Source organism: Pseudomonas sp. GM60, assembly GCF_000282415.1.
Classification (GTDB): Bacteria; Pseudomonadota; Gammaproteobacteria; order Pseudomonadales; family Pseudomonadaceae; genus Aquipseudomonas; species Aquipseudomonas migulae.
In genome coordinates this window covers 1-44,171 of the sequence record NZ_AKJI01000084.1, presented here as the reverse complement: position 1 = coordinate 44,171, position 44,171 = coordinate 1, and the positions used below count along the sequence as shown (strand labels likewise).

General features: G+C 59.7%; 38 protein-coding genes. 25 read left to right on the top strand and 13 right to left on the bottom strand.

What is annotated here, in order from left to right:
* Positions 1–215: 215 nt before the first annotated feature.
* Positions 216–440 (bottom strand): hypothetical protein, encoded by a 225-nt coding sequence (locus PMI32_RS08925; protein ID WP_008031832.1) that lies wholly within the window; start codon positions 438–440, stop codon positions 216–218.
* 997 nt (positions 441–1,437) lie between these two features.
* Between PMI32_RS08925 and PMI32_RS0128990 the strand changes: the two genes are divergently transcribed.
* Positions 1,438–1,761, top strand: coding sequence for an SEL1-like repeat protein (locus tag PMI32_RS0128990; RefSeq protein WP_032828947.1), 324 nt, complete (start codon positions 1,438–1,440; stop codon positions 1,759–1,761).
* Positions 1,762–1,936: 175 nt separating this feature from the next.
* Positions 1,937–3,301, top strand: coding sequence for a DNA recombination protein RmuC (locus PMI32_RS08930; RefSeq protein WP_177318191.1), 1,365 nt, complete (start codon positions 1,937–1,939; stop codon positions 3,299–3,301).
* Between the two features lie 130 nt (positions 3,302–3,431).
* On the opposite strand, the gene PMI32_RS08935 is transcribed toward PMI32_RS08930, so the two are convergent.
* Entirely contained in the window at positions 3,432–6,902 is a 3,471-nt protein-coding gene (locus tag PMI32_RS08935) for a hybrid sensor histidine kinase/response regulator (protein WP_008031826.1), read from the bottom strand.
* A gap of 151 nt (positions 6,903–7,053) precedes the next feature.
* Entirely contained in the window at positions 7,054–7,593 is a 540-nt protein-coding gene (locus tag PMI32_RS08940) for a TetR/AcrR family transcriptional regulator (protein ID WP_008031824.1), read from the bottom strand.
* Positions 7,594–7,684: 91 nt separating this feature from the next.
* Between PMI32_RS08940 and PMI32_RS08945 the strand changes: the two genes are divergently transcribed.
* Positions 7,685–8,881 carry an MFS transporter gene (locus tag PMI32_RS08945; protein ID WP_008031823.1) on the top strand — a complete coding sequence of 399 codons (1,197 nt, stop codon included), beginning with the start codon at positions 7,685–7,687 and terminating at the stop codon, positions 8,879–8,881.
* 45 nt (positions 8,882–8,926) lie between these two features.
* On the opposite strand, the gene PMI32_RS08950 is transcribed toward PMI32_RS08945, so the two are convergent.
* Complete coding sequence (locus PMI32_RS08950) at positions 8,927–9,676, bottom strand: SDR family NAD(P)-dependent oxidoreductase (protein WP_008031820.1); 750 nt, start codon at positions 9,674–9,676, stop codon at positions 8,927–8,929.
* 160 nt (positions 9,677–9,836) lie between these two features.
* Here PMI32_RS08950 and PMI32_RS08955 point away from each other — a divergent pair, with 160 nt between their 5' ends.
* The 4 genes from PMI32_RS08955 to PMI32_RS08970 all read left to right on the top strand — a co-directional run bounded on the left by PMI32_RS08955 (position 9,837) and on the right by PMI32_RS08970 (position 14,297).
* Positions 9,837–10,736, top strand: coding sequence for a LysR family transcriptional regulator (locus PMI32_RS08955; RefSeq protein ID WP_008031819.1), 900 nt, complete (start codon positions 9,837–9,839; stop codon positions 10,734–10,736).
* 34 nt (positions 10,737–10,770) lie between these two features.
* Positions 10,771–11,082 carry a cupin domain-containing protein gene (locus PMI32_RS08960; protein WP_008031817.1) on the top strand — a complete coding sequence of 104 codons (312 nt, stop codon included), beginning with the start codon at positions 10,771–10,773 and terminating at the stop codon, positions 11,080–11,082.
* 105 nt (positions 11,083–11,187) lie between these two features.
* Positions 11,188–12,336: a TDT family transporter gene (locus PMI32_RS08965; RefSeq protein ID WP_008031815.1), complete on the top strand. Its 1,149-nt coding sequence runs from the start codon at positions 11,188–11,190 to the stop codon at positions 12,334–12,336.
* Positions 12,337–12,422: 86 nt separating this feature from the next.
* Positions 12,423–14,297, top strand: a complete 1,875-nt coding sequence (locus tag PMI32_RS08970) for an MFS transporter (protein ID WP_008031813.1) — start codon at positions 12,423–12,425, stop codon at positions 14,295–14,297.
* Positions 14,298–14,345: 48 nt separating this feature from the next.
* Here the strand turns inward: PMI32_RS08970 and PMI32_RS08975 are convergent, their stop codons facing one another.
* From PMI32_RS08975 to PMI32_RS08995, 5 genes are all read right to left on the bottom strand, one after another.
* On the bottom strand, positions 14,346–15,272 hold the full coding sequence (locus PMI32_RS08975; RefSeq protein ID WP_008031811.1) for a GGDEF domain-containing protein: 927 nt from the start codon (positions 15,270–15,272) through the stop codon (positions 14,346–14,348).
* Positions 15,273–15,649: 377 nt separating this feature from the next.
* Positions 15,650–16,390, bottom strand: a complete 741-nt coding sequence (locus tag PMI32_RS08980; RefSeq protein ID WP_008031809.1) for a YciK family oxidoreductase — start codon at positions 16,388–16,390, stop codon at positions 15,650–15,652.
* Between the two features lie 120 nt (positions 16,391–16,510).
* Positions 16,511–17,182: an N-acetylmuramic acid 6-phosphate phosphatase MupP gene (gene mupP, locus PMI32_RS08985; protein WP_008031808.1), complete on the bottom strand. Its 672-nt coding sequence runs from the start codon at positions 17,180–17,182 to the stop codon at positions 16,511–16,513.
* Positions 17,183–17,186: 4 nt separating this feature from the next.
* Complete coding sequence (gene ubiG / locus PMI32_RS08990) at positions 17,187–17,885, bottom strand: bifunctional 2-polyprenyl-6-hydroxyphenol methylase/3-demethylubiquinol 3-O-methyltransferase UbiG (protein WP_008031806.1); 699 nt, start codon at positions 17,883–17,885, stop codon at positions 17,187–17,189.
* 56 nt (positions 17,886–17,941) lie between these two features.
* Positions 17,942–19,276, bottom strand: a complete 1,335-nt coding sequence (locus PMI32_RS08995) for a TRZ/ATZ family hydrolase (protein WP_008031804.1) — start codon at positions 19,274–19,276, stop codon at positions 17,942–17,944.
* A gap of 108 nt (positions 19,277–19,384) precedes the next feature.
* On the opposite strand from PMI32_RS08995, the gene mtnA reads away from it, so the two are divergent.
* From mtnA to ihfB, 10 genes are all read left to right on the top strand, one after another.
* Positions 19,385–20,461 carry an S-methyl-5-thioribose-1-phosphate isomerase gene (gene mtnA, locus PMI32_RS09000; protein ID WP_008031801.1) on the top strand — a complete coding sequence of 359 codons (1,077 nt, stop codon included), beginning with the start codon at positions 19,385–19,387 and terminating at the stop codon, positions 20,459–20,461.
* A 427-nt stretch (positions 20,462–20,888) separates the two neighbouring features.
* Positions 20,889–23,543, top strand: coding sequence for a DNA gyrase subunit A (gene gyrA, locus PMI32_RS09005; protein WP_008031799.1), 2,655 nt, complete (start codon positions 20,889–20,891; stop codon positions 23,541–23,543).
* A gap of 215 nt (positions 23,544–23,758) precedes the next feature.
* Positions 23,759–24,844: a 3-phosphoserine/phosphohydroxythreonine transaminase gene (gene serC, locus PMI32_RS09010; RefSeq protein WP_008031797.1), complete on the top strand. Its 1,086-nt coding sequence runs from the start codon at positions 23,759–23,761 to the stop codon at positions 24,842–24,844.
* On the top strand, positions 24,844–25,938 hold the full coding sequence (pheA, locus tag PMI32_RS09015; RefSeq protein ID WP_007899727.1) for a prephenate dehydratase: 1,095 nt from the start codon (positions 24,844–24,846) through the stop codon (positions 25,936–25,938). The genes serC and pheA overlap by 1 nt, the downstream gene beginning before the upstream one ends.
* Before the next feature lie 10 nt (positions 25,939–25,948).
* Positions 25,949–27,061, top strand: coding sequence for a histidinol-phosphate transaminase (hisC, locus tag PMI32_RS09020; protein ID WP_008031795.1), 1,113 nt, complete (start codon positions 25,949–25,951; stop codon positions 27,059–27,061).
* Positions 27,062–27,089: 28 nt separating this feature from the next.
* Positions 27,090–29,297 (top strand): bifunctional prephenate dehydrogenase/3-phosphoshikimate 1-carboxyvinyltransferase, encoded by a 2,208-nt coding sequence (locus PMI32_RS09025; RefSeq protein ID WP_008031794.1) that lies wholly within the window; start codon positions 27,090–27,092, stop codon positions 29,295–29,297.
* Positions 29,294–29,983 (top strand): (d)CMP kinase, encoded by a 690-nt coding sequence (gene cmk, locus PMI32_RS09030; protein ID WP_008031791.1) that lies wholly within the window; start codon positions 29,294–29,296, stop codon positions 29,981–29,983. Before PMI32_RS09025 ends, cmk begins: the two co-directional genes overlap by 4 nt.
* 119 nt (positions 29,984–30,102) lie before the next feature.
* On the top strand, positions 30,103–31,791 hold the full coding sequence (gene rpsA / locus PMI32_RS09035; RefSeq protein ID WP_008031789.1) for a 30S ribosomal protein S1: 1,689 nt from the start codon (positions 30,103–30,105) through the stop codon (positions 31,789–31,791).
* A 217-nt stretch (positions 31,792–32,008) separates the two neighbouring features.
* The gene (locus PMI32_RS09040; RefSeq protein ID WP_008031788.1) at positions 32,009–32,287 is read left to right on the top strand and encodes a hypothetical protein; all 279 of its coding nucleotides are present in this window, start codon (positions 32,009–32,011) and stop codon (positions 32,285–32,287) included.
* Positions 32,288–32,435: 148 nt separating this feature from the next.
* Entirely contained in the window at positions 32,436–32,732 is a 297-nt protein-coding gene (ihfB, locus tag PMI32_RS09045; RefSeq protein ID WP_008031786.1) for an integration host factor subunit beta, read from the top strand.
* 381 nt (positions 32,733–33,113) lie between these two features.
* Here ihfB and PMI32_RS09055 read toward each other — a convergent pair whose 3' ends face one another.
* A complete protein-coding gene (locus PMI32_RS09055) occupies positions 33,114–34,139 on the bottom strand; it encodes an MraY family glycosyltransferase (RefSeq protein WP_008031782.1) in 1,026 nt (341 codons plus the stop codon).
* Between the two features lie 381 nt (positions 34,140–34,520).
* Here PMI32_RS09055 and PMI32_RS09060 point away from each other — a divergent pair, with 381 nt between their 5' ends.
* From PMI32_RS09060 to fabF, 3 genes are all read left to right on the top strand, one after another.
* Entirely contained in the window at positions 34,521–34,856 is a 336-nt protein-coding gene (locus PMI32_RS09060) for a ComEA family DNA-binding protein (RefSeq protein ID WP_008031781.1), read from the top strand.
* Between the two features lie 206 nt (positions 34,857–35,062).
* Complete coding sequence (locus tag PMI32_RS09065) at positions 35,063–35,857, top strand: SDR family NAD(P)-dependent oxidoreductase (protein WP_008031779.1); 795 nt, start codon at positions 35,063–35,065, stop codon at positions 35,855–35,857.
* Positions 35,858–35,889: 32 nt separating this feature from the next.
* Entirely contained in the window at positions 35,890–37,164 is a 1,275-nt protein-coding gene (gene fabF / locus PMI32_RS09070) for a beta-ketoacyl-ACP synthase II (RefSeq protein ID WP_008031777.1), read from the top strand.
* Here the strand turns inward: fabF and PMI32_RS09075 are convergent.
* Positions 37,161–37,718: a TetR/AcrR family transcriptional regulator gene (locus PMI32_RS09075; RefSeq protein WP_008031775.1), complete on the bottom strand. Its 558-nt coding sequence runs from the start codon at positions 37,716–37,718 to the stop codon at positions 37,161–37,163. The two genes, fabF and PMI32_RS09075, sit on opposite strands and share 4 nt — an antisense overlap.
* Before the next feature lie 176 nt (positions 37,719–37,894).
* On the opposite strand from PMI32_RS09075, the gene PMI32_RS09080 reads away from it, so the two are divergent.
* Positions 37,895–38,548, top strand: coding sequence for a GntR family transcriptional regulator (locus PMI32_RS09080; RefSeq protein WP_008031774.1), 654 nt, complete (start codon positions 37,895–37,897; stop codon positions 38,546–38,548).
* A 15-nt stretch (positions 38,549–38,563) separates the two neighbouring features.
* Positions 38,564–39,415, top strand: a complete 852-nt coding sequence (locus PMI32_RS09085; protein ID WP_008031773.1) for an urea carboxylase-associated family protein — start codon at positions 38,564–38,566, stop codon at positions 39,413–39,415.
* A 123-nt stretch (positions 39,416–39,538) separates the two neighbouring features.
* Here the strand turns inward: PMI32_RS09085 and PMI32_RS29935 are convergent, their stop codons facing one another.
* Complete coding sequence (locus tag PMI32_RS29935) at positions 39,539–39,706, bottom strand: DUF2897 family protein (RefSeq protein WP_008031772.1); 168 nt, start codon at positions 39,704–39,706, stop codon at positions 39,539–39,541.
* Positions 39,707–39,831: 125 nt separating this feature from the next.
* Positions 39,832–41,196: an ethanolamine permease gene (eat, locus tag PMI32_RS09090; RefSeq protein WP_008031771.1), complete on the bottom strand. Its 1,365-nt coding sequence runs from the start codon at positions 41,194–41,196 to the stop codon at positions 39,832–39,834.
* A gap of 405 nt (positions 41,197–41,601) precedes the next feature.
* On the opposite strand from eat, the gene kdpF reads away from it, so the two are divergent.
* The 3 genes from kdpF to PMI32_RS09100 all read left to right on the top strand — a co-directional run.
* Positions 41,602–41,691, top strand: a complete 90-nt coding sequence (gene kdpF / locus PMI32_RS29930) for a K(+)-transporting ATPase subunit F (protein ID WP_007899818.1) — start codon at positions 41,602–41,604, stop codon at positions 41,689–41,691.
* An 8-nt stretch (positions 41,692–41,699) separates the two neighbouring features.
* Positions 41,700–43,394 (top strand): potassium-transporting ATPase subunit KdpA, encoded by a 1,695-nt coding sequence (kdpA, locus tag PMI32_RS09095; protein WP_008031770.1) that lies wholly within the window; start codon positions 41,700–41,702, stop codon positions 43,392–43,394.
* A gap of 10 nt (positions 43,395–43,404) precedes the next feature.
* On the top strand, positions 43,405–44,171 hold a 767-nt coding region (locus PMI32_RS09100; RefSeq protein WP_032828944.1), incomplete at its 3' end, for a P-type ATPase actuator domain-containing protein.

The window sequence follows — 44,171 nt, the reverse complement described above, 5'->3', positions numbered from 1 at the left end:
CACCGAACGAAAGGGGCAAGAGCCCTTGGTTACTTGGGGCTTTTCCAAGTGACTCGCTGTAAGAGCGAAACCAATAGCCGCCGATACCGAAGAGCCGGATATGTACACCTAGCCCAGTCCCAAACGCCCAGAAACGGCCGCACACGAAACAACAGGCAATAAAAAGCCCCGCTTTTCAAGGCGAGGCTTTTGAGGTTTTCAGCGTTTCTGGCGTCTCAGGCAACCAGTGCCTGACGGGTACGCTCGATCACGGCCTGCAGCGGCTCGGCGCTGGAGTATTGATCGGGGTACAGGCGTTCGCTGTGACGAGCGATGCCGTGTTCGTTGACCAGAGTGAAACTGAAGCAGCCTTTGCGAGCGGCCATGATCAGGCAGTTCATTGGTGCAAAAGCGTTGGTTAGGGTGCGAATGGCATCCTGGGTGTGGATTTGAGTAGTCATTAATGGGTGTTCCTACAAGCGACACGGATAAGAACCGTGCAAAATTAAAACGTTCCAGTGACGACGACCACCATTGGTCGAACGAAGAACCCGACTGGAACAAAGCAGCCAGTTTGAAGCGCTGATTAAGTTGGCGCGCTTGGGCTGGCAGGTAGGTACTTAGGAGGGCAGGCAACACATCAAGGGCAAAGGTTCTGGGCCCGGGGTGAAGATCCTGATCAATTTGCAGGCTGGTTCGGTCAGAGTAAGTGAGCTTCGCAACACCCTTTGCTTTCGATTCAAAGGCTGTGTTGGCGCAAGGTTTACCTGGAAACCATCGAGGTGGTCGATCCCGCTTGTTCGGTTGAGGCTTCCTTTGGGAAGGCTGACCGGGAGGATTTGTTCGACCAGAATTGACTTTCAGCTTGGTACTAACGCCGCGGATACTAACGGATTGAATTGCAGAAAGGAAGTATGTTAGTCAAAAACATCTCCCGGATGCCGCCATTCGTGTGCGGACTGGCGCTTGCCCACAGCCAGAGAGCGCCGGTTTCGCCCCGTAATGGCACAGATTCCGACCATCGGTCGTCGACGTTCGTCGGTTCGAAACCGGTCTGGATCATGGGTTCGCCAGGGTTTATCCCCAAGTCAGGTGAGAAAATGCGCCGAAAAAGCGCATGGATATAACTGCCTCGAAGGTACTTGTGCACATAAGTTGCGCGGACTGTCACCCCACTGTCATCTGCCCTTCAAACGTAGTGGGTGCCTGTAACCAAAATTTAAGTCAATGAAAAACATCGGTTTTTTTTACTGGTGAAAAAATCGTCAGTTTGACTGCGAGCCCCATTCCACAGGGCTTTGCGAGAGTTCAAGGGCGGTTGTCCACTGAGTTATCCACAGCTTCTGTGGATTGTCCCGAGCGCTTGCTCTAGGACGGGCGTGCCGGGTTTTTTTAGGCTTTACCTGTAAGAAAAAAAGAGTAGAGTGGCGCGCCTTCCGATCTGCCCCACAGTGCTTTATGAAGTTTCGCTCAGTACCCGCTTCCGCAACCTCGACACCTACCAGCGTCACCCCACACAAGCGCTTTTCGATGCGTGTGGCCGAATGGCTGCTGGACAGCCCGCGCCTGGGCGAAAACCACAACGTCAAACATTTCGCCGGGCGTTTGCTCAAGCAGCCGGCGCGTGAAGGCGTGGTGGCCGCGCAGAGCCGTCTCGGTCAGTTGATGTGCCGCGAATGCGGGAATGCCCGGGACCGCCGTATCGGCCAGGACCTCTTGCGTCAGGCCGCGCGGGCCGGGGATCGGCGCGCTCAACAGGAACTCGGTCTGATCGAAGACTGAGCTGTCCAAGACCTGACACCTTGGTTAACCTTCAAGCTTTATCGAACGGGCAGGATTGGCTATGGCGATGGACTTGACCAGCATATTGCTCGGTCTGGCGGGTGCTGCACTGCCGTTGCTGGCATTGACCTGGCAACTTCAGCGCCGTGCGAGCACCTCGCAGTCAGAGGTTGCACTGCTGGAAGAGCGTCTGGCCATGGCCAACCTGGCACAGGATGGGTTGAATGCCCAGCTCGAAGCTGCTCGCGACGAAATCGCTGACCTGGGGCAGGCCAACGCCGCCAAGCAGGCAGACCTCGCCGCCTTGCGCCGTGAAGTCGAACTGCTGCAGATCGAACGTGATGACGCCCGCGACGCCGCTCATGCCTGGAACATTGAGCGCGCCGGCAAAGACGTTGAGTTGCGTCGCCTGGACGCTCAAGCCGCCTCGCTGAACGCTGAGCTGCGTGAGCAACAGGAAAGCCATCAGCAGCGTCTCAGTGACCTGCAAGGCTCGAGGGACGAGCTACGTGCCCAGTTCGCCGAGCTGGCCGGCAAGATCTTCGACGAGCGCGAGCAGCGCTTCGCCGAAACCAGTCAGCAGCGTTTGGGGCAGTTGCTCGATCCGTTGAAAGAGCGCATCCAGTCGTTTGAAAAACGCGTCGAGGAAAGCTATCAGGCCGAGGCGCGCGAACGTTTTTCGCTGGCCAAGGAGCTGGAGCGTCTGCAACAGCTGAACCTGCGCCTGAGCGACGAAGCGACCAACCTGACCCGCGCCTTGAAAGGGCAGAAGACCCAGGGTAACTGGGGTGAGCTGATTCTCGAACGGGTGCTTGAGCACGCAGGCTTGGAGAAGGGGCGCGAGTACCAGACCCAGGTCAATCTCAAGGGCCCGGACGGCGAGCGGTTCCAGCCGGACGTGATCATTTATCTGCCGGGCGACAAGCAGGTGGTGGTCGACTCCAAGGTCAGCCTGACGGCCTATCAGCAATACGTGGCGGCCGAAGACGATGCCATCGGCCAGATCGCCATCAAGCAGCACGTGCTGTCGCTGCGCAACCACGTCAAAGGTCTGGCCGGCAAGGATTACAAACGGCTCGACGGTTTGCACAGCCTGGATTTCGTCTTGCTGTTCGTGCCCATCGAAGCGGCGTTTTCCGCGGCGTTGCAGGCGGAGCCTACGCTGTTTCAGGAAGCATTCGACCGCAACATCGTGATCGTCAGCCCGACCACGTTGCTGGCCACCTTGCGTGTCATCGACAGCCTGTGGAAGCAGGAACGGCAGAGTCAGAACGCCCGGGAAATTGCCGAGCGGGCAGGGTGGCTGTACGACAAGTTCGTGTTGTTCATTCAGGACCTGGATGAAGTCGGCAATCGCTTGCAGCAACTGGACAAGGCCTACAGCTCGGCGCGCAACAAGCTGACCGAAGGCCGTGGCAACCTGGTCAGCCGCAGCGAGCAGCTCAAGTTACTCGGCGCGCGGGCCAGCAAGAGTCTGCCAGCGGACCTGTTGGAGCGGGCGATGACGGATGTCGATGGCCTGGTCGAGTTACCCGAGTAACCTCAAAAGCATCGCCGGAACGCCGCCCGCAGCAAGCCAGCTCCTACAGTAAACCGCGTTCTCAACTGTAGGAGCCGGCTTGCCGGCGATGGCGTCCTTTGAAACACCACATCACTAAAAACCTGCCGATCTACAACGGCAAATGCCGACTCAACAACGCCCGCAACGCCGCCGGTTTCACCGGTTTGGCCAGGTAATCCAGTCCCGCCGCATGCACCTGCGCCACCGTCTCGGGGTGCCCATCGGCGCTGATCACCACGCCGGGCACCGGCTCACCCAAACGGGTGCGCAGCCACGCCATCAACTCGGTCCCGGTCTCGCCGTCGTCGAGGTGATAATCCACCAGCGCCAATTGCGGACGTACGCCATCGCTGAGCAACGCCGCGCATTCGTCGCGATTGCGCGCCGTCCAGACCTGACAACCCCAGCGGGTCAGCAAACTGTTCATGCCTATAAGGATGCTGTCCTCGTTGTCGATGCACAGCACCTGCGCACCGCTCAGGAGTTTGCCGTTGAGTTCGGTGACGTTGGCCGGCGCCGCGATTTGCGCCTGAGCCAACGGCACGCTGACGCTGAACACGCTGCCGCGCCCCGGCCAGGAACGCACTTGCAAGGTGTGGCCCAGAACGCGACACAGCCCGTCAGCAATCGCCAGGCCCAGGCCCAGGCCTTTCTCGGCACGGGTCTGGTGGCTGTCGAGGCGTTTGAATTCCTCGAAAATCACTTTCAGTTTGTCTTCCGGGATCCCCGGACCACGGTCCCAGACCTCCAGGCACAGTTCACCCTTGTGCCGACGAACCCCCAACAGCACTGGCCCCTTGGCGTAGCGAAAGGCGTTGGTCAGGAAGTTCTGCAAGATCCGTCGCAACAGTTTGATGTCACTGTCGACCCGCAGCGTACTGCCGCGAACGCGGAATTTGAGCCCCTGATCCCGGGCCAGTGCCTTGAATTCCGCGCCAAGAATATCGAACAGCTCATTGAGCACGAACGGTTTCGGCTCCGGGTTGATCTTGCCGTTTTCCAGGCGGGAAATGTCCAGCAAATCGCTGATCAGGTCTTCGGCCGAGCGCAGTGATGAATCCAGGTGATGAACCAGTTTCTGCGCTTCGCTGGACAAGCCATCGTCCTGATGGGACAGGGCTGCAGAAAACAGTCGGGCGGCGTTCAGCGGTTGCATCAGGTCGTGGCTGACCGCCGCGAGAAAGCGGGTCTTCGACTGGTTGGCCGACTCGGCGGTGCCCTTGGCTTCGGTCAGGGCCACGTTGAGTTGCGACAACTCGTGGGTGCGCTCGGTGACCCGTCGCTCCAGGCCTTCGTTGGCTTCGGTCAGCGCCTGTTCGGCCTCGCGGAACGCGGTGATGTCGGTGAAGCTCATGACGAAACCGCCGCCCGGCATCGGGTTGCCGATCAGCTCGATCACACGGCCATTGGGGAAAAGTCTTTCAGAGGTGTGGGCACGGCCCTGACGCATCCAGTGCAATCGGCGTGCGACGTGCACTTCAGCTTCACCCGGCCCGCACAGACCACGCTCGGCGTTGTAGCGAATGATGTCGGCAATCGGCCGGCCGACGCTGATCAAGCCATCCGGGTAATTGAACAGTTCCAGATAACGCCGGTTCCACGCCACCAGCCGCAGCGACTGGTCGACCACGCTGATGCCCTGGGTGATGTTCTCGATCGCGCCTTGTAGCAAGGCACGGTTGAATTGCAGCACTTCCGAGGCTTCGTCGGCGATGCGCACGACGTCCTCAAGTTGCATTTCCCGACCTTCGATGGCGGCTTTTACCACCGCTCGCGTTGAAGACGCACCCAGTACACCGGCCAGCAAACGTTCGGTATGGGCGATCCACTCGCTGTCGGCGTTCTGGTTGGGGTTGAAGCCTTTGCCCTGGCGATAGGCGAAACGGATAAAACTCTGACGGGCGCGTTCTTCACCGACAAACCGTGCCGCGAGTTGCAGCAGATCTTCGATTTGTACCGCCAGCATTGAACGTGCGCTGGGGCGGGCACTGATTTCCTGGCCGATGAAACGCCCGGCCTGCCAGTGCTCCGAAACCCGCGTGCGCGACAGCACCGACACCCAGGCAAACAGCGTGAAGTTGGCCGCCAGCGACAACACCACGCCTTGGGTCAGCGGGGTGAGCGGCAGGTTCAGCGGATTGCTGTGCAACCACGCCAGCCCGGGGAACGTGCTCAACGACACGCCGAGGCTGTGCGCGGCAATCGGCAGGATCAGCGTGTAAAACCACAGGAACGTACCGGCGGCGAGGCCGGCGAACACGCCACGGCGGTTGGCCTGTTTCCAGTACAGCGCGCCAAGCATGGCCGGGGCCAGTTGGGTCACGGCGGCAAAGGCGATCTGGCCGATGGTCGCCAGGCTCGCGGTCGAGCCCAGCAGTCGATAGCTGACGTACGCCAGCAGCAAAATCACCACGATGCTGACGCGGCGCACCGACAGCATCCACTGGCGGAACACTTCGAACGGCCGCTCGGCGTTGTTGCGACGCAGCAGCCACGGCAGCAGCATGTCATTGGAGACCATGGTCGACAGCGCCACGCTGGCAACAATCACCATGCCGGTCGCCGCCGAAGCACCGCCGATAAAGGCCAGCATCGCCAGTGCGGGATGGGCCTGGGCCAGTGGCAGGCTGATCACAAAGGAATCCGGCAACACTGAACTTGGCAGCAGCATCTGGCCGGCCAGTGCGATCGGCACGACAAACAATGCCGCCAGCGCCAGATACGCCGGAAACACCCATTTGGCCAGGCGCAAATCCTGCGGGTCGATGTTTTCCACCACGGTCACGTGGAACTGCCGGGGCAGGCAGATGATCGCCATCATCGCCACGCCGGTCTGCACCACCATCGATGGCCAGTTGATGGTTTCCTTCCAGTAGGCTTCGAGGCGTGGGGCGAGCATGGCCTGGTCGAAGAGGTCGTCGAAACCGTCGTACAGGCCGTAGGTCACGAACGCACCCACCGCGAGAAACGCGAACAGCTTGACCAGGGACTCGAACGCAATCGCCAGCACCATGCCGCGGTGGTGTTCGGTGGCATCGAGGTTGCGCGTACCGAAGACGATGGTAAACAGCGCCAGCACCAGCGACACAATCAGCGCCGTGTCCTGGGCGCGGGTGCCCATGGCGTCGGCACCGGCACCGATCAACAGGTTTACCCCGAGCACGATGCCTTTGAGTTGCAGCGCAATGTAGGGCAGCACGCCGACCAGGCAGATCAGCGCCACGACAATCGCCAGTGACTGGGATTTGCCGTAGCGGGCGGCGATGAAGTCGGCAATGGAGGTGATGTTCTCCTGCTTGCTGATCATCACCATTTTTTGCAGGACCCACGGCGCGCAGACCAACAGCAGGATCGGCCCAAGGTAGATCGGCAGGAACGACCAGAGTTGTTCGGCGGCCTGGCCGACGGCACCGAAGAACGTCCAACTGGTGCAATAGACCGCCAGCGACAGGCTGTACACCCAGGCGCGCACTCGCGGCGGCAGCGGCGCGCTGCGACGGTCACCGTAGAAGGCGATGGCGAACATGATGGCCATATAGGCCAGGGCGACGGCGGCGATCAGCCCGCTGGACAGCGACATGGAAACTCCAGACAAATGACACACGGGACGAAAGCCCGGACAGACAGTCTCGCACGACCGTCCGCGTTAGTCAGTGTCGACCAAGGTCGCGGAGCGGCGGGGTGTCGCAGGGTTGCTCTTGTAGGAGCGTGGCTTGCCCGCGAAGGCGTCATCACTGACTGAAAGCAATCTCAATCAACCGATGCAACTCCTCAACCTCCAAAGGCGCCGGCGAAAACAGGATGCGAAACACCGTAGGCGCCGCCATCAGATTGATCAGCCGATCAACACCCGGTTTCGGCTGATCCGGATAACGATCCAGAATCATCTGCAACTGCCCGCCAATGATCGTCACACAAAGGCCCGGCGTCGGGCTCGATTGCACATCGCGCAGCATGTTGCGGCCAGGTTCGGAGCTCATCTCGTCCAGATACTGCTCGGCCCAGGCCTGCACATCCCCGCGCAGGCTGCCGGTGTTGGCAGGCTCGCTGTCGGGTTGCATGCGCGCCAGGGCGACATCCGCCAGCAGCGCCGACAGATCGCCCCAGCGCCGATAGATGGTCGACGGCGTAACCCCCGCGCGAGCCGCGATTTGCGGGACGGTCACGGTGGAGCGGTCCTGTTCTTCGAGGAGCGCACGGACCGCCGAATGAATCGACTCTTGCACCCGGGCACTGCGGCCGCCGGGGCGTAAACCTTCTTTAATAGCCATGTAGCGGACCTTAACACAAAGAATTTGCTTTAAGCGCAGGCGAGTAGCACACTCCGCAAAAGCAAAAAGTTAGCTTTTGCGGAGTGTGCGCATGTCGAGTTCTGTTTCAAACCGTTCAACCCTGTGGTTTCTGGCGATCACTTTACTGAGTTTTCTCGCCGCTTCCACGGCGCCGACGCCGTTGTATCACTTGTATCAGGAGCAGCTGCATTTCTCGGCAGCAACCTTGACCGTGATTTTCGGCATCTACGCCATCAGTCTGCTGGTGGCGCTGCTGACGGTCGGTTCGCTCTCGGACTATCTGGGACGCAAGCCGGTCATTTTCAGCGCCGTCCTGCTGAACCTGCTGGCGATGCTGCTGTTTATCAATGCCGACAGCGTGGCGTGGTTGATCGGCGCGAGGGTGCTTCAGGGGTTCGCGACCGGGATGGCCACCGCCGTATTGAGCGCCGCGCTGCTGGACACCGATCGCCAGCAGGGGCCGCTGATCAACAGTGTCGCGCCGCTGCTTGGTATGGCGGTTGGCGCCGTGGGGTGCGGCTTGCTGGCCGAGTTTGCGCCGCTGCCGCTGCAGCTCACTTATTGGGTGTTGTTCGCGTTGTTTGTGATGCAGGCGCTGTATGTCTGGCGCCTGCCGGAAAGCGTCAGTTCGCAACCGGGGGCATGGGCCTCGTTGCGTCCGACCCTGCATGTGCCGACCCAGGCTCGCTCGACCTTGTGGCGAGTGTTGCCGCTGAATATCGCGACCTGGGCGCTCGGCGGTTTTTATGCCTCGCTCGGCCCTTCGTTGCTGCGCACGGCCACCGGTTCCACTTCGAACCTGATGGGGGGAGCGGCAGTCGCCGCATTGACGCTGACCGGCGCGCTGATGATCTTCACCCTGCGCAACCGGCCTGCCGCCAAGGGGCTGTTGCTGGGCGGCACGTTACTGCCCATCGGCCTCGTGTTGCTGTTGCTGGGCGTGCACAGCGCCAGCCTGCCATTGTTTTTCCTCGGCACGCTGGTGGCCGGTTGCGGATTCGGCGCCGGTTTCCTCGGCGCGGTGCGCAGTCTGGTTCCGCTGGCGCAGCCCCATGAGCGGGCCGGGTTGATGTCGGCGTATTACGTGCTCAGTTACCTGGCGTTCTGCTTGCCGTCGTTGCTGGCGGGGAATCTGACGCGCACGTTTGGCCTGGTGGCGACCACCGATGGTTATGGTGCCGTGCTGATTGTCCTGTCGGTCGGTGCGTTGCTGGCGTTGATGCGGCCGCGGCCTGCGGTAGTGTGCAGCGCGACCGGTCATCCATAAAAAAACGCGGCGCCGTTCAAGGCGCCGCGTTTTTGTGTGCAGCGATCAAATCTGCGCAAATCCGCCATCGACGAACAACTCGATCCCATTGATGAAGCTGCTGTCATCCGAGGCGAGGAACACTGCGGCTTTGCCCACTTCCGCTGGCGTTCCAAGACGGCCAATCGGCACCTGGCTGGCGAGGTAATCCAGCAACCCCTGCTGCTGATCTGCTGGCGCAAGTTCAGTCAGGCCGGGCGTGTGAATCGGGCCGGGGCTGATGACATTGACGCGAATCCTGCGGGCTTTCAAATCCAGCAACCAGGAGCGGGCAAAGTTGCGCACCGCCGCTTTGCTGGCGCTGTAGACGCTGAAGTTTTCCGTGCCTTTGGTGGCGGTCGTAGACGCGGTGAGAATCACCGAACCGCCGTCCTTGAGTAGCGGCAGTGATTTCTGCACGGTGAACAGCAGGCCTTTGACGTTGACGCCGAAAATCCGGTCGAAGTGTTCCTCGGTAATCGCGCCGAGGGGCAACATGTCGCCACCGCCCGCATTGGCAAAGACGATGTCCAGAGTACCGGCCTTGGTCCTGATCACGTCGAAGATGCGGTCCAGGTCGGCAAGGTTCGCGACGTCGCCCTGAATCCCGGTGACGTTGTGACCGATGCTGTTGACCGCCGCATCCAGTTCGGCCTGGCGGCGACCGGTGATGAATACCGTGGCGCCTTGGTCGACGAACGCTTGAGCCGATGCCAGGCCGATGCCGGTGGTGCCGCCAGTGATCAGTGCAACCTTGCCTTTGAGTGTGTTGCTCATGAGGTGAATCTCCGCTGAGTCGTTAAGGAAGTTCCTGGCACTGTCGTGCGCCGTTGAACAAACTCTATGCCGGAAGATTCATCGGAAAAACCGCCTGAATCGGGTTTGTTTGTACATGGTTGTGGACAATACTCAAGGCTCGTCCCTTGAGAGGTCTGTCATGAATCAACTGTTGGCCATGCGTGTTTTCTCCCGCGTTGTGCAGGCCGGTTCGTTTACCAGGGCCGCCGACTCGCTGAACATGCCAAAAACCTCGGTCAGCAAACTGGTGGCCGAGCTTGAAGAACACCTCGGTGCGCGGCTGTTACAGCGCACCACGCGCCGGCTGACGGTGACGGCGGATGGCATGGCTTACTACGAGCGCGCCTTGCAGTTGATGGTGGAGCTGGACGATCTGGACAACAGTTTCGCCAGTGCCCAGGGCCACCCGCGCGGCAGGATTCGCGTCGATGTCGGCGGCTCGGTGGCGACGATCCTGATCATCCCCGCATTGCCGGATTTCTATGCCCGATACCCGGACATCCAGGTCGAGTTGGGTGTCAGTGATCGGCCCGTGGACCTGATCAGCGAAAACGTCGATTGCGTGATTCGCGGCGGGCCATTGACCGAACTCTCCATGGCCGCGCGACCCCTGGGCCTGTCGTCATGGACCACCTGCGCCACCCCCGGCTATCTCGAACGTTTTGGCACCCCGACGGACCCGCGAGACCTTGAGAAAAATCATCGCATCGTCAGTTATCACTCGGCGCGTACCGGGCGGGTAATGCCGGCGCGATTCGAGCGCAACGGTGAAAAGTTCGAGATTCGGGGGCAGGGAGCATTCAGTGTCAACGAGAGCAACGCCCATCTGGCCTCGGGGCTGGCGGGACTTGGGGTGATCCACACGTTCACTTACACCGTGCAACCGCACATCGAGCGTGGCGAGCTGGTGCCGATTCTTCAGGACTGGCGCCCGCCCCGGTATCCGTTTCACGTGTTGTATCCGCCGAACCGGCACCTGAGTAACCGGGTTCGGGTATTTATCGATTGGCTGGCGCAGCTGTTCGCCGGTTTGGGTTAGCCTTGGCACCGCAATTTCTTTCGACGGACCGCCCATGAAGATCATTCGCAGCCAAGCCTTCACCGCTGACCGTGCCTGGGGAGCGCTGGATATTGCCAACATGAACGGCATCACCACGCGTCTGCACTGGACCGATCAGCCATACAAGTGGCATGTGAATGATGGCGAGGAAGTGTTCGTTGTGCTCGATGGCCAAGTGCAAATGCGCTATCGCGAAGCAGGCCTGGAGAAAGCGGTGATGTTGGCTGTCGGCGATATCTTTTACGCTTCGGTGGGCACCGAGCATGTGGCGCATCCGCAGGGGGTGGCGAGGATATTGGTGATCGAATCGGAAGGCAGCGTTTGATGATATATCTACAAAATAGATAACAGTTAGAGATATTACCCGTTATATAGATATTCGATTTGGACCTACCCTGAACTCCACCTCAACAGAGGACAGGAGTTCGCTATGACATGCCCCAACGCCACCCCCGTTTTCAAACCTTTCAGTCACTTGCAGCACCCGCGCGAGGTCATCCGCCAGTTCACCCCGAACTGGTTCGCCGCGACCATGGGCACGGGCGTTCTGGCGCTGGCCCTGGCCCAGTTGCCTGGCGCGACCCCAGGTCTGCACGCGATCGCCGAAGCCCTTTGGCTGTTCAATATCGGTCTGTTCATCTTGTTCACGGCGCTGTACGCGGCGCGCTGGGTGCTGTTCTTCGATGAGGCCCGGCGGATTTTCGGGCACTCCACGGTTTCGATGTTTTTCGGCACGATTCCCATGGGGTTGGCGACCATCATCAATGGCCTCCTGCTGTTTGGCCTGCCACGCTGGGGCGAAGGTGTCGTCCATGTGGCCGCGCTGCTGTGGTGGCTGGACGTGGCGATGTCGCTGGCCTGCGGTGTGCTGATTCCCTACATGATGTTCACCCGCCAGGAGCACAGCATCGATCAGATGACCGCCGTTTGGCTGTTGCCAGTGGTGGCGGCGGAAGTGGCGGCCGCCAGTGGCGGGTTGCTGGCGCCGCATTTGGCCGAGGCTCATGGGCAACTGGTGGTGTTGGTGACCAGCTACGTGCTCTGGGCATTTTCCCTGCCGGTGGCGTTCAGCATTCTGACAATTCTCATGCTGCGCATGGCGCTGCACAAACTGCCTCACGAAAACATGGCGGCGTCGAGCTGGCTGGCGCTCGGCCCGATTGGCACCGGGGCGCTGGGCATGTTGCTGCTGGGCGCCGACGCGCCGGCCATCTTCGCTGCCAACGGGTTTGCCGGCCTGGGTGACATCGCGGCAGGGCTGGGGCTGGTGGCGGGGATCACGCTGTGGGGTTTCGGTTTGTGGTGGATGCTGATTGCGCTGCTGATCACCGGGCGTTACCTGCGCGCCGGGATCCCGTTCAACCTTGGCTGGTGGGGTTTCACCTTTCCGCTGGGCGTCTATTCTCTGGCAACGTTGAAACTGGGAAGCACGTTGAACCTGGCGTTTTTCAATGCCTTTGGCTGTGTGCTGGTGGCGTTGCTGGCGATGATGTGGCTGATCGTTGCCAAACGCACGGTACAAGGCGCGTGGCGGGGTGAGTTGTTTGTCTCGCCGTGCATTGCAGGTTTAAACAAATAACCGGGTAATGTGTGGCCTGGATCGGCGTGCGGCATTCCAATCACAGTATCCACGCCACTCTCTAACAACATCAGGGCACACGGAAGATGAGTCACCCCTCACAGTTCACCTTGCTTCGCACCCGGCGCTTCCTGCCGTTTTTCGTGACCCAGTCCCTCGGGGCGTTCAACGACAACGTCTTCAAGCAATCGTTGATCCTCGCCATTCTGTACAAATTGACCATCGAGGGGGATCGCTCGATCTGGGTCAATTTGTGTGCGCTGCTGTTCATCTTGCCGTTCTTTCTGTTTTCGGCGTTGGCCGGGCAGTTTGGCGAAAAGTTCGCCAAGGATGCGCTGATCCGTCTGATCAAGCTCGGGGAAATCGCCATCATGGCGGTTGGCGCGGTGGGGTTTGTCTTCGATCACCTGTCGCTGATGCTGCTGGCGCTGTTCGCCATGGGCACGCACTCGGCGCTGTTCGGGCCGGTGAAATACTCGATCCTGCCCCAGGCCTTGCATGAAGAAGAGCTGGTGGGCGGCAACGGTCTGGTGGAAATGGGCACCTTCCTGGCCATCCTCGCCGGGACCATCGGCGCCGGGATCATGATGTCCTCCGCGCATTACGCGCCCATCGTGTCCACGGCGATCATCGGCATTGCCGTGCTCGGTTACCTGGCCAGTCGCAGCATTCCGCGGGCGGCGGCCTCATCGCCGGAAATGCGTCTGAACTGGAACATCTTCAGTCAGTCCTGGGCCACCTTGAAACTGGGACTGGGGCAAACGCCGGCGGTATCGCGCTCGATTGTCGGCAACTCGTGGTTCTGGTTTGTCGGGGCGATTTACCTGACGCAAATCCCGGCGTACGCCAAGGAATGGATGCACGGCGACGAAACCGTGGTGACGCTGATTCTCACCGTGTTTTCGGTGGGGATCGCACTTGGCTCGCTGCTCTGCGAAAGACTGTCCGGACGCAAAGTCGAGATCGGTCTGGTGCCGTTCGGCTCGTTTGGCCTGACGGTATTCGGATTGCTGCTGTGGTGGCATTCCGGTGGAATTCCCGAGAGTGTCGACGGCCATGGCTGGATAGAAATCCTCGGCTTTGGCCACACCTGGCTGGTATTGATCGACATTCTCGGTCTTGGGGTTTTCGGTGGTTTCTACATCGTGCCGCTGTACGCGCTGATCCAGTCGCGCACCCCGGAGAACGAGCGTGCGCGGGTGATTGCCGCCAACAATATTCTCAACGCGCTGTTCATGGTGGTCTCGGCGATTGTCTCGATCGTGCTGCTGAGTCTGGCCAAGCTGTCGATCCCGCATCTGTTTCTGGTGGTGTCGCTGCTGAACATCGGCGTCAACGCCTACATCTTCAAGATCGTCCCCGAGTTCAGCATGCGTTTCATGATCTGGCTGCTCAGCCATTCCATGTACCGCGTGGAGCATCGCAATCTGGAGCTGATTCCGGATGAAGGCGCGGCGTTGCTGGTGTGCAACCACGTGTCTTTCGTCGACGCGCTGCTGATCGGCGGCGCGGTGCGTCGGCCGATTCGCTTTGTGATGTATTACAAGATCTACAACCTGCCGGTGCTGAACTTTATCTTCCGCACGGCCGGGACAATTCCGATCGCGGGACGTCAGGAAGACATTCAGATTTACGAAAGGGCCTTCACGCGTATTGCTCAATATCTGAAGGACGGTGAGCTGGTGTGCATCTTCCCTGAAGGAAAATTGACCGCCGATGGCGAGATCAATGAGTTCAAGGGCGGGTTGACGCGGATTCTCGAAGAGACGCCGGTGCCAGTGATTCCATTGGCATTGCAGGGGTTGTGGGGGAGTTTCTTCAGTCGCGATCCCGACAAGGGCCTGTTCCGTCGGTTGTGGTCGCGGGTGACTCTGGTGGCGGGGCCGGCGGTGGCGGTAGAAGCGGCGGAGCCGGCGAAGCTGCAAGGGATGGTCGGAGAGTTGCGCGGCGCTGTCCGCTGATCCCTGTCGATGCGGGCCGCTACTTTCGCGAGCCCGTGCTGGCGGGAGTCAGCCCGCCATCGCCAAGCGGTTACGTCCTTCGCGCTTGGCCACATAAAGCGCGCTGTCGGCCCGACGCAACAGGCTCTCGGCCGATTCGCCGGGCAACAGGGTCGAACAGCCGAGGCTGACGGTCAGCTCGATCAAGTTGCCATCGGCCGAAAAATCCTTGGCTTGCGCCGCGAGTCGCAGGCGCTCGCCGACCATGGCGGCGGCTTCCCGGCCGGTGTTGGACAGCAGAATCAAAAACTCCTCGCCACCAAAGCGGAACACCATGTCCACGTTGCGCAGCTGGCTTTTGATCGAGGCGGCGACCCCCTTGAGCACGTCATCGCCAGCGCTGTGACCATGGGTGTCGTTGATTTGTTTGAAATGGTCGATGTCCAGCATCAACAGCGACAAGGGCTGCAGATGCCGACGCGACATGTCGATTTCCCGTTGCAGCGTCTGGTCCATGGCAATGCGGTTGCCGGTGTCCGTGAGAGGGTCGCGCAGGGCGCTTTGGGTGGCGGCGCGGTAGAGCAGGGCGTTGCGCATCGGGTACAGCAATGCGGACAGCAGCGACTCAAGGTTGCCCAGTTCCTGCTCGCTGAAACGCTGATTGCGACGGAACACCAGTTCACCCAGCTGCTCGCCTTCGTGGCTGAGGGTGTAACTGATCGAGTGGTGGCCGCGCTGGCCGTATTCCAGGCGCAAGTCGCTGGCCTTGTGCTGGTAGCTCAAGGCGTCGAGCGGTACGAGGCGCTGAATTTCACGGTAGAAGAGCCCAAGAATGCGTTGCGGCTCAAGACTGGTTTGCAGCTGCAAACTCAGTTGCTGGCGCAATTGCGCGAGGCTGACCGGCCTCTCCAGAAGAGGGGGCTGCTGACCAAAGCCCAGGCGTTGCAATTTGGCGCTATCGAAGTCAATTGCGTTGGTCTGGGAAGGTGATTTCATATGGCGTGCGCCCCTAAGCAGTAAGGCTGTCTTACAGGCTGGGTGAGAGCGGCTTTGGGCTGCGCGTCATACTGGTCCATCAGTCCCGTAGGACATTTGGCGCAAGTCTAATCTGCTTTGCTGAAGATTAGTAACCTATCGACTCGAAGGTCTGCCCGACGGCTTTCACTCACTCGGCGTGTCTGAGCAGATATAGAGCGAAAGTCATGCCATTCGGTTCATTTGAACAAAAGCTGTTGAAAATCAATGTCTTGAAAGTATTTTTGGCTTTGTCTGGCCCGTTTCATGACATTTATTTGACTAAAAACAGGTGCAGTTGCGAGGCTTTTTAAGTGCCGTGACGGTAATTCGCCACGGCACAAAAGCGACGCACGGTGTTACTGCGCGTTGAATGCCTGGCCGTTGATGCCGGTGCTGTCCGGGCCCATCAGGTAGAGGTAGACCGGCATGATCTCCTCGGGCGTCGGGTTGTTCAGCGGATTTTCACCGGGATAAGCCTGGGCGCGCATGCTGGTGCGGGTGGCGCCGGGGTTGATGCTGTTGGAGCGCACCGGTGCGACGGTGTCGACTTCGTCGGCCAAGGTTTGCATCAGGCCTTCGGTGGCGAACTTGGAGACGCCATAAGCGCCCCAATACGCACGACCCTTGCGGCCGACGCTGCTGGAAGTGAACACCACCGAAGCGTCCTGCGACAGTTTGAGCAGCGGCAACAGGGTGCTGGTGAGCATGAACATCGCGTTGACGTTGACTTGCATGACACGCATGAAGTTCTCGCCGGAGAGCTGTTCGATCGGCGTGCGCGGACCAATGATCGAGGCGTTGTGCAGCAAGCCGTCGAGGTGGCCGAACTCGGTCTCGATCATCGCCGCCAACTCATCGTATTGATGGGGCAGGGCGGTTTCCAGGTTGAACGGGATCACCGCCGGTTGTGGATGACCGGCGGCCTCGATTTCGTCGTAGACCTGAGTCAGGTTGGCTTCGGTCTTGCCCAGCAACAGCACGGTGGCACCGTGGGCGGCATAGGTTTTCGCGGCGGCAGCGCCGATACCACGACCAGCGCCGGTGACCAGGATGACCCGGTCCTTGAGCAATTCAGGGCGGGCGGAATAATCAAACATAAAGAAACCTCAACAAATCAGAATACGCGCGACCGTTGCGCGGTCCTGTAGGAGCCGGCTTGCCGGCGATGGCGTTTCCAGCATCGCCATCGCCAGCAAGCTGGCTCCTACAAAGGCGGTTCAGCAGCTACAGAGGGCGCTATCCAAAACCTTGCGCAACTCCAGCGGATGATCGACCACCACATCCGCACCCCAATGCCGCGGGTTATCGTCCGGGTGAATGTAGCCAAAGGTCACGGCGGCAGTCTTGGTGCCGGCGTCACGACCGGATTCGATATCGCGCAGGTCATCACCTACAAACAGCACGCTGGCCGGATCGAGGTCGAGCATCTTGCACGCGAGGATCAACGGCTCCGGGTCCGGTTTGCTGTTCTTCACGTGATCCGGGCAGATCAGCAGCGCTGACCGCTCGGCCAGCCCGAGCTGCTGCATGATCGGCTCGGCAAACCGCAGAGGCTTGTTGGTGACCACGCCCCAGATCAGGTTGGCTTTTTCGATGTCGGCCAGCAACTCGCCCATGCCGTCGAACAGCTTGCTGTGCACCGCGCAGCCCACGAGGTAGCGCTCCAGAAACTCCAGGCGCAGCTCTTCAAAGCCTGGCGATTCCGGGTCCATGCTGAACGTCACCGCGACCATCGCCTTGGCGCCGCCGGAGATCTCGTCGCGGATGTGCTTGTCGTTCATCGGCGGCAAGCCACGGTCGGCGCGCATTGCCTGACAGATCGCAATGAAGTCCGGCGCGGTGTCGAGCAGCGTGCCGTCCATGTCAAAAAGGACTGCTCTGATACGCATCGACTTATTCCTCGCGCAGGGTCTGGATCATGTAGTTGACGTCCACGTCGGCCGCCAGTTTGTAGTGCTTGGTCAGCGGGTTATACGTCAAACCGATGATGTCCTTGACGGTCAGGCCCGCCATGCGGCTCCAGGCACCCAGCTCGGAAGGGCGGATGAATTTCTTGAAATCATGCGTGCCGCGCGGCAGCAGCTTCATGATGTATTCGGCGCCGACGATGGCGAACAGGTACGCCTTCGGGTTGCGGTTGATCGTGGAGAGGAACACCTGGCCACCCGGCTTGACCATTTTGAAGCAGGCGCGGATCACCGAGGAGGGATCCGGTACGTGCTCAAGCATTTCCAGGCACGTGACCACGTCGAACTGTTCCGGCATTTCTTCAGCCAGGGCTTCGGCGGTGATCTGCCGGTATTCGACGTTCACGCCCGACTCAAGCTGGTGCAGTTGAGCGACGGCCAGCGGCGCTTCGCCCATGTCGATGCCCATCACGGTCGCACCGCGTTGCGCCATGGCTTCGCTGAGGATGCCGCCGCCGCAGCCGATGTCGAGGACTTTCTTGCCGGCCAGATTGACCCGTTCGTCAATCCAGTTGACCCGCAGCGGGTTGATGTCGTGCAGCGGTTTGAACTCGCTTTCGCGGTCCCACCAGCGATGGGCCAGGGCTTCGAATTTGGCGATTTCGGCGTAGTCGACGTTACTCATGGTTCATCCTCTAAAACTTGAAAAATCCTGTTGCCCCGGCGGTGAGTCCGGGGTGCTTACAATTCGGTGTGGCCGCTGATGCGCTGGCCCCAGGCCTTGGCGGTGGCGCACAACTGTTCTTCATCCAGGCGGGTCAGGCGACGGTCGTCGAGCAATTGCTTGCCACCCACCCACAGGTGTTTCACGCAGTCGCGACCGGTGGCATATATAAGCTGCGAAACCGGGTCGTAGACCGGTTGCTGCGCCAGGCCCGAGAGGTCGAACGCGACGATGTCCGCCGCTTTGCCGACTTCCAGCGAGCCGACGTCGGCCTCGATGCCCATGGCGCGTGCGCCGTTCAGCGTGGCCATGCGCAGCGCGCGATGAGCGTCCAGCGCGGTGGCCGAACCGGCAACGGCTTTGGCCAGCAACGCGGCGGTGCGGGTTTCGCCGAGCAGGTCGAGGTCGTTGTTGCTGGCCGCGCCGTCGGTGCCGACAGCCACATTGACGCCCGCCTGCCACAAACGTTCTATCGGGCAGAAACCGCTGGCCAGCTTCAGGTTCGACTCCGGGCAATGAATCACATTGGTGTTGCTTTCTACCAGCATCACCAGGTCTTCATCGCTGATCTGCGTCATGTGAACGGCCTGGAAGCGCGGCCCCAGCAGGCCCAGGCGCGCCAGTCGAGCCAACGGGCGCTCGCCACGCTGCTCGACGGCTTGCTGTACTTCGAACGCAGTTTCGTGGACGTGCATGTGAATCGGCGCGTCCAGTTCTTCGGCGATCACCCGGATTTTCTCCAGGGTTTCATCGCCCAAGGTGTAGGGCGCGTGGGGGCCGAAGGTGACTTTGATGCGCTCGTGGTGCTTGAGATCGTTGAACAGTTCGACGCCCTGACGAATGGCGTCATCCGCCGTGCCGGCGCCCGGGATCGGGAAATCGAGGATCGGAATCGCGATTTGTGCCCGTATGCCGCTGTTATGCACACGTTCGCTGGCAACCTTCGGGAAGAAATACATGTCAGAGAAGCAGGTAATGCCACCTTTTATCTGTTCGGCGATGGCAATGTCGGTGCCATCGCGTACAAAAGCTTCATCGACCCATTTGGCTTCGGCAGGCCAGATGTGGTTTTCCAGCCAGGTCATCAGCGGCAGGTCATCGGCCAGGCCGCGGAACAGTGTCATCGCCGCGTGCCCGTGAGCATTGATCAGGCCGGGGCTGAGCAGCATGCCCGGCAGTTCGCGGACTTCGGTTGCGTTAAGCTTCAGCGCGGCGGACCGCGGGCCGATAAACACAATGCGCCCGTCGCGGATGCCCAGGCCATGCTCTTTGAGGACAACGCCAGCGGGTTCGACGGGTACCAGCCAGGTCGGCAGCAATAACAGGTCGAGCGCAGCGGCAGTGTTCGGCATCGAGGGTCGGTTCCAGTGCTTTTGTAAAGGATGGCGAAGTATACCCGAGCGTCTTCGCGGGGGGATCGCTATAATCGGCGGCTTTTGTTCATGAGTGCGGGGTGAAGGATGCGCGATCGACTGTTGGCTGCGGAGAAGGTGAAGGCCATCGATTGGCGTGATGGCGCCCTGTACCTGCTGGATCAGCGTATTTTGCCGTTCGAGGAAACCTGGATTGCCTACACCAGCGCGGCTGGCGTGGCCGAGGCTATTCGCTCGATGGTGGTGCGCGGCGCGCCGGCGATTGGCATCAGTGCCGCCTATGCCATGGTGCTTTCGGCCCGTGCCCGAATTCTCGAGGGCGGTGACTGGCAGGCCGCGTGGGAAGAGGATTACGCGTTGCTGGCCGATTCCCGTCCAACGGCGGTGAACCTGTTCTGGGCGCTGAGTCGCATGCGTGACCGCCTTGATCGCATCAAGGGCGATGCCGACCCTCTCGCGGCGCTGGAGGCAGAAGCCATCGCCATTCATGAAAGTGATCGCGAAGCCAACCTGACCATGGCGCAACTCGGCGTGGATCTGATTCGCAAGCACCAGGGCAACGCCCAGGCGATCCTGACCCACTGCAACACCGGCGCACTGGCCACTGGCGGCTTTGGTACGGCGCTGGGCGTCATTCGCGGGGCGTTCATCGAAGGCATGGTCGAGCGTGTTTATGCCGACGAAACCCGTCCATGGCTGCAAGGTTCGCGACTGACGGCGTGGGAGCTGGCCAACGAGGGCATCCCCGTGACCCTCAATGCCGACTCCGCCGCGGCCCACATCATGAAGACCAAAGGCATCACCTGGGTCATCGTCGGCGCCGACCGGATCACCGCCAACGGCGACGTGGCCAACAAGATCGGCACTTATCAACTGGCGGTCAACGCCATGCACCACGGCGTGCGTTTCATGGTGGTGGCGCCGAGTTCGACCATCGACATGAACCTGGCCAGCGGCGATGACATTCCGATTGAAGAGCGTGACGGGCGCGAGTTGCTGGAAGTCGGCGGCAAGCGGGTCGGGGCGGATGTCGATGCGTTCAATCCGGTATTCGACGTCACCCCGGCGGACTTGATTGACGCGATCGTCACGGAAAAAGGCATCGTCGAACGCCCGGACACCGCGAAAATGGCGCAGTTGATGTGCCGCAAGCGCTTGCATTGATTGGCCGTGGCGTTCGAAAGGACGCCATCGCCAGCAGGCTGGCTCCCACAGGGTTTGTGATCGACACGGATCAAATGTGGGAGCCAGCCTGCTGGCGATTAGGGTCTGAAAGTCAATAAACATCTGTAATTCAGCCCCGGATTCTGCATTCGCAGCAGCTCTAAGCCCCTCTCGTCTCCTTCAAGCCTGCCATCAGTCAACTAACTACACTCCATGCGCATCTGGGGGATAGGTGCGTGGCGGCTCTTGTGATAACATCCGGCGTTTTCCGAGGCAGTCCCACGGGGTTGTCTTTACTGCGCAAATCCATGGCATAACTCGTTGATTTGTCGTAAGTCGGTGCATGGCACTCAGCCTGCAGCGGCGAGCTTCGTTCGTCCCATATGGATGTGACGAGGTTTCACCAGAAAAAGGAATCGAGCTTCTCATGGGCGAACTGGCCAAAGAAATCCTCCCGGTCAATATCGAAGACGAGCTGAAGCAGTCCTACCTCGACTACGCAATGAGCGTAATTGTCGGGCGGGCACTGCCGGATGCGCGCGATGGCTTGAAGCCCGTGCACCGGCGCGTGCTGTTCGCGATGAGCGAGCTGGGCAACGACTTCAACAAGCCGTACAAGAAATCTGCCCGTGTTGTCGGTGACGTGATCGGTAAGTATCACCCGCACGGTGATACCGCGGTGTACGACACCATCGTTCGGATGGCGCAGCCATTCTCGCTGCGCTACCTGCTGGTAGACGGTCAGGGCAACTTCGGTTCGGTGGACGGCGACAACGCCGCGGCCATGCGATACACCGAAGTGCGCATGACCAAGCTAGCGCACGAGCTGCTGGCTGACCTGCATAAAGAAACCGTGGACTGGGTGCCGAACTACGACGGCACCGAAATGATCCCGGCGGTCATGCCGACCCGTATTCCCAACCTGCTGGTCAACGGCTCCAGCGGTATCGCCGTGGGCATGGCGACCAACATCCCGCCGCACAACCTCGGTGAAGTCATCGACGGTTGCCTGGCGCTCATCGACAACCCTGAGTTGACCATCGATGAGCTGATGCAATACATCCCTGGTCCGGACTTCCCGACCGCCGCGATCATCAACGGTCGCGCCGGCATCATCGAAGCCTACCGCACCGGTCGCGGCCGCATTTACATGCGCGCCCGCTCGATCATCGAAGACATCGACAAGGTCGGTGGCCGTCAGCAGATCGTCATCACCGAACTCCCTTACCAGCTGAACAAGGCCCGTCTGATCGAGAAGATCGCCGAGCTGGTTAAAGAGAAGAAGCTCGAAGGCATCACCGAACTGCGCGACGAGTCCGACAAGGACGGTATGCGCGTTGTGATCGAGCTGCGTCGCGGCGAAGTGCCTGAGGTGATCCTCAACAACCTCTACGCCCAGACCCAGCTGCAAGCGGTATTCGGCATCAACATCGTTGCGCTGATCGACGGCCGTCCGCGGATCCTGAACCTCAAGGACCTGCTGGAAGCCTTCGTTCGTCACCGTCGCGAAGTCGTTACCCGTCGCACCGTGTTCGAGCTGCGTAAAGCGCGCGAACGTGGCCACATTCTCGAAGGCCAGGCGGTTGCCCTGTCGAACATCGACCCGGTCATCGCGCTGATCAAGGCCTCACCAACGCCGTCGGAAGCCAAGGAAGCGCTGATCAGCACGCCTTGGGAATCCTCCGCCGTGGTGGCGATGGTTGAACGTGCCGGTGCCGACTCTTGCCGTCCAGAGACCCTGGATCCGCAATACGGTCTGCGTGAAGGCAAGTACTTCCTTTCGCCGGAGCAGGCGCAAGCCATTCTGGAGCTGCGTCTGCACCGCCTGACCGGTCTGGAACACGAAAAACTGCTGGCCGAGTATCAAGAGATCCTCAACCAGATCGGCGAGCTGATCCGCATCCTCAACAGCGCCACGCGCCTGATGGAAGTGATCCGCGAAGAGCTGGAAGTGATCCGCGCCGAATACGGCGACGTGCGCCGCACCGAAATCCTCGATGCCCGTCTCGACCTGACCCTGGGTGACATGATCCCGGAAGAAGATCGCGTCGTGACCATTTCCCACGGTGGCTACGCCAAGACCCAGCCATTGGCTGCGTACCAGGCCCAGCGTCGTGGCGGTAAAGGCAAATCGGCGACCGGCGTCAAGGATGAGGACTACATCGCTCACCTGCTGGTCGCCAACAGCCACACCACGCTGCTGCTGTTCTCCAGCAAGGGCAAGGTGTACTGGCTGAAAACCTACGAAATCCCGGAAGCGTCCCGCGCTGCCCGTGGTCGTCCGCTGGTCAACCTGCTGCCGCTGGACAGTGATGAATACATCACCACCATGCTGCCGGTCGAGGAATACACCGAAGGTCACTTCATCTTCATGGCGACTGCCAAAGGCACCGTGAAGAAGACCCCGCTGGAATCCTTCAGCCGTCAACGCAGCGTCGGCCTGATCGCGCTGGAACTGGACGAAGGTGACGTACTGATCTCCGCCGCCATTACCGATGGCGATCGCGAAGTCATGCTGTTCTCCGACGGTGGCAAGGTCACTCGCTTCAAGGAAACCGACGTTCGTGCCATGGGCCGTACCGCTCGCGGTGTCCGCGGTATGCGTCTGCCGGAAGGCCAGAAGCTGATTTCCATGCTGATCCCGGAAGAAGGCAGCCAGATCCTCACCGCTTCGGCGCGTGGTTTCGGCAAGCGTACAGCGATCACCGAGTTCCCTGAGTACAAGCGTGGCGGCCAGGGCGTTATCGCCATGGTCAGCAACGACCGTAACGGCCGTCTGGTCGGCGCGGTTCAGGTGCTCGACGGCGAGGAGATCATGCTGATTTCCGACCAGGGCACGTTGGTTCGTACCCGTGTCGACGAAGTTTCCAGCCTGGGTCGAAACACCCAGGGCGTGACCCTGATCAAACTGGCCAGCGATGAAACGCTGGTCGGTCTGGAGCGGGTACAGGAGCCGTCGGAAGTCGAAGGCGAAGAGCTGGAAGGCGAAGAGGGTGCGGTGTTCGACGGTGAAGTCGTGATCGACGACGTTGTTGAAGACCAGCAACTCGACGCTGCCGCTGACGAAGAACCGCAAGAGTAAGCGGACAAACAGGGGGCGGATGAAAATTCGCCCCCTTGTTGTTTGTCCCTTTGGAAATAATGATGCCCCTGTAGGAGCGAGCTAGCTCGCGAAAAACGTCAACGAAGACGCGGGTTTCCTGATTAAACGCTGCGCCCTCAAGTTCTTCGCGAGCAAGCTCGCTCCTACAGTGTTTGATTGAATGTAGATACCACCAAATCAGAGCGAGATTGGATGTGAGCAAGAGAGCCTATAACTTCTGTGCCGGTCCTGCGGCACTTCCCGAAGCTGTCCTGCAGCGCGCCCAGGGTGAACTCCTTGATTGGCACGGCAAGGGTCTGTCGGTCATGGAAATGAGCCATCGCAGTGATGAGTTCGTGTCCATCGCTAACAAGGCCGAGCAGGATCTGCGTGATCTGCTGAATATCCCCTCGAACTATAAAGTGCTGTTCCTGCAAGGTGGCGCCAGCCAGCAGTTTGCTCAGATTCCTCTGAACCTGCTGCCGGAAAGCGGCACTGCCGACTATATCGACACCGGTATCTGGTCGCAGAAAGCCATCGAAGAAGCGTCGCGCTACGGCCACGTCAACGTTGCCGCCACCGCCAAGCCTTACGACTATTTCGCGATTCCCGGCCAGAACGAATGGAAGCTGTCGAAAGACGCGGCCTACGTTCACTACGCACCGAACGAAACCATTGGTGGTCTGGAATTCAACTGGGTCCCGGAAACCGGTGACGTTCCGCTGGTCGCCGACATGTCTTCGGACATCCTCTCGCGCCCGATTGATGTTTCGCGTTTCGGCATGATCTACGCCGGCGCCCAGAAAAACATCGGCCCGAGCGGCATCGTCGTCAACATCGTTCGCGAAGACCTGCTGGGTCACGCCCGTTCCCTGTGCCCGACCATGCTCAACTACAAGGTCGCGGCCGATAACGGCTCGATGTACAACACCCCGCCAACATTGGCCTGGTACCTGTCTGGCCTGGTGTTTGAGTGGCTGAAAGAGCAGGGCGGCGTCGAAGCCATCGGCAAGCTCAACGAAGTGAAACAGCGCACGCTGTACGACTTCATTGATGCCAGCGGCCTGTACAGCAACCCGATCAACAAGTCGGATCGCTCGTGGATGAACGTGCCGTTCCGTCTGGCTGACGATCGTCTGGACAAGCCATTCGTGGCCGGTGCCGACGAGCGTGGCCTGCTGAACCTCAAGGGTCACCGTTCCGTGGGCGGCATGCGCGCCTCCATCTATAACGCCGTCGATATCGTTGCGGTCAACGCACTGGTTTCGTACATGGCAGAGTTCGAGAAGGAACACGGCTAATGTCTGAGCAAGAACTCAAGGCACTGCGCCTGCGCATTGATGCCCTGGACGAAAAAGTCCTGGAGCTGATCAGTGAGCGCGCACGCTGCGCCCAGGAAGTTGCGCGAGTAAAGATGGCCTCGCTGGCCGAAGGCGAAGTGCCGGTGTTCTATCGTCCTGAGCGTGAAGCTCAGGTGCTCAAGCGCGTGATGGAGCGCAATCAGGGCCCGCTGGGCAACGAAGAAATGGCGCGGTTGTTCCGCGAAATCATGTCTTCGTGCCTGGCCCTCGAGCAGCCGCTGAAAGTGGCTTACCTTGGCCCTGAAGGCACCTTCACTCAAGCGGCGGCCATGAAGCACTTCGGTCACGCGGTGATCAGCAAGCCGATGGCGGCCATCGACGAAGTGTTCCGCGAAGTGGCGGCCGGTGCGGTGAACTTTGGCGTGGTCCCGGTGGAAAACTCCACCGAGGGCGCGGTCAACCACACGCTCGACAGCTTCCTCGAACACGACATGGTCATCTGTGGCGAAGTCGAGTTGCGGATTCACCACCACCTGTTGGTCGGTGAAAACACCAAGACCGACAGCATCAGCCGCATCTATTCCCACGCCCAGTCGCTGGCGCAGTGCCGCAAGTGGCTGGATGCACACTACCCGAACGTCGAGCGCGTCGCGGTTTCCAGCAACGCCGAAGCGGCGAAGCGGGTCAAGGGTGAGTGGAACTCGGCGGCGATTGCCGGCGACATGGCCGCAGGCTTGTACGGGCTGACCCGTCTGGCCGAGAAAATCGAGGATCGCCCGGACAACTCCACGCGATTCCTGATGATCGGCAGCCAGGAAGTGCCGCCAACCGGCGACGACAAGACGTCGATCATCGTCTCCATGAGCAACAAGCCGGGCGCGCTTCACGAGTTGCTGGTGCCGTTCCACGACAATGGCATCGACCTGACACGCATCGAGACACGTCCTTCGCGTAGCGGTAAATGGACCTACGTGTTCTTCATCGACTTCGTCGGCCATCACCGCGATCCACTGGTAAAAGGTGTGCTGGAAAAGATCAGTCAGGAAGCAGTGGCACTTAAAGTGTTGGGTTCCTACCCGAAAGCCGTTCTCTAAGGGGTAGCAAATGAGTGGCAACTTCCTCGCTCTGGCGCAGCCGGGCGTGCAACAACTGTCGCCTTACGTTCCGGGCAAGCCCGTGGACGAACTGGCGCGTGAGCTGGACATCGATCCGGCCAGCATCGTCAAACTGGCGAGCAACGAAAACCCGTTGGGCGCCAGTCCAAAGGCTTTGGCGGCCATTCGCGAAGAATTGGCCGAGCTGACCCGTTATCCGGATGGCAACGGTTTTGCGCTCAAGACCCTGCTGGCCGATCAGTGCCGCGTCGAACTGAATCAGGTGACGCTGGGCAACGGTTCCAACGACATCCTGGAGCTGGTCGCGCGTGCCTATCTGGCGCCGGGCCTGAATGCGGTGTTCAGCGAACACGCGTTCGCGGTCTATCCGATCGTCACCCAGGCCGTCGGTGCGACGGCCAAAGTGATCCCGGCCAAAGACTGGGGCCATGATCTGTCGGCCATGTTGGCCGCGATCGATGCCGATACCCGTGTGGTCTTCATCGCCAACCCGAACAACCCGACCGGGACCTGGTTTGGCGCCGAAGCGCTGGACGAGTTCCTGCAGGATGTGCCGGAGCACGTGCTGGTGGTGCTGGACGAGGCCTACATCGAATACGCCGAAGGCAGCGACTTGCCGGATGGCCTGGACTTCCTGGCGGCGTACCCGAACCTGCTGGTTTCGCGCACCTTCTCCAAGGCCTATGGCCTGGCGGCGTTGCGCGTTGGTTACGGCTTGTCCACAGCGGTGGTTGCCGACGTGCTGAACCGTGTGCGTCAGCCGTTCAACGTCAACAGCCTGGCTCTGGCCGCTGCCTGCGCCGCGTTGCAAGACGCCGAGTACCTGGCTGAAAGTCGCCGCTTGAACGAAGCCGGCATGCTGCAGCTGGAAGCGGGTTTCCGCGAACTGGGGCTGAGCTGGATCCCGTCCAAGGGCAACTTCATCTGCGTCGATCTCGGCCGTGTTGCCTTGCCGGTCTTCCAGGGCTTGCTGCGTGAAGGCGTGATCGTGCGTCCGGTGGCCAACTATGGCATGCCGAACCACTTGCGCATCACCATCGGCCTGCCGGCGGAAAACAGCCGCTTCCTTGAGGCGCTGACCAAGGTTCTGGCTCGTGGTTGATGTCACTGCTCTGCAATCTGCTGAACCTATGATCGGTCGCCTGGTGGTGGTCGGTCTCGGGTTGATCGGCGGTTCGTTTGCCAAGGGGCTGCGTGAAAGCGGCCTGTGCCGCGAAGTGGTGGGTGTCGATCTCGATCCGCAGTCGCGCAAGCTCGCGGTCGAGTTGGGCGTGGTGGATCGCTGTGAAGAAGACCTGGCCGTTGCCTGCCAGGGCGCCGACGTGATTCAACTCGCGGTGCCGATCCTGGCCATGGAAAAGATGCTCGGCCGGTTGGCCGGCATGGACCTTGGGCAAGCGATTCTGACGGATGTCGGCAGTGCCAAGGGCAACGTCGTGCGCGCCGCGACCGAAGCGTTTGGCGGCATGCCGGCGCGTTTCGTGCCGGGCCATCCGATTGCCGGTTCCGAGCAGAGCGGGGTGGAAGCCTCCAATGCCGAACTGTTTCGTCGCCATAAAGTGATTCTGACGCCGCTGGACCAAACTGATCCGGACGCGCTGGCCGTGGTCGACCGGTTGTGGCGTGAATTGGGCGCCGATGTCGAGCACATGCAGGTCGAACGTCACGACGAAGTGTTGGCGGCGACCAGCCATTTGCCGCACTTGCTGGCGTTCGGTTTGGTCGATTCGTTGGCCAAGCGCAATGAAAACCTTGAGATCTTCCGTTACGCTGCCGGCGGTTTCCGCGATTTCACAAGAATCGCGGGAAGTGACCCGGTCATGTGGCACGACATCTTCCTCGCCAACCGCGAAGCTGTCCTGCGCACGCTTGATACATTTCGCAGCGACCTCGACGCCTTGCGCGACGCGGTCGATGCAGGGGATGGGCACCAATTGTTGGGCGTGTTCACGCGCGCCCGGGTTGCCCGCGAACATTTCAGTAAAATCCTGGCTCGCCGGGCTTATGTGGACGCTATGAACTCCAACGACCTGATTTTCCTGGGACAACCTGGTGGCCGCCTGACTGGGCGGATTCGTGTACCGGGCGATAAATCGATTTCCCACCGTTCGATCATGCTCGGCTCCCTGGCCGAAGGCGTCACCGAAGTCGAAGGCTTCCTCGAGGGCGAAGACGCTCTGGCGACCTTGCAGGCCTTCCGCGACATGGGTGTCGTGATCGAAGGTCCGCACCACGGTCGCGTGACCATCCACGGCGTCGGCCTGCATGGTCTGAAGCCTGCGCCGGGCCCGATCTATCTGGGCAACTCCGGCACTTCTATGCGTCTGCTGTCCGGCCTGCTGGCCGCGCAGAACTTCGACAGCACCTTGACCGGTGATGCCTCGCTGTCCAAGCGTCCGATGAATCGCGTGGCCAATCCGCTGCGTGAAATGGGCGCCGTGATCGAGACCGCCGCTGAAGGTCGTCCACCGATGATCATTCGTGGTGGTAACAAACTCAAAGGCCTGACCTACACCATGCCGATGGCCAGTGCCCAGGTTAAATCCTGCCTGCTGTTGGCCGGCCTGTACGCTGATGGCAAAACCACCGTCACCGAGCCTGCACCGACGCGCGACCACACCGAGCGCATGCTGCGCGGCTTCGGCTACCCGGTCAGCGTCAACGGCGCTACGGCGTCGGTCGAATCCGGGCACAAGCTGACCGCGACCCACATTGAAGTGCCGGGCGATATTTCGTCGTCGGCGTTCTTCCTGGTGGCGGCGTCCATTGCCGAAGGTTCCGAACTGGTGCTCGAGCATGTCGGCATCAACCCGACCCGTACCGGAGTGATCGACATTCTGCGTCTGATGGGCGCTGACATCACCCTGGAAAACCAGCGTGAAGTCGGCGGCGAACCAGTAGCGGACCTGCGCGTGCGTGCAGCTAAACTCAAAGGTATCGAGATTCCCGAAGCGCTGGTTCCATTGGCCATTGACGAATTCCCGGTGCTGTTCGTGGCGGCTGCCTGTGCTGAAGGGCGCACCATCCTGCGTGGCGCCGAAGAATTGCGCGTCAAGGAATCGGACCGGATCCAGGTCATGGCCGATGGCTTGCTGGCACTGGGCGTCAAATGCGAACCGACCCCGGACGGCATCATCATCGACGGCGGCCTGATCGGCGGCGGCGAAGTGCATGGTCACGGCGATCACCGGATTGCCATGGCTTTCAGCGTGGCATCGCTGCGTGCCACTGCGCCTATTCGCATCCATGACTGTGCCAACGTCGCAACGTCGTTCCCGAACTTCCTGGCGCTGTGCGCGCAGGTCGGTATCCGTGTTGCACAAGAGGCTCAGTCGTGAAAAACATCGCACCGGTCATCACCATCGATGGGCCAAGCGGCTCCGGCAAGGGCACGGTAGCTGGCATTCTGGCCAAGCGTCTGGGCTGGAACCTGCTGGATTCCGGTGCGCTTTATCGGTTGCTGGCCTTCGCTGCGCACAATCACGGTGTCGACCTCACCAATGAAGAATTGCTGAAAAAACTTGCCGCTCATCTGGATGTGCAATTCATCGCGGCGACCGACGGTCAGTTGCAGCGCATCATTCTCGAGGGCGATGAAGTCAGCGATGTGATTCGTACCGAAAGCATCGGCTCCGGTGCCTCGCAGGTCGCGGCATTGCCCGCAGTGCGCGAGGCGCTGCTGCAGCGCCAGCGTGCATTCCAGGAAGCGCCGGGCCTGGTGGCCGATGGTCGTGACATGGGTACGGTGGTTTTTCCGGATGCACCGTTGAAGATTTTCCTTACCGCCAGTGCCGAGGAGCGTGCGCGCCGTCGATACTTGCAGTTGAAGGGCAAAGTCGATGGTGTTAGTCTGTCGAGTCTGCTAGATGAGATACGTGCACGCGATGAGCGTGACACCCAGCGAGCGGTAGCCCCGCTCAAACCGGCGGCTGACGCCATACAGCTGGATTCCACGGAATTATCCATCGACCAGGTGCTGGAACGCATCATGAGCGAGATCGCCATTCGCGATATCGCCGGGTGACCAAGAAGGCCGCAGGGGACCAGTCATAGTCCTGTGGTGCTTCTTTTAAATGAAACTAACCCACACCGTCTGGGGTGTGGAGATGGGCGTATTCTTCGCCCTCATCAACAGGAATTAAAATGAGCGAAAGCTTTGCGGAACTCTTTGAAGAAAGCCTAAAAACCCTGAACCTTCAGGCAGGCTCCATCATCACCGGTGTTATCGTTGATATCGATTACCAAGCTCGCTGGGTAACCGTTCACGCTGGCCTGAAGTCTGAAGCACTCATCCCGCTTGAGCAGTTCTACAACGACGCTGGCGACCTGACTATCAATGTCGGTGACGAAGTTCACGTTGCGCTGGACTCGGTTGAAGACGGCTTTGGTGAAACCAAGCTGTCCCGTGAAAAAGCCAAGCGCGCTGAATGCTGGATTGTTCTGGAAGCTGCCTTCGCAGCCGAGGAAGTGGTCAAGGGCGTTATCAACGGTAAGGTTAAAGGCGGCTTCACTGTCGACGTTAACGGCATCCGTGCGTTCCTGCCAGGTTCCCTGGTTGACGTCCGTCCTGTGCGCGATACTACGCACCTGGAAGGCAAAGAGCTGGAATTCAAGGTCATCAAACTCGACCAGAAACGCAACAACGTTGTCGTTTCCCGTCGCAGCGTCCTCGAAGCCGAGAACTCCGCCGAGCGTGAAGCTCTGCTGGAATCCCTGCAGGAAGGTCAGCAAGTCAAAGGTATCGTCAAGAACCTCACCGATTACGGCGCATTCGTCGATCTGGGTGGCGTGGACGGCCTGCTGCACATCACCGACATGGCTTGGAAGCGCATCAAGCATCCTTCCGAGATCGTCAACGTTGGTGACGAAATCGACGTTAAGGTTCTGAAATACGATCGCGAACGCAACCGTGTTTCCCTGGGCCTGAAGCAACTGGGCGAAGATCCATGGGTTGCTATCAAAGCCCGTTACCCAGAAAGCACTCGCGTTACCGCTCGTGTAACCAACCTGACCGACTACGGCTGCTTCGCTGAGCTGGAAGAAGGCGTTGAAGGTCTGGTACACGTTTCCGAAATGGACTGGACCAACAAGAACATCCACCCTTCGAAAGTCGTACAAGTCGGCGACGAAGTGGAAGTTATGGTTCTGGACATCGACGAAGAGCGTCGTCGTATCTCCCTCGGCATCAAACAGTGCAAATCTAACCCATGGGAAGATTTCTCTGGCCAGTTCAACAAGGGCGATAAAATCTCCGGCACCATCAAGTCGATCACCGATTTCGGTATCTTCATTGGTCTGGACGGCGGCATCGACGGTCTGGTTCACCTGTCCGACATCTCCTGGAACGAAGTGGGCGAAGAAGCCGTTCGCCGCTTCAAGAAGGGCGACGAGCTGGACACCGTTATCCTGTCGGTTGACCCAGAGCGCGAGCGTATCTCCCTGGGTATCAAGCAACTGGAAAGCGATCCGTTCTCCGAGTACGTTCAAGAGAACGACAAAGGCGCAATCGTTAAAGGCATCGTGAAAGAAGTTGACGCTAAAGGCGCCATCATCACTCTGGCCGACGATATCGAAGCGACTCTGAAAGCCTCCGAAATCAGCCGTGACCGCGTTGAAGACGCGCGCAACGTTCTGAAAGAAGGCCAGGAAGTAGAAGCCAAGATCATCAGCGTTGATCGTAAGAGCCGCGTAATTCAGCTGTCGATCAAATCGAAAGACGATGCTGAAGAGAAAGAAGCCATCCAGAGCCTGAAAACTGCTCCGGAAGGTGAAGCTGCAGCTGACACCACCATGGCGGCACTGCTGCGCCAGGCAATGGCCAAACAGAACTAAGTTCTGCTTGATCATTAAAAAGGGCGACTTCGGTCGCCCTTTTTTGTGCCTGTGATTTGGTGTGTGCAGTATCCGTATCGCATGACATTGTTCGCCCGTGAAACCAATAGCCCCCAAAAGCTGTCTCTTTCTTTAATCGGATCAATCGTTTATTTACAGCTAGTCTTTAGTCAGAAGCGAACGACAGTCGGGCAGGGCGCCCGGCATAAGGAAATGAATGAACAAGCTCATTGTCGCACTAGCCGTACTGACATTGGCGGGTTGTACCACTAATGCGAAGACTCACGCCGCACGCGGGGTCAGTGGCATCGAGGTCGATTGTTCGGGGTTGGGTTCGGGGTGGGAGAAGTGTCACAAACGCGCTGCCAAGGAGTGCAAGGGCGCTGGTTACAAGGTAGTCACGAGATCCGATGAGGCCAAAGACGAAGATGAGTTTCCCTTTGGCTTCAACCCGGCAGGTTATGTGACACGCACCATGCTGGTTATCTGCAGATGAGCAGGTCGGGCTTGATCACTCTTCTGTTCTGAAATCGACATCCCATTGCTGGCGAAGATATGTCAAAGCTCGGGCTGTTCAAATTCCTTCGGGCATGCTAAAACCTTTGAAGCGCTTTTCCTAGCTGCTTGAAAAAGAAGGGAAAAATATGACGAAGTCGGAGTTGATCGAACGAATTGTCACCCATCAAGGGCTGCTCTCATCAAAGGATGTGGAGCTGGCTATCAAGACCATGCTTGAACAAATGTCCCAATGTCTGGCCACCGGTGATCGCATCGAGATCCGTGGATTTGGCAGCTTCTCCCTGCACTACCGCGCACCGCGCGTAGGCCGCAATCCGAAAACCGGTCAGTCCGTCAGCCTTGACGGCAAATTCGTTCCCCATTTCAAGCCGGGGAAAGAGTTGCGGGATCGGGTGAATGAGGATGAAGAGAATGATCTTTGATTATCGGAAAGAGGTCTAGATGGCTAGCGCAAAGCGAGTAACCGCACTTACGTTGATTGTGTTGCTAGTTGCGCTGGTGGTCGTATTCATTCTGGAAAATAATCAGCCAGCAGCGCTAACCTTTTTAGGATGGTCGACTCCGCAATTCCCTCTTGCAATCTATGTAGTGTTGGCATTGTTGCTGGGATGGGGGGCGGGTCCGGTAATGAGTTTGGTTATAAGTAAGGGAGTAAGGCGCCGAGGCAAGCGCCGCGACGGCTTGAAGGACTAAGTTGAATGAGAAGCGGAGCACTCTATGCGAAGGCCCCCGCTTCTGAAGTTGCCACTACTTGATCTGCCTGGTCGCTCGCAGTCGACCCCTTCCAAAACGCCCGAATGGCATCAAGTCGGCACAGAAGCCTCGAGCTGGCCTGCATGATATTTCGAAGCGAGAATAATCAGCGGGACATAAGCAATAATGACTCCCCAGGTGCCATCAAGGCCCAGTTGAGTTACGCAGTAGGCAATGGGCAATAACCAAAGCAAATTGATGACGCCGACGGCGAGCGTCACTGGTAAATGCTTGCCATATTGGCGTGAAGCGAATTGATAGGCATGGCTCCGGTGAGCTTCATAGACTTTATCTCCGCGAACCAATCGACGTATCAAGGTGAAGGTCGCGTCGACGATGAATACGCCTAACAAAATCAACCAGGCCCAGAACAAATCCGGGGAAATCCAGGCAGCCTGCAAAGATAAAACTCCCAAGGCTATGCCTAGAAATCCACTCCCTGCGTCCCCCATGAATATTCGTGCCGGCGGGAAATTCCAGTACAGGAATCCGATCACGGCCACGGCCATCGTCAACGGCCCCCAGATTAGAGACGAAGCGCCACTTAACCAGTAAAGCAAACATGCACCAAGACAAGTGGTCACTGCTTCAACACTCGCGATCCCGTCAATTCCATCCATGAAATTGTAGAGATTGAGTAGCCAAACCAGATAAACCACTGCGAGGCAATGACCGATCCAGTGCAGGTCAAGACTTGTTCCGAAAAGGGTTATCGGCGCAAACCCTCCCAAAAAAACAAGCGCCCATATACCCGCTCCGAAATGCCCAAGCAGCCGCCATCGAGCCGCAATATGGCCATGATCGTCCATGAACCCGATAACAGCCACCAGCGCTCCAGCGCCCCCCACTGCGATCAGTTGGTGCCAAGGCACCAGTTCGAACACACCAAAAACCGGAAGCGACAACAGGAACGTCATCACGATAGCCACGCCTCCGCCACGCGGCGTTGGAACGGTGTGGGAGCTGCGTGCGTTGGGTATGTCGATGATGCTTCGAGACAGCGCATATCGCCGCAGAGCCGCAGTTAACGCAAGAGACAGGAGAGCAAGAGCCGGTGCCAGCCACAAGTAGATCATTGTTATTGATGTTCCCGAAAATGCATCGCAGTGTTTCCCAAGGCTTCATTAACGCTCGTTGGGAGGCCGCCTGAAAGTTTACGAATGTTGGTGGTATCGACTTGGAACGATCCGCACAGGCGCTGGGGAATTGCCATTTTACCCAAGAGAGCGGTTCTGCGCTGAAGTACCCCGCGAGGTATGGGGGCAAGTATAACTGGTCTGTCAGGTGCCTTTGCCAACTTTCTCCGTAGCGCTGTCGTGGATCAATCGTTATCCGTCGACGTCGACTATTTCATATTCTGTAACCAACACATTTTTGACAGGCTCCAGACATCGCCTAAGTTTGGAAGGCAGCTTCGGAAAAGCTGCTTTCCCAATTGATGTCATGGAGCTTCATTTATGCGTACTGGCTACTTCTATTCTCTGATTTTTGCCCTCCTGAGCACTGCCTCTATCGCCGCTATTGCTGCGCCCGCGGCCAAGACGGAGGCGGGCACTGCACCTCTGGTCATGGAGGTCGCTCCCAAGGTTCAGTCCGAAAAGGTTGATTTAAATCAGGCCGACGCGTCGACCCTGCAACGGGAGTTGTCCGGCATCGGGGAAGCCAAGGCCAAGGCGATTGTTACCTATCGTGAAAGTAATGGGCCGTTTGCGTCGGTGGACGAGCTGCTCGAAGTGAAGGGAATCGGCAAAGCCATTCTGGATAAGAACCGCGAAAAGCTTGAGGTGAACTAAGCTTGTAATTCAGCGCCATGGGCCGGTCATTGACCGGCCTTTTTGCATTCTGGCGTACGTGGTGATTTAGCGCCTTCCGTCGGCGTAATGAAAAATTACGACTATCATATTGCGATTAAATTATTCCTATAATAAATTCGTCATCCAGCTTGGCGCTCTGAAGCGCAGGCGCTTTTCTTTTTCCTTACGCATTTCAGGAGCACGTCATGAATTCTGTCCAGACCCAAGGTACGGCTCTTGTTACCGGTGCTTCATCCGGGATTGGTGCCATTTACGCTGAGCGCTTGGCAGCACGCGGTTTTGATTTGTTGCTGGTCGCACGTGACGAACAGCGTCTTCAGGCCGCGGCGAGCAAGCTGCGCGCTGAGCATGGTGTTCAGGTCGAGGTGCTGAAAGCGGATCTCACGCAAAAGGATGATGTGCTGAAACTTGAGCAGCGCCTTCGCAGCGATTCGAGTATCAGTCTGCTGCTGAATAACGCGGGTGTCGCGGCAGATGGCTTGCTGGCCAACGCTGATTTGGACCAACTGGAACGTTTGATTCAATTGAACGTAACGACGGTCACGCGCCTGGCTTCGGCGGCGGCCGCCAGTTTTGCCAAAGCCGGCCGGGGTACGATCATCAACATCGCCTCGGTGGTGGCGTTGTTCCCCGAGCGCTTCAACGCCACTTACAGCGCCAGCAAGGCTTATGTGTTGAGCCTGACCCAGTCGTTGAATGCCGAGCTGGATGGCACCGGGGTCAAAGTACAAGCGGTGTTGCCAGGCGTGACACGCACCGAAATCTGGGAGCGTTCCGGTATTGACGCAAGCCAGATCCCGGCGGACATGGTCATGGAAGCGGGCGAGATGGTCGATGCATCGTTGTCGGGGCTGGACCAGGGAGAACTGATCACCATTCCTTCGTTGCCGGATGCCTCCGACTGGGATGCGTTTGTCGCGGCGCGTCTGGTGATGGCGCCGAATCTTTCCAAAAGCAAGGCCGCTTCGCGTTACAAGTGAGGCACCCTCCATTGGCTTGAGGTAGTTGCGGTATGAGTGAACGTCGAGTGGTTGTAACGGGCATGGGTTTGGTGTCTCCGCTGGGTAGCGGGGTCGAAGCCGTCTGGGAGCGTCTGTTGGCCGGACGTTCGGGATTGCGCAACCTGCCGGACGAAGTCGTGGCTGATCTGCCGGCCAAGGTCGGTGGCGCAGTGCCGACGCTGGCCGAAGATGCCGAGGCGGGTTTTGACCCGGATCGTGCGACGCCACCCAAAGAGCAGAAGAAGATGGACCGCTTCATTATGTTTGCCATGGAAGCGGCGCGTCAGGCGCTTGAGCAAGCCGGTTGGCAGGCACAGGATGCCAATGCCCAGGAGCGTACGGCGACCATTATCGGCTCGGGGGTCGGTGGTTTCGGCGCGATTGCCGATGCGGTCCGCACCACCGACAGTCGTGGCCCGCGGCGTTTGTCGCCTTTCACCATTCCCTCGTTTCTGGTCAATCTGGCTGCGGGCCATGTGTCGATCCAGCACGGATTCAAAGGCCCCCTGGGTGCTCCGGTAACGGCGTGCGCGGCCGGGGTTCAGGCGATTGGTGATGCGGCGCGGCTGATCCGTTGCGGTGAGGCGGACATTGCGGTGTGTGGCGGTGCGGAGGCGTCGATCGATCGTGTCAGTCTCGCCGGGTTCGCTGCGGCTCGCGCATTGTCCAGTGGTTACAACGAAACTCCGGAGCGGGCTTCGCGTCCGTTCGACCGTGACCGCGATGGTTTTGTCATGGGTGAGGGCGCAGGCCTTCTAGTGATCGAATCCCTGGAGCATGCACTGGCCCGTGGCGCGCAACCGCTGGCGGAACTGGTCGGTTACGGCACCAGCGCCGACGCCTATCACCTTACCGCCGGCCCCGAAGATGGCAGTGGTGCGCGACGGGCGATGTCGCTGGCGCTGGCTCAGGCTGGCGTTGCTGCGGCACAGGTGCAGCACCTCAATGCTCACGCAACCTCGACGCCGGTTGGAGATCTGGGCGAGTTGGCAGCCATCAAATCGTTGTTCGGCACGGATAACAAGATTGCGGTCACGTCGACTAAGTCGGCCACCGGGCATTTGCTCGGCGCGGCGGGCGGGATCGAGGCGATCTTCACGCTGTTGGCGATCCGTGATCAGATCGTGCCGGCCACCCTCAACCTGGATAACCCGGATCCGGCGGCGCAAGGTGTGGACATCGTCCATGGTCAGGCGCGGCCGATGGCCATCGAGTATGCGCTGTCCAACGGTTTCGGCTTTGGTGGGGTCAATGCCAGCGTGCTCTTCAAGCGCTGGCAGGGTTAATCCCGGGGCTTTTTGAGAAAATCGCGCGTGACTTCGAGAATCCGCTGGGCCAGATCGGCGCTCTCGACACTGCGCGACAACAGCAGCGCCCCGACCATTGCGGACATGATGAAGATGCTCTGGTCGGCGGCATCATCACCTTCAAGGGTGCCTTGTATTTGTTCGAGCCGTGCATTGAGCACCACGTCGGAGGTCGGACTTGGCTGTCCGCGCAGGCCGAGTTCCGATGACATGGTCGGCAGCGGGCAGCCTTCGTGGGGCGAAGTCTGGTGCCATTCGGACAAGTACGCGTCAATGAATGCCTCGAGTGGGCGTTCCTGAGCGAACAGTTCGGCGCAGATGACTTCCACCTCGGCGCCTGCAGCCTGCAGGGCCTTTTCTACCAGCTCATCCTTGGACTTGAAATGCGAATAGAAGCCGCCGTGAGTCAAGCCCAGCGCTTTCATCAGGGGCTGCAAGCCGGTCGCGCCAATACCGTCGCGGCGAAATCGCGCTGAAGCTTCCTTGATGATGCGTTTGTGGGTTTGAGCTTTGTGGTCCTGCGAGTAACGCATCTGGTATCTCCGCAACAATGCGCCATCTTAACCAATGGAAATGGGATGGTGACTGTACTTCTATTTCTAAAAAGCATGCAGATGCGTCCAACTCCTTCATGACGTCTTGAACGAACTGGCACGGATAGTGATTACCCGTTAGCTGACGATTGTTGAACAATCATGAGGCGATAAGTATGAACAGCGGACTGTCCCTGGCCGACCACATCACCCTGGAGTTACGCGCCGACATCATTGGCGGTCGTTTGCTGCCCGGCATGGCGCTGGTGGAAAACGATCTGGTGTCAGCCTACAACGCTTCCCGCAACACCATCCGCGAAGCCTTGCATCGATTGGGGCAGGAAGGTCTGACCCGTTATGTGCGCAACAAAGGCGTGATGGTGCGTCGCTTGGGCGTCGACGATGTGCGGGATCTGTTCAACGTCCGCCGCACGCTGGAGTTGCAGGCCATCAGTGCCAGTCAACCGCTGCGCGATTATCAGTCCGACCGGATGCTCGAAGCCCTGGAAGCCACCGAACTGGCCCGGGAGCGCGAGGACTGGCGCGCCGTGGGCACGCACAGCCTGGCGTTTCATCAACACATCGTCGGGTTGCTGCGCAGCCCGTTGTTCGATGAGTTCTTCACCAATGTCGTCGCGCAACTGCGCCTGGTGTTTTGCGCCGCGCCCGATGAATCACGGTTTCAGGCGCCCTGGCTGGCACGCGACCGGCAGATTCACGAGTTTCTTGCCGAAGGCGACAAACGCGCCGCCGAGGACGCCATGAGCCGTTATCTCGACGATTCCGAGCACCTTCTGTTGCAAATGCTTGCCCCTTCTTCCCATCACTGATCGAGGATTCGTGCCATGTACAAAGACTATCCGGCGGCCTACCAAGTCAGCAAAGGTTCGGCCTTGCAGGTGGACAAAGCCTTCTATGAAAAGATCCGGGATACGAAGGAGGGGCGCACGCTGATCGAGCAGTTCGAAGTGCCGATCCGCACCGGCCGCGCCTGGCATGTCCCGGCCGGGCACGTGTTTCGCGTGACCACGCCGGTCGGCCCGCAAGTCGGGGATTTCAACGTCTGGAATGCCAACGATCCGCGTGAACGCTTGTGGGCTTCGCGCACGCGGCAGTTGCAGGGGGCGCATGTCAGCACTCACGACCGGCTCTGGTCGAACCTGCCATTCTTGCGGCCGCTGGTGACCATCACCGATGACAGCCTGGCCGACTACGGCATTGACGAACATGGTGGGCGCCTGCACGACTTGCTCGGCACCCGCTGCGATCCCTATGTGAACAAAATGCTCACCGGCGAAGACTTCCACCATCACTGCCACTCCAACCTGACCCGCGCAGTGTTGCCCCATGGCCTGACCGAGTTCGACGTGCATGACGTGCTGAACATTTTCCAGTGCACCGGCCTCAATCACGACGACATGTACTTCATGAAAGCCTGTCCGGCGCAGAAGGGCGATTACCTGGAATTCTTTGCCGAGATCGATCTGTTGTGCGCGCTGTCGACCTGCCCGGGGGGCGATCTGTCGCTGGCCATGTGGGGGCCGGACGCGCAGGACCCGCTGAGCGTGTGTCGCCCGCTTGGGGTGGAGATCTACAAACTGGAGGATTCACTGCTCGAAGGCTGGAGCCAGCCGGAGCGTGCGGCGTACAAAGGGCTGCATGGCTTGCACATCGCCAAGGCCGATTGGGAAAAATAACCGTCACCTGTAGGAGCGAGCCTGCTCGCGATGGACGTTAACGATAACGCGTTTATTCTGAGTAAACGCGTTGTTCTCAGGTGCATCGCGAGCAGGCTCGCTCCTACAGGGATCAGGTTTTTTTCAGCGGTCCTGCGCATCCTTGGCATCCGCTTGCGCGTTGCGTTCAGCGACGCGTTTGCGTTGCTCATCTGTCAGTTCGACCTTGTGGGCGGTGTCGCGCAACAACATCAAACCACCCACGATCGAGCCGATTGCAACGATCAGAATCAACCAGGCATACCAGGGCATAGGGCTCTCCTTGAGGGCAGGCCGATTGGCGGGTTTCGCCAACCGATCGTGCATACCACTTTGAGCGATTCAATTTCGCAGTGGTTCCATTCTATGCCTGATCGACCCGCAACACCTGCTGCGATTCAGAGCCCGGTCAACATCGCATCCGCCGGTGCATCGGCGCGCAATTGCGCGGTCAGCATGAAGTACACGAAACCCACGGCCATGAAGCCGAGGAAAATCGCGCCGATCAGCGCGTTGAACCACGCCATCGCCACCAGGCACACCACCGCCAGCACCAGTGCAATGGCCGGCACCAACGGATAGCACGGCGCGCGGAAAGTGCGCTCCAGGTTCGGCTCGGTTTTACGCAGCTTGAACAGGCTGAGCATGCTCATGATGTACATCACGATCGCGCCGAACACCGCCATGGTGATCATCGCAGCGGTCAGCGTCATGCCGCCGAGGTTGATCAAACCGTCGCTGTAGATCGCCGCGATCCCGATGACACCACCGGCGATGATTGCCCGGTGCGGCGTCTGGAAACGCGAGAGTTTGGCCAGCGACGCCGGCAGGTAACCGGCTCGCGCAAGGGCGAAGAACTGCCGCGAGTAACCGAGGATGATCCCGTGGAAACTCGCCACCAGACCGAACAGACCGATCCACACCAGCATGTGCAACCAGCCGGAGCTTTCGCCGACCACGGTTTTCATCGCTTGTGGCAGCGGGTCGTTGATGTTCGACAGGGTGCGCCAGTCGCCGACGCCGCCGGCAAAGAACATCACGCCCATGGCCAACAACACCAGGGTCAAAATGCCGCTGATGTACGCCTTGGGAATCGTGCGTTTCGGGTCCTTGGCTTCTTCGGCAGCCATGGCGGCGCCTTCGATGGCGAGGAAAAACCAGATGGCAAACGGAATCGCTGCGAACATCCCGGCAATCGCCGGTGCGCCGAACACATCGGAGCCGGCCCAGCCGTTCAGTGCGAAGTTGCTGAAGCTGAACGCCGGCGCAACCACGCCCATGAACACCAGCAATTCAACCACCGCGAGTACGCAGACCACCAGCTCGAAGGTTGCCGCCAGTTTCACCCCGAGGATGTTCAGGCTCATGAACACGATGTAGGCGCCGACCGCTGCGTGTTTCGGGTCGAGGGCGGGGAATTGCACGTTGAGGTAGGCGCCGATCGCCAGTGCGATGGCCGGTGGGGCGAAGACGAATTCGATCAGCGTCGCCAGCCCGGCGATCAATCCGCCTTTCTCGCCAAAGGCGCGGCGGCTGTAGGCAAAGGGACCGCCGGCGTGGGGAATCGCCGTGGTCAGCTCGGTGAAGCTGAAGATGAAGCAGGTGTACATCGTGGCGACCATGAAGGATGTCACGAGGAAACCAAGTGTGCCCGCCACGCCCCAGCCGTAACTCCAGCCGAAATACTCACCGGAAATCACCAGCCCGACCGCGATGCCCCACAGGTGCAGCGTGCCCAGCGTGGGTTTGAGTTGTGTGTTCATGCGTTTGCTCCCTGAACGGTTTGGACAGCTCGGGGAGGGCGTGTGCAGTGGGCGTGCCAGTGTGGTGATGGCCGTCGTAAAGCGCAAAAAGGTGTCGTATCGGGGATGTTGGCTACCGAATCAGCAGTTTTTGTGCGCCAGTTAGGGGCAGTGGTGCCCGTTCTGCAGCCATCGCTGGCAAGCCAGCTCCTACAGTTGAAATGCGTTTGCGCAGAAAACGTCGATCCCCTGTAGGAGCTGGCTTGCCAGCGATGAGGCCCGCGAAAACACCGCTGTAACGCCCGCATAAACCCACTCTTTACACTTTCTTTATGCCCAGCCAACCCCCTCGATCTCGCTCCTTTACAGCCTTCCTTCCGACAATGACTCCACACGCGGCAATACGCCGTAACACGGAGAACTTCCATGAGCGTTCTGGACGGGGTGTCACTGCTGTTGGCAGTGGGGCTGTTCATTTATCTGTTGGTTGCGCTGTTGCGCGCGGACCGGAACTAGGAGCGGCTATGCACAGTTATGACTATTGGCTGATCCTGGCCTTCTTCGCCGTGGTGCTGATCCCGGCACCGTTTCTCGGGCGGTTCTACTACAAGGTCATGGAAGGCCAGCGCACTTGGCTGACACCGATCCTGGGACCTGTGGAGCGTGGCTGTTATCGGGTGGCCGGCGTTGATCCGCAAGCCGAACAGAGCTGGCAGAAATACACCCTGGCCTTGCTCGCCTTCAACCTTGCGGGCTTTTTGCTGTTGTTCGCGATCCTGTTGTTCCAGGACCACTTGCCGCTCAACCCGCAAAACCTGCCGGGTCAGGAGTGGACGCTGGCGTTCAACACTGCCGTCAGTTTCATGACCAATACCAACTGGCAGGGCTACAGCGGCGAAGCCTCGCTGAGCTACTTGAGCCAGATGGTCGGCCTCACCGTGCAGAACTTCGTCAGCGCCGCCACCGGCCTCGCTGTGCTGGTTGCGCTGTGTCGCGGCATCGGTCGCAAATCGACCAAAACCCTGGGCAATTTCTGGGTCGACATGACCCGCGCCACCCTCTACGGCCTGCTGCCGCTGTGCCTGCTGCTGGCGCTGTACCTGGTCTGGCAGGGCGTGCCGCAAACTTTCGCACAGTACGTGAATGCGGTGACGATGCAAGGCGTCGATCAGGTGATCCCGCTCGGCCCGGCTGCCAGCCAGATTGCGATCAAGCAACTGGGCACCAACGGTGGCGGCTTCTTCGGCGTCAACTCGGCGCACCCGTTCGAGAACCCGACGGCGTGGAGCAACCTGTTCGAAGTGGCCTCGATCATTCTGATCCCGGTTGCCCTGGTGTTCACCTTCGGTCATTACGTTAAAGACCTGCGTCAGAGCCGCGCGATCATTGCCTGCATGCTGGCGCTGTTCCTGATTGGCGGTGCGACCTCGCTGTGGGCTGAATACCAACCGAATCCGACCCTGAACAACGTCGCCGTCGAACAGACCGCGCCGCTGGAAGGCAAGGAAGCGCGCTTCGGCACCACTGCCACGGTGTTGTGGTCGGTGACCACGACCGCCGCGTCCAACGGCTCGGTCAACGGCATGCACGACAGCCTCAACCCGCTGAGCGGCATGGTCGCGATGGTCAACATGATGGTCGGCGAAGTGATCTTCGGCGGCGTCGGTGCCGGGCTCTACGGCATGTTGCTCAACGTGTTGATCGCGGTGTTCCTCGCCGGCCTGATGATCGGCCGCACCCCGGAATACCTCGGCAAGAAACTGCAAGCCAAGGAAGTGCAATTGCTGGTGGTGACTTTGCTGGTGATGCCGGTCGGCGTGCTGGTACTCGGTGCGATTGCCGCGAGCCTGCCCGGTCCGGTGGCTTCGGTGAGTAACCCCGGCGCCCACGGTTTCAGCCAGTTGCTGTACGCCTACACCTCGGCCAGCGCCAACAACGGTTCGGCGTTCGGCGGCTTCGGTGCCAACACCGCGTTCCATAACCTGATGCTCGGCCTGGGCATGTTGATCGGTCGCTTCGGTTACATCCTCCCGGTACTGGCCCTGGCCGGCAGCCTGGCGATGAAGAAAACCGCACCGATCGGCCAGAACAGTTTCCCGACCCACGGCCCGCTGTTTGTGACGTTGCTGACCGTGACCATTTTGCTGGTGGGTGGTTTGACCTTCCTGCCGACACTGGCACTGGGTCCGATTGCAGAACATTTGAGCATGGGCTTCTGAGGAATCAATGATGAATATGCCCGTAAGTAAAGCCGCCACCGTCAAGGCGCCGGAACAACCGAAAACCGCGATCTCGGCCCTGTGGCGTCCGGCGCTGGTGCAAGCCTTCGTCAAGCTCGACCCACGGCAATTGCAGCGTGCGCCGGTGATGCTGGTGGTCGAACTGACCGCCGTCCTGACCACCGTGCTGTGCTTCATTCCCGACAGCGCCGTGCCGACCTTCGTCGCTGCGCAAATCGCCTTGTGGCTGTGGTTCACCGTGCTGTTCGCCAACTTTGCGGAAGCCTTGGCCGAAGGTCGCGGCAAGGCTCGCGCCGACAGCCTCAAGGCTGGCAGCGAAGGCTTGAGCGCACGCCGTAAAACCGGCAACGGCGCCTTTCAAGTGGTGCCGGCCACCAGCCTGCGCAAGGGCGATGTGGTGCGCGTCGAAGCCGGGGAAATGATCCCCGGTGACGGCGAAGTCATCGAAGGCATCGCGGCAGTCAACGAAGCGGCGATTACCGGTGAATCCGCGCCGGTGATCCGTGAATCCGGCGGCGACCGTTCGGCCGTCACCGGCAACACCCGACTGGTCTCCGACTGGCTGCTGGTGCGCATCACCGCCAACCCTGGCGAGTCGACACTGGACCGCATGATCGCTTTGGTCGAAGGCGCCAAGCGCCAGAAAACCCCGAACGAAGTGGCGCTCGACATCCTGCTGATCGGCCTGACGCTGATCTTCCTGCTGGTGGTGGTGACCCTGCAACCGTTCGCCCACTTCGCCAACGGCAGGCTGCC

Coding starts and splice junctions, on each gene's coding strand:
- ubiG (WP_008031806.1), bottom strand. CDS start 17,885: ATGAGTAACGTCGACTACGCCGAAATCGCCAAATTCGAAGCCCTGGCC.
- mtnA (WP_008031801.1), top strand. CDS start 19,385: ATGCGCGATCGACTGTTGGCTGCGGAGAAGGTGAAGGCCATCGATTGG.
- ihfB (WP_008031786.1), top strand. CDS start 32,436: ATGACGAAGTCGGAGTTGATCGAACGAATTGTCACCCATCAAGGGCTG.
- PMI32_RS09060 (WP_008031781.1), top strand. CDS start 34,521: ATGCGTACTGGCTACTTCTATTCTCTGATTTTTGCCCTCCTGAGCACT.
- hisC (WP_008031795.1), top strand. CDS start 25,949: ATGAGTGGCAACTTCCTCGCTCTGGCGCAGCCGGGCGTGCAACAACTG.
- PMI32_RS0128990 (WP_032828947.1), top strand. CDS start 1,438: ATGAAGTTTCGCTCAGTACCCGCTTCCGCAACCTCGACACCTACCAGC.
- PMI32_RS08975 (WP_008031811.1), bottom strand. CDS start 15,272: ATGAAATCACCTTCCCAGACCAACGCAATTGACTTCGATAGCGCCAAA.
- rpsA (WP_008031789.1), top strand. CDS start 30,103: ATGAGCGAAAGCTTTGCGGAACTCTTTGAAGAAAGCCTAAAAACCCTG.
- eat (WP_008031771.1), bottom strand. CDS start 41,196: ATGAACACACAACTCAAACCCACGCTGGGCACGCTGCACCTGTGGGGC.
- PMI32_RS08935 (WP_008031826.1), bottom strand. CDS start 6,902: ATGTCGCTGTCCAGCGGGCTGATCGCCGCCGTCGCCCTGGCCTATATG.
- fabF (WP_008031777.1), top strand. CDS start 35,890: ATGAGTGAACGTCGAGTGGTTGTAACGGGCATGGGTTTGGTGTCTCCG.
- pheA (WP_007899727.1), top strand. CDS start 24,844: ATGTCTGAGCAAGAACTCAAGGCACTGCGCCTGCGCATTGATGCCCTG.
- PMI32_RS08950 (WP_008031820.1), bottom strand. CDS start 9,676: ATGAGCAACACACTCAAAGGCAAGGTTGCACTGATCACTGGCGGCACC.
- PMI32_RS08925 (WP_008031832.1), bottom strand. CDS start 440: ATGACTACTCAAATCCACACCCAGGATGCCATTCGCACCCTAACCAAC.
- PMI32_RS09085 (WP_008031773.1), top strand. CDS start 38,564: ATGTACAAAGACTATCCGGCGGCCTACCAAGTCAGCAAAGGTTCGGCC.
- PMI32_RS08965 (WP_008031815.1), top strand. CDS start 11,188: ATGACATGCCCCAACGCCACCCCCGTTTTCAAACCTTTCAGTCACTTG.
- PMI32_RS09065 (WP_008031779.1), top strand. CDS start 35,063: ATGAATTCTGTCCAGACCCAAGGTACGGCTCTTGTTACCGGTGCTTCA.
- PMI32_RS09075 (WP_008031775.1), bottom strand. CDS start 37,718: ATGCGTTACTCGCAGGACCACAAAGCTCAAACCCACAAACGCATCATC.
- PMI32_RS09025 (WP_008031794.1), top strand. CDS start 27,090: ATGATCGGTCGCCTGGTGGTGGTCGGTCTCGGGTTGATCGGCGGTTCG.
- PMI32_RS08995 (WP_008031804.1), bottom strand. CDS start 19,276: ATGCCGAACACTGCCGCTGCGCTCGACCTGTTATTGCTGCCGACCTGG.
- PMI32_RS08945 (WP_008031823.1), top strand. CDS start 7,685: ATGTCGAGTTCTGTTTCAAACCGTTCAACCCTGTGGTTTCTGGCGATC.
- gyrA (WP_008031799.1), top strand. CDS start 20,889: ATGGGCGAACTGGCCAAAGAAATCCTCCCGGTCAATATCGAAGACGAG.
- kdpA (WP_008031770.1), top strand. CDS start 41,700: ATGCACAGTTATGACTATTGGCTGATCCTGGCCTTCTTCGCCGTGGTG.
- PMI32_RS08970 (WP_008031813.1), top strand. CDS start 12,423: ATGAGTCACCCCTCACAGTTCACCTTGCTTCGCACCCGGCGCTTCCTG.
- PMI32_RS29935 (WP_008031772.1), bottom strand. CDS start 39,706: ATGCCCTGGTATGCCTGGTTGATTCTGATCGTTGCAATCGGCTCGATC.
- PMI32_RS08980 (WP_008031809.1), bottom strand. CDS start 16,390: ATGTTTGATTATTCCGCCCGCCCTGAATTGCTCAAGGACCGGGTCATC.
- PMI32_RS08960 (WP_008031817.1), top strand. CDS start 10,771: ATGAAGATCATTCGCAGCCAAGCCTTCACCGCTGACCGTGCCTGGGGA.
- PMI32_RS08955 (WP_008031819.1), top strand. CDS start 9,837: ATGAATCAACTGTTGGCCATGCGTGTTTTCTCCCGCGTTGTGCAGGCC.
- PMI32_RS09055 (WP_008031782.1), bottom strand. CDS start 34,139: ATGATCTACTTGTGGCTGGCACCGGCTCTTGCTCTCCTGTCTCTTGCG.
- kdpF (WP_007899818.1), top strand. CDS start 41,602: ATGAGCGTTCTGGACGGGGTGTCACTGCTGTTGGCAGTGGGGCTGTTC.
- mupP (WP_008031808.1), bottom strand. CDS start 17,182: ATGCGTATCAGAGCAGTCCTTTTTGACATGGACGGCACGCTGCTCGAC.
- PMI32_RS08940 (WP_008031824.1), bottom strand. CDS start 7,593: ATGGCTATTAAAGAAGGTTTACGCCCCGGCGGCCGCAGTGCCCGGGTG.
- PMI32_RS09080 (WP_008031774.1), top strand. CDS start 37,895: ATGAACAGCGGACTGTCCCTGGCCGACCACATCACCCTGGAGTTACGC.
- PMI32_RS09040 (WP_008031788.1), top strand. CDS start 32,009: ATGAACAAGCTCATTGTCGCACTAGCCGTACTGACATTGGCGGGTTGT.